The sequence below is a fragment of the Marivirga sp. genome (assembly GCF_051117495.1).
Classification (GTDB): Bacteria; Bacteroidota; Bacteroidia; order Cytophagales; family Cyclobacteriaceae; genus Marivirga.
Genome location: NZ_JBNPEF010000015.1, coordinates 1 through 57671 on the forward strand (window position 1 = coordinate 1; position 57671 = coordinate 57671).

General features: G+C 34.5%; 53 protein-coding genes (1 of these 53 running past the window's edge). 26 read left to right on the forward strand and 27 right to left on the reverse strand.

The features are described from left to right. Positions 1-215: 215 nt before the first annotated feature. From ACFE0M_RS08465 to proS, 7 genes are all read right to left on the reverse strand, one after another. Complete coding sequence (locus tag ACFE0M_RS08465; protein WP_434545324.1) at positions 216-812, reverse strand: outer membrane beta-barrel protein; 597 nt, start codon at positions 810-812, stop codon at positions 216-218. Positions 813-957: 145 nt separating this feature from the next. Beyond that, on the reverse strand, positions 958-1992 hold the full coding sequence (locus tag ACFE0M_RS08470) for a DUF6588 family protein (RefSeq protein WP_434545325.1): 1035 nt from the start codon (positions 1990-1992) through the stop codon (positions 958-960). Positions 1993-2065: 73 nt separating this feature from the next. Continuing rightward, positions 2066-3136, reverse strand: coding sequence for a glycosyltransferase (locus ACFE0M_RS08475; protein WP_434545326.1), 1071 nt, complete (start codon positions 3134-3136; stop codon positions 2066-2068). Next, on the reverse strand, positions 3137-4042 hold the full coding sequence (locus ACFE0M_RS08480) for a PhzF family phenazine biosynthesis protein (protein WP_434545327.1): 906 nt from the start codon (positions 4040-4042) through the stop codon (positions 3137-3139). Positions 4043-4266: 224 nt separating this feature from the next. Then, the gene (floA, locus tag ACFE0M_RS08485; protein WP_013455820.1) at positions 4267-5277 is read right to left on the reverse strand and encodes a flotillin-like protein FloA; all 1011 of its coding nucleotides are present in this window, start codon (positions 5275-5277) and stop codon (positions 4267-4269) included. Position 5278: 1 nt separating this feature from the next. Then, positions 5279-5740 carry an NfeD family protein gene (locus ACFE0M_RS08490; RefSeq protein WP_434545328.1) on the reverse strand — a complete coding sequence of 154 codons (462 nt, stop codon included), beginning with the start codon at positions 5738-5740 and terminating at the stop codon, positions 5279-5281. Positions 5741-5771: 31 nt separating this feature from the next. After that, positions 5772-7247, reverse strand: coding sequence for a proline--tRNA ligase (gene proS, locus ACFE0M_RS08495; protein ID WP_434545329.1), 1476 nt, complete (start codon positions 7245-7247; stop codon positions 5772-5774). Between the two features lie 124 nt (positions 7248-7371). Here proS and ACFE0M_RS08500 point away from each other — a divergent pair, with 124 nt between their 5' ends. Both ACFE0M_RS08500 and ACFE0M_RS08505 read left to right on the forward strand, forming a co-directional pair. Then, positions 7372-8859 (forward strand): hypothetical protein, encoded by a 1488-nt coding sequence (locus tag ACFE0M_RS08500; RefSeq protein ID WP_434545330.1) that lies wholly within the window; start codon positions 7372-7374, stop codon positions 8857-8859. A gap of 127 nt (positions 8860-8986) precedes the next feature. Continuing rightward, a complete protein-coding gene (locus tag ACFE0M_RS08505) occupies positions 8987-10534 on the forward strand; it encodes an OmpP1/FadL family transporter (RefSeq protein ID WP_434545331.1) in 1548 nt (515 codons plus the stop codon). Between the two features lie 26 nt (positions 10535-10560). Here the strand turns inward: ACFE0M_RS08505 and ACFE0M_RS08510 are convergent, their stop codons facing one another. The 3 genes from ACFE0M_RS08510 to ACFE0M_RS08520 form a co-directional block, all read right to left on the reverse strand. After that, positions 10561-11061: a shikimate kinase gene (locus ACFE0M_RS08510; RefSeq protein WP_434545332.1), complete on the reverse strand. Its 501-nt coding sequence runs from the start codon at positions 11059-11061 to the stop codon at positions 10561-10563. A 100-nt stretch (positions 11062-11161) separates the two neighbouring features. Then, entirely contained in the window at positions 11162-12256 is a 1095-nt protein-coding gene (locus ACFE0M_RS08515; protein ID WP_434545333.1) for a BT_3928 family protein, read from the reverse strand. A gap of 57 nt (positions 12257-12313) precedes the next feature. Continuing rightward, on the reverse strand, positions 12314-12859 hold the full coding sequence (locus ACFE0M_RS08520; RefSeq protein WP_434545334.1) for a DUF1599 domain-containing protein: 546 nt from the start codon (positions 12857-12859) through the stop codon (positions 12314-12316). 36 nt (positions 12860-12895) lie between these two features. Here ACFE0M_RS08520 and folP point away from each other — a divergent pair, with 36 nt between their 5' ends. From folP to ACFE0M_RS08560, 8 genes are all read left to right on the forward strand, one after another. Continuing rightward, the gene (gene folP / locus ACFE0M_RS08525; RefSeq protein WP_434545335.1) at positions 12896-13753 is read left to right on the forward strand and encodes a dihydropteroate synthase; all 858 of its coding nucleotides are present in this window, start codon (positions 12896-12898) and stop codon (positions 13751-13753) included. Continuing rightward, positions 13750-14604 (forward strand): diadenylate cyclase CdaA, encoded by an 855-nt coding sequence (cdaA, locus tag ACFE0M_RS08530; protein ID WP_434545336.1) that lies wholly within the window; start codon positions 13750-13752, stop codon positions 14602-14604. Before folP ends, cdaA begins: the two co-directional genes overlap by 4 nt. 235 nt (positions 14605-14839) lie before the next feature. Continuing rightward, positions 14840-15613 (forward strand): enoyl-CoA hydratase-related protein, encoded by a 774-nt coding sequence (locus tag ACFE0M_RS08535; RefSeq protein ID WP_434545337.1) that lies wholly within the window; start codon positions 14840-14842, stop codon positions 15611-15613. Positions 15614-15694: 81 nt separating this feature from the next. Continuing rightward, entirely contained in the window at positions 15695-16747 is a 1053-nt protein-coding gene (locus ACFE0M_RS08540; RefSeq protein WP_434545338.1) for an aminotransferase class V-fold PLP-dependent enzyme, read from the forward strand. A 54-nt stretch (positions 16748-16801) separates the two neighbouring features. Further along, on the forward strand, positions 16802-17365 hold the full coding sequence (locus ACFE0M_RS08545; RefSeq protein ID WP_303268393.1) for a MarC family protein: 564 nt from the start codon (positions 16802-16804) through the stop codon (positions 17363-17365). Positions 17366-17453: 88 nt separating this feature from the next. Beyond that, positions 17454-17927 carry a ribonuclease HI gene (gene rnhA / locus ACFE0M_RS08550; protein WP_434545339.1) on the forward strand — a complete coding sequence of 158 codons (474 nt, stop codon included), beginning with the start codon at positions 17454-17456 and terminating at the stop codon, positions 17925-17927. Positions 17928-17955: 28 nt separating this feature from the next. Further along, positions 17956-18432, forward strand: a complete 477-nt coding sequence (locus ACFE0M_RS08555) for a hypothetical protein (protein WP_434545340.1) — start codon at positions 17956-17958, stop codon at positions 18430-18432. A 7-nt stretch (positions 18433-18439) separates the two neighbouring features. Then, entirely contained in the window at positions 18440-19153 is a 714-nt protein-coding gene (locus tag ACFE0M_RS08560) for a tRNA1(Val) (adenine(37)-N6)-methyltransferase (protein ID WP_434545341.1), read from the forward strand. On the opposite strand, the gene ACFE0M_RS08565 is transcribed toward ACFE0M_RS08560, so the two are convergent. Then, on the reverse strand, positions 19150-20490 hold the full coding sequence (locus ACFE0M_RS08565) for a saccharopine dehydrogenase family protein (RefSeq protein WP_434545342.1): 1341 nt from the start codon (positions 20488-20490) through the stop codon (positions 19150-19152). The genes ACFE0M_RS08560 and ACFE0M_RS08565 overlap by 4 nt on opposite strands. A 309-nt stretch (positions 20491-20799) precedes the next feature. Here ACFE0M_RS08565 and ACFE0M_RS08570 point away from each other — a divergent pair, with 309 nt between their 5' ends. From ACFE0M_RS08570 to ACFE0M_RS08615, 10 genes are all read left to right on the forward strand, one after another. After that, positions 20800-21630: a CheR family methyltransferase gene (locus ACFE0M_RS08570; RefSeq protein WP_434545343.1), complete on the forward strand. Its 831-nt coding sequence runs from the start codon at positions 20800-20802 to the stop codon at positions 21628-21630. Positions 21631-21652: 22 nt separating this feature from the next. Beyond that, complete coding sequence (locus tag ACFE0M_RS08575; protein WP_013455843.1) at positions 21653-22246, forward strand: chemotaxis protein CheB; 594 nt, start codon at positions 21653-21655, stop codon at positions 22244-22246. A gap of 182 nt (positions 22247-22428) precedes the next feature. Next, positions 22429-23253 carry a GAF domain-containing protein gene (locus ACFE0M_RS08580; RefSeq protein WP_434545344.1) on the forward strand — a complete coding sequence of 275 codons (825 nt, stop codon included), beginning with the start codon at positions 22429-22431 and terminating at the stop codon, positions 23251-23253. Positions 23254-23281: 28 nt separating this feature from the next. Continuing rightward, positions 23282-26731, forward strand: a complete 3450-nt coding sequence (locus tag ACFE0M_RS08585) for a PAS domain S-box protein (RefSeq protein ID WP_434545345.1) — start codon at positions 23282-23284, stop codon at positions 26729-26731. A 95-nt stretch (positions 26732-26826) separates the two neighbouring features. Continuing rightward, the gene (locus ACFE0M_RS08590) at positions 26827-27369 is read left to right on the forward strand and encodes a SiaB family protein kinase (RefSeq protein ID WP_303268414.1); all 543 of its coding nucleotides are present in this window, start codon (positions 26827-26829) and stop codon (positions 27367-27369) included. A gap of 47 nt (positions 27370-27416) precedes the next feature. Beyond that, on the forward strand, positions 27417-27779 hold the full coding sequence (locus ACFE0M_RS08595; protein WP_303268415.1) for a DUF1987 domain-containing protein: 363 nt from the start codon (positions 27417-27419) through the stop codon (positions 27777-27779). 84 nt (positions 27780-27863) lie between these two features. Beyond that, a complete protein-coding gene (locus tag ACFE0M_RS08600) occupies positions 27864-30953 on the forward strand; it encodes an ATP-binding cassette domain-containing protein (RefSeq protein ID WP_434545346.1) in 3090 nt (1029 codons plus the stop codon). A 132-nt stretch (positions 30954-31085) separates the two neighbouring features. Continuing rightward, on the forward strand, positions 31086-31991 hold the full coding sequence (locus ACFE0M_RS08605; RefSeq protein WP_434545347.1) for a hypothetical protein: 906 nt from the start codon (positions 31086-31088) through the stop codon (positions 31989-31991). Positions 31992-31999: 8 nt separating this feature from the next. Further along, a complete protein-coding gene (locus tag ACFE0M_RS08610; protein WP_434545348.1) occupies positions 32000-32428 on the forward strand; it encodes a hypothetical protein in 429 nt (142 codons plus the stop codon). Between the two features lie 143 nt (positions 32429-32571). Next, complete coding sequence (locus ACFE0M_RS08615) at positions 32572-33213, forward strand: alpha/beta hydrolase (RefSeq protein WP_434545349.1); 642 nt, start codon at positions 32572-32574, stop codon at positions 33211-33213. Here ACFE0M_RS08615 and ACFE0M_RS08620 read toward each other — a convergent pair. Then, a complete protein-coding gene (locus tag ACFE0M_RS08620) occupies positions 33200-33970 on the reverse strand; it encodes a polyprenol monophosphomannose synthase (RefSeq protein ID WP_434545350.1) in 771 nt (256 codons plus the stop codon). The genes ACFE0M_RS08615 and ACFE0M_RS08620 overlap by 14 nt on opposite strands. Positions 33971-34039: 69 nt before the next feature. Between ACFE0M_RS08620 and ACFE0M_RS08625 the strand changes: the two genes are divergently transcribed. Then, positions 34040-34555: a D-glycero-alpha-D-manno-heptose-1,7-bisphosphate 7-phosphatase gene (locus tag ACFE0M_RS08625; protein ID WP_434545351.1), complete on the forward strand. Its 516-nt coding sequence runs from the start codon at positions 34040-34042 to the stop codon at positions 34553-34555. A 223-nt stretch (positions 34556-34778) separates the two neighbouring features. Here ACFE0M_RS08625 and purB read toward each other — a convergent pair whose 3' ends face one another. Further along, on the reverse strand, positions 34779-36122 hold the full coding sequence (gene purB, locus ACFE0M_RS08630; RefSeq protein WP_434545352.1) for an adenylosuccinate lyase: 1344 nt from the start codon (positions 36120-36122) through the stop codon (positions 34779-34781). A 67-nt stretch (positions 36123-36189) separates the two neighbouring features. Then, positions 36190-36474, reverse strand: a complete 285-nt coding sequence (locus tag ACFE0M_RS08635; RefSeq protein ID WP_434545353.1) for a DUF3817 domain-containing protein — start codon at positions 36472-36474, stop codon at positions 36190-36192. Positions 36475-36590: 116 nt separating this feature from the next. Here ACFE0M_RS08635 and ACFE0M_RS08640 point away from each other — a divergent pair, with 116 nt between their 5' ends. After that, entirely contained in the window at positions 36591-37001 is a 411-nt protein-coding gene (locus ACFE0M_RS08640; RefSeq protein ID WP_434545354.1) for a DUF3127 domain-containing protein, read from the forward strand. 88 nt (positions 37002-37089) lie between these two features. Here ACFE0M_RS08640 and ACFE0M_RS08645 read toward each other — a convergent pair whose 3' ends face one another. The 13 genes from ACFE0M_RS08645 to ACFE0M_RS08705 all read right to left on the reverse strand — a co-directional run bounded on the left by ACFE0M_RS08645 (position 37090) and on the right by ACFE0M_RS08705 (position 52700). Beyond that, entirely contained in the window at positions 37090-38022 is a 933-nt protein-coding gene (locus ACFE0M_RS08645) for a D-2-hydroxyacid dehydrogenase (RefSeq protein WP_434545355.1), read from the reverse strand. 9 nt (positions 38023-38031) lie between these two features. Further along, positions 38032-38934, reverse strand: a complete 903-nt coding sequence (locus ACFE0M_RS08650; RefSeq protein WP_434545356.1) for an RluA family pseudouridine synthase — start codon at positions 38932-38934, stop codon at positions 38032-38034. Positions 38935-39251: 317 nt separating this feature from the next. Further along, positions 39252-40373, reverse strand: a complete 1122-nt coding sequence (gene lepB, locus ACFE0M_RS08655; RefSeq protein ID WP_434545357.1) for a signal peptidase I — start codon at positions 40371-40373, stop codon at positions 39252-39254. 3 nt (positions 40374-40376) lie between these two features. Next, positions 40377-41087 (reverse strand): 4-hydroxy-tetrahydrodipicolinate reductase, encoded by a 711-nt coding sequence (gene dapB / locus ACFE0M_RS08660; protein WP_434545358.1) that lies wholly within the window; start codon positions 41085-41087, stop codon positions 40377-40379. Beyond that, entirely contained in the window at positions 41087-41689 is a 603-nt protein-coding gene (locus ACFE0M_RS08665; protein ID WP_434545359.1) for a DUF5683 domain-containing protein, read from the reverse strand. Before ACFE0M_RS08665 ends, dapB begins: the two co-directional genes overlap by 1 nt. 1 nt (position 41690) lies before the next feature. Continuing rightward, complete coding sequence (locus ACFE0M_RS08670; protein ID WP_434545360.1) at positions 41691-42605, reverse strand: ParB/RepB/Spo0J family partition protein; 915 nt, start codon at positions 42603-42605, stop codon at positions 41691-41693. A 3-nt stretch (positions 42606-42608) separates the two neighbouring features. After that, the gene (locus ACFE0M_RS08675; RefSeq protein WP_013455864.1) at positions 42609-43382 is read right to left on the reverse strand and encodes a ParA family protein; all 774 of its coding nucleotides are present in this window, start codon (positions 43380-43382) and stop codon (positions 42609-42611) included. 180 nt (positions 43383-43562) lie between these two features. Further along, entirely contained in the window at positions 43563-44618 is a 1056-nt protein-coding gene (locus tag ACFE0M_RS08680; RefSeq protein WP_434545361.1) for an NAD(P)H-dependent glycerol-3-phosphate dehydrogenase, read from the reverse strand. Continuing rightward, the gene (locus ACFE0M_RS08685; RefSeq protein ID WP_434545362.1) at positions 44596-46281 is read right to left on the reverse strand and encodes a 1-acyl-sn-glycerol-3-phosphate acyltransferase; all 1686 of its coding nucleotides are present in this window, start codon (positions 46279-46281) and stop codon (positions 44596-44598) included. The genes ACFE0M_RS08680 and ACFE0M_RS08685 overlap by 23 nt, the downstream gene beginning before the upstream one ends. A 6-nt stretch (positions 46282-46287) precedes the next feature. Next, complete coding sequence (locus ACFE0M_RS08690) at positions 46288-47445, reverse strand: cystathionine gamma-synthase (RefSeq protein WP_434545363.1); 1158 nt, start codon at positions 47443-47445, stop codon at positions 46288-46290. A 36-nt stretch (positions 47446-47481) separates the two neighbouring features. Beyond that, on the reverse strand, positions 47482-49095 hold the full coding sequence (locus tag ACFE0M_RS08695; protein WP_434545364.1) for a mechanosensitive ion channel family protein: 1614 nt from the start codon (positions 49093-49095) through the stop codon (positions 47482-47484). Between the two features lie 2 nt (positions 49096-49097). Continuing rightward, positions 49098-51839, reverse strand: coding sequence for a hypothetical protein (locus ACFE0M_RS08700; protein ID WP_434545365.1), 2742 nt, complete (start codon positions 51837-51839; stop codon positions 49098-49100). 99 nt (positions 51840-51938) lie between these two features. Continuing rightward, entirely contained in the window at positions 51939-52700 is a 762-nt protein-coding gene (locus ACFE0M_RS08705) for a DeoR/GlpR family DNA-binding transcription regulator (RefSeq protein ID WP_434545366.1), read from the reverse strand. A gap of 123 nt (positions 52701-52823) precedes the next feature. On the opposite strand from ACFE0M_RS08705, the gene ACFE0M_RS08710 reads away from it, so the two are divergent. The 4 genes from ACFE0M_RS08710 to ACFE0M_RS08725 form a co-directional block, all read left to right on the forward strand. Beyond that, complete coding sequence (locus ACFE0M_RS08710) at positions 52824-54389, forward strand: glycerol-3-phosphate dehydrogenase/oxidase (protein WP_434545367.1); 1566 nt, start codon at positions 52824-52826, stop codon at positions 54387-54389. Between the two features lie 311 nt (positions 54390-54700). Further along, positions 54701-56200, forward strand: a complete 1500-nt coding sequence (glpK, locus tag ACFE0M_RS08715) for a glycerol kinase GlpK (protein ID WP_434545368.1) — start codon at positions 54701-54703, stop codon at positions 56198-56200. 6 nt (positions 56201-56206) lie between these two features. Next, the gene (locus tag ACFE0M_RS08720; protein WP_434545369.1) at positions 56207-56938 is read left to right on the forward strand and encodes an MIP/aquaporin family protein; all 732 of its coding nucleotides are present in this window, start codon (positions 56207-56209) and stop codon (positions 56936-56938) included. 10 nt (positions 56939-56948) lie between these two features. Further along, positions 56949-57671: the 5' portion of a lysophospholipase gene (locus ACFE0M_RS08725; protein ID WP_434545370.1), read on the forward strand. The gene runs 102 nt beyond the window's last position; 723 of the gene's 825 nt are visible here — the first part of the coding sequence; it begins with the start codon at positions 56949-56951; its stop codon lies beyond the right edge, outside the window.

A 57671-nucleotide genomic window follows, 5' to 3' on the forward strand; every position in this document is an offset into this window, starting at 1 on the left:
AATTTTTTTAATTATCTGTGCAAAAAGTGTAATATTGCTCATGAGGGGTTTTTTGGTTTTTGTGTCAACCCAAAATTAATATTTTGGGATAAAACTTAAACCCCTCTCTTTATTTAGGACGGTATTGCCCATAAATGAATGATTAATTACCAAATCAATCAAAAAGCCCCATTGGTTCTATTTCCAATGAGGCTTAGTTGAAAATCCTTTCTGAATTACTCGCCTAAAATAAAATACATTCCAAATGTTGGTGCAAATGTATTGATGCCTAGGTTTATTCCATTTGAAACGGTGGTAGTATTTCCTCCCGCAGGTGTTACACCAGTCCGGTTAAATGACACCATATTTAATTCGAAATTAAAACCGATTTTAGAGCCAGGGGTGAATAATATCCCAGGATTAATGCCCAAATTAAAAGAAGTGCGGTCATTCAAATCGGTTCTATCGTTGCCATTAATCGCAGTAGAACCACCAAAACCAAAACCAAATCTTGCAGCACCGTAAAAGTGAACATTTTCACCTAATCCAATATAGTACCTTGCCTCAGGGCTAAATGATATGCTATTAGTTCTTACATAGTCATCTTCTCCTAAATTATTCCTTTGAGTACTAAATCCAACAGCACCACCTACAGACAGGTTATCACTTAAAAAATATTGTACATTCGGTAACACTCTTATTTCCTGAAAATCAGCATTTTCAATATTTTGAAATTGGGCACTTCCTCCAATTAAAATATTTCCGCTGCCAATTTGCGAATAGGCTTGTTGAGCTAATAATAAAACGAATAAAATTAATGTTACTTTTTTCATATATGTTTTTATTTAGTTGCGCTGCAATATTAACTGAAAGATTTAAGATTTAGTATATGATGTATTATTTTACCATAAATAACAAAAAAGCACAGACCAAAGTATTGATCTGTGCTATGAATGACACAATTTCTTGTTTTTAAACCTATCGGATATTTAATCCTAATCCTACCGATAGAGTATTGTATTTTTGTATGGTATAATCAACATTTAAAGCCAATACCCATAAGATTTTCACTCTTGCCCCAACAGTAAATCTTGGCCCACCGCTACCATCAAAAGTTAAGTCAATAGGATCTGTTACGGTCACTTCAGAAGGCTCCCCTTCATTAAATGTATAATCACCCTTCATGGCAAAATTTGACCTTACAATATTGACACCAAGCCCTGCATATGGGGTGAAAAACAATAACTTTTTTGAAATAATGGCCTGAATAGTGGTGGCACTTGCACCGAATTCAGCAAATTGACCTTGGCTTTCATCAATCTGATAATTGGTTGAAAGTTTATTGAAACCAACTATACCTGATAAGTCAAAGGGTAATAATTTCATTCCTGGTATCCATTGTTTGAAATCATGCTTCACACCAAATCCAAATGATTGAAAACTGAAGTCCCCTATATTTATTTGCGGTGTGTATCGAATTATTAAGTCTGTATTTTTCACAATCCCAACACCTAATTGAACTGTTGGAGTAGGAATGGCTAATGGTCCCGGATAATCCAAATCTCCAAAAATACCATCAGGAGCACCAATTCTTTCTTCATAGGAAACTGATTGACCTGCAGCAATTTCTCGATTTCCGCTAATAACCAATTCTTGATTGGTACTTGAACCTATAAAGGTTGGTAATTCATTATTTGATGGGTCATCCAGCGTTATATTTTCATATTCTGCCGCAACAAATTCAAAGGTTTTGGCCGCATCTGGAATAGTAGCCATATTAATATTAAATGTTAAATCAAAACCTAATGTTTTATGTGGTTTTGCTGTATTATACCAGCCATTGGCTAATCCATTTCCAATAGAAGTGGCAACTGGATTCATGTAATTTTCCAGATAAGTATTAGCATCAGCTACCCCTGAATTAACAACCTGCTCAAAATTTTGAGCTTGTGCATTATTTAAACTAGCCAAACTATAAATGGCTACAATGAGTCCTGTAAATATTCTTTTCATAGTGTTATGTTTTGGTGATACATATGTATAAAAGTATTGAAATTTAATTGAAAATTTTAATTTTAATTATTCATCATTTAAATAAGCTTAAAAAATTTTTCTTGTTTGAAATAACTGAGTAATGATTCTTAATGTAATCCTGTCCCTTTTCTCCTAATTTTATTCTTAAATCATGATCTTCCAATAGTTTTATTAACTTATCCTCCCATTCTTTGTCATTATTAGCCGAGTATCCAGCCCCACTTTCAAGTAGAAGTTTCTTATTAACCCCTACCGGAGATGCCACTATTGGTTTTTTAATGGCCACATACTGCAATAATTTAAAGCCGCATTTTCCTTTGCTCCAAATATCATCACTTAATGGCATGATACCAATATCCATTTTGTTTAAGTCGTCTATCTCAGAAGACTTACTCCATGGAATAAACCGCATGTATGGGACATCAAAATCTGGTTTTTGGTTGGAAATCACTAATAATTCAAATTCATATTCATTTGTTAGTTCATCTAAAACCGGGAGTAAAATCTTTAAATAGGGGAGGGTAGAATGTGTTCCTGTCCAGCCAATCACATTTTTTTCGCTCTTCGATATTTTTATTTCTTTATGATAATCCGTATCGATTGTGGTTGGATTTACTACAACACTTTGATTGTATTTCATCGCAAATTCAGCTAAATACTCATTTCCGCAACTTACTTTATAACTCCATTTACAAATGTTTTTTACCTTAGTTTTCCATTTTATTCTAGCTTTTAAGCTTCCCTTTTCATTCGGGTCTTCCAACCAAATGGCATCATCAAAATCATAGATGATCTTTTTTCGCCAAATAAAGCGAATTGTCCATTCAAAAAAAGGAGGACCTAATGGAGTTGCTTCTCTATGGATAAATATAAATTCGTATGCACTCAGTTGAAATAGCAATATAAAACGCTTGATAAAAGATATGACAAGCCATCCTATTTTTTTGGCGCTATTTCCTGATTTATACAGGATTTTCCAGGCTTTAAGATTTAAAAATGGGGCTAATTGAAATGAATATCCTTCTTTTTCTAATATGTTAAGGTATTGTTCAAAACGAAAGCGTTGACTAGGAGCTTCATCAAAAGGGTAAGGGCAAACAAAAAGTATTTTACAAGGCTTCATTTATTCAGGTATCCTGATTTCTCCACTTCCCATATGAACGCAGGATCCGCCCACTAGGACTTTGGATATTTTTCCGTCTTCTTGTACTATTTGCATTTTAATTTGACTTGGTCTGCCCATTTCATATCCTTGTTCTCCAATAGATAATATACTTAAATCAGCAATATTGTAATTATGAATATATGAAGCCAGAGGACCATGTGCGCTACCGGTTGCCGGATCTTCCGGAACTCCAATATGGGGCGCAAACATACGGCTATGGGTAAGGTGATTTTTATTTTCAGTCTCCATAGTGAAAGCCATTACACCTGTGATGAAAATCTCATCCAAAATTTCACTAAAAAGCTCATTGTTCAGTTTTAGCTGTTTTACTGAATTTAATGTTTGAATAGGAACCATTAAAAATGGATTTCCACAATTTACTATTCTGCAGGGAAAATCTTTTGAAATCTCCTCTTCTTCAATTGAAAGAAGTGAGGCCACAAGCTTTTTGTCCTTAAAAGTCTGCTCAAATTTAGGTAATGGTTGCTCCATTAGTATTTTAGAAATCTCCTTATCGTGCTGCTCGAATTGGACCTTAATCTTTCCAATATTTTGTTCCAACAGTAGGTCTTTAGCCTTTTTTGGCTTTATACCTTTTTCTTTTAATAAGTAATATGAAGTACCAATGGTAGGGTGACCGGCAGTGGGCAATTCCATCCCAGGTGTGAAAATCCGCATTTTTACATCGGCATCATTTTCACTACTAGTAAGAAAAACTGATTCCGATAAGTTTAATTCTTTTGCTATTTTTTGCATTTTTTCAGCACTCAAGCTTTCGGTATTGTCGAAAATTGCCAATGGATTTCCTCCAAAAGGCTCCGATGTAAATACATCTATTAGCTGGAATTTAATTGTATTTGCCATGCCCGAAATTAAGAAAAAAGATTGAAGAAGTTTACATGCTTTATTTTAGAATAACTCTAATTCAACTTTTCAAAAGTTGTATTGAACAATAGATTCTAAAATGTAAATTTCTGTAATTTCTATTAATATTAACTTTGAAATAGTTTTAGTCAAAGCTACAAATAGCAAAAAAAATGGCCCAACTTTCATTAAGTTGAGCCATTTATTAATGCTAAAATCTAGCTTTATTTATCATCTCCTTTTTTACCGCCAGATGATTTTTTAGCTGAACTTGATCCTTTATCGCTTCCTGATATAGAATCTCTCATGTCTGTATCCGCTTGGATATTCTGCATTCTGTAATAATCCATAATACCTAAATTACCACTTCTGAATGATTCAGCAATTGCTTGAGGAACTTGCGCTTCAGCTTCAATTACTTTTGCTCTAGCTTCTTGTGCTTTGGCTTTCATTTCTTGCTCTTCTGCAACCGCCATCGCCCTTCTTTCTTCTGCTTTTGCTTCAGCTACTTTCAAGTCGGCAGATGCTTGGTCAGTTTGTAGTTTAGCTCCAATATTCGCTCCTACATCCACATCTGCAATATCAATTGATAAAATCTCAAATGCAGTTCCGGCATCTAAACCTCTTTGCAATACTAATTTTGAAATCTTATCTGGATTCTCCAATACGTTTTTATGTGAATTAGCTGAACCAATTGAGGTAACGATACCTTCACCAACTCTTGCTAGAATCGTGTCTTCTCCAGCACCACCTACTAATTGTTGAATGTTGGCTCTTACCGTAACTCTTGCAATTGCAATCAACTGAATTCCATCAGCAGCTACAGCCGCTACTTTAGGAGTGGTAATTACTTTTGGGTTTACGGAAATTTGAACTGCTTCAAACACATCTCTTCCCGCTAAGTCAATAGCAGTGGCTTGTTTGAAACCTAAAGTGATATTGGCTTTATCTGCTGATATTAATGCTTTAATGACATTGGGCACATTACCACCCGCCAGATAATGGGTTTCGAGTTCATTGGTGGTAACCTCCAAACCAGCTTTGGTGGCCGTAATCATAGATTCCACTATAATTCGTGGTGGCACCTTTCTGATTCTCATAAAAACCAGCTCGAATAAACCGACTTTTACTCCTGAGAAAATCGCTGTAATCCACAGGTTAATGGGTACGAAATACAGGAATACGAAAAATAAGACTATTCCTGCTATTACAATAAAAATTAATGAAGTGTCCATATTATTTAATTGGTTCTACAAATATTCGTTTTGAATCTATTCTAATTACTTGGATTTCTTGTCCGGCACCTATCCACTCTCCTTTACTTCTGACTTCGTAAATCTTGCCAAAAATTTCGGCTTTTCCAATAGGTTTTAAATCAGAAACGGTTTTTCCTTTTTCACCTACTTGAAAAGAAAAGATATCTTCATCGTTTACCTTGCTTTTAATGCTTGATTTCAAGGAAAATCTGTCCCAGGAATTGGATTTAAAACTGTACACAATTCCGATTACAGTAACTATTGTTGTCCCAGCAACAGTCCAATAACCGGCAACATTACCATAGTCATCAAAGACCATAAAAATACCCACTATAGTGAGCAAAAGACCGATTACCCCCACAAATGTAGTGCCTGGAACGAATATCAATTCTGCAATAATCAGAATCAGACCTGCAAGGATAAGAAAGATAATACCTATCATATAATTAAATTAAAGCTAAAAATAGTTAAAATCAGTAAGCTTTTGCAAAAAGTACTCTTTTATTTGATGGCTTTCCTGAATAAATACATTTTCCAATTTCCTCTTCTGCATCCAAGGGAATGCAACGGATGGTTGCTTTGGTTTCTTCTTTTATTTTCTCTTCAGTTTCGGCCGTTCCATCCCAATGTGCACTTATAAATCCACCAGTTTTTTCTAATTGTGACTTAAATTCCTCATAAGTATCTACCTTATAGGTATTTTCAGCTCTGAAATCAAAAGCCTTTTTATAAATATTCTGTTGAATCAATTCTAGTGTTTCTTCAATTGTAGATTCAATTCCTTCGATATTGACCGTTTGCTTTTCTTTAGTGTCCCTTCTTGCTAATTCAACCGTGCCATTTTCCAGGTCTCTTGGGCCAATTGCAATTCGTAAAGGAACACCTTTTAATTCCCATTCAGCAAATTTAAAGCCTGGTTTATGGGTGTCTCTATCATCAAATTTCACAGTAATCCTTTTCTTTTTTAAGGATTTTTTAAGGTTTTCAGCCACCTCAGCAATTTTCTTCTGATCTTCTTCCGTTTTATAAATCGGAACAATTACCACCTGTATAGGAGCTAATCTTGGTGGTAAAACCAAACCTTCATCATCAGAGTGGGCCATTACCAATGCGCCCATTAATCTTGTGCTTACACCCCATGAAGTTCCCCAAACATATTCTTGCTTACCTTCCTTAGTGGCAAATTTCACATCAAAAGCTTTAGCGAAATTTTGACCTAAAAAATGGGAAGTCCCGGCTTGTAGGGCTTTTCCATCTTGCATTAAGCCTTCTATACAATAAGTTTCCAATGCTCCTGCAAATCTTTCACTTTCCGATTTCAATCCTTTGATAACAGGTAATGCCATGAATTCTTCAGCAAACTCCGCATAAATATTGATCATTTGCTCAGTTTCATCAATGGCTTCTTGTTTGGTAGCGTGTGCCGTGTGACCTTCTTGCCATAAGAATTCGGCTGTCCTTAAAAATAAGCGTGTTCTCATTTCCCATCTGACCACATTGGCCCATTGATTGACTAATAATGGTAGGTCTCTGTATGATTGTACCCAATTTTTATAGGTATTCCAGATTATAGTTTCTGAAGTAGGCCTCACAATAAGCTCTTCTTCCAACTTAGCTTCAGGATCTACTACTATTCCTTTACCATTTTCATCATTTTTCAAACGGTAATGTGTAACTACTGCACATTCCTTTGCAAAGCCTTCCACATGGTCTGCCTCCTTGCTTAAATATGATTTAGGAATGAATAAAGGAAAATAAGCATTCTGATGACCGGTTTCCTTAAACATATCATCCAATTCCCTTTGCATTTTTTCCCAAATGGAATATCCATAAGGTTTAATGATCATGCAACCTCTTACGGCAGAATTCTCAGCTAAATCCGCTTTTTTTACTAATTCATTGTACCACAGTGAATAATCATCACTTCTTTTTGGTAATACTTTTGCCATTTTGTAATTTTTGGTATGAAGTTTGTATCATTATTAATGATTATTATCTCGAATGATTTTCATATATTGAAATCAATTTACAATAATAATCGTTGTAAAATTAGAAACATTAAATTATGTAGCCATGAAAACCTTAAGCTTTATATTAATAATTAGCATATTTTTTATGCCAGAGGTCGGATTTGGACAATCTGATCTTAAAGTAGAAAATGATGACTTGTACTTTACCTCTAAAGATAGAAAGGTATTGAACGAGAAAATTGCCTTGGAAGAAAAGCGTAAGGCTGAGGAATTGAAAAAATCAGGCTACGCATATGATCAATTTGAATCTTCAAATGAGGGTTTGAATGATTTCAAAAGCAATGAAAAGAAACAAAATGATGAATTGAATCAGGAGCCTCCTGTCGCTGAACAATCAGAAGAACAGGGATGGTATTATGATGAAAATGCGGCAAGAAGAGGTCTTAATCCTCAGAATGGACAAAGAAATGGTCAAACCCAAATATATAATTACTATGGTGGGATGAACCCAATGATGTACGGTTGGAACGATCCATGGATGTATGGTTGGAATAACCCAATGATGTATGGAGGATTTTATGATCCGTTTATGTTTCGTCCGGGCTTCAATGTAGGATTTGGATTTAATTCTTGGGGCATGAATTCTTGGTCTATTGGTTTCGGTAGAGGATTTGGAAGAGGTTTTTATGACCCGTTCTTTTATGATCCATTTTTCGACCCATATTGGGGAAGTCCTTTTGCATATAGAAATCCATGGAGAAATCCTTACTGGGGAGGCTCTTATGGCTGGGGATATAGAAACGGATTTTATGATGGTTATAATGCTGGATTTTATAACAGTCATTTCTTTGCAGATAATAACCTGAATAGAAGAAGCAGAACTTATACTAGCAATCCGCGAGTAAGTAGGTCAGCAACTAATGCAAGAGTTGCCAGTAGTAGGACTAGAAACTCAAATGATAATTATAGTGTAAGCAGAAATGTTGGAACTGAAAGAAGTAGAAGTGCAATACAAGTTGCCGACAGATCAACTAGAACAAATAATGTCTCTAGTAGATCAAGTGCTTCGGCAAGAACTGCTAATGTGAATAATGCTAATAGCTCAATTTACAGCAGAACTTCGAGAACCGCACAATATGCTCGTGCAACTTCTGACAACAATGTGAGAACTGCCTCTTACTCTGGAAACAGAGGAAGAACCGTTTCGAACAATGCTTCCAGCGTCAGTAGAACAAACGCTAGCACTAATAATAGTTCTAGATACTATAATAGCGCTAGAACCAACAGATCTTCTTATTCTTCGGGTAGAAGCTCTGGTAATAATAGAAGTGCTACATTTGGAAACAGTTCAAATAGAAGCAGTAGTTCTTTTGGAAGGTCATCAGGATCAAGCAGAAGTAGCTCTTATGGAAGGTCATCCAATAGTTCAAGTAGAAGTTCTTCCTTTGGAAGATCCTCATCTAGTTCAAGAAGTAGTAGTTCCGTTGGAAGATCATCCTCTTCCAGTAGCCGATCTTCAGGAAGCAGTTCCAGAAGTAGTGGCTCATCAAGAAGTAGCTCATCTTCTTCTAGAGGCGAAAGAGGTGGATGATAATTTTGAAAGCACCTTTAAACCAGGGTGCTTTTTTTATAATCTAATTTAATTATATCCTTAAAAAATTCTTTAAGAATACAGTAATTCTGTATCAAATTATTTAAGCACTATTAACTTTTAATCAATGAAAACGCTCAAATATTTTTCTCTGATATTTATAGGTTTATTATGTTCATTTAATTCTTTTGCTCAGGTACCACTTTATACTGCCGATGCTGTAAGGTTCAGTCAGACTGATGGAGGTGGATCCGCTAGATTTGTAGCTTTAGGTGGAGCAAATGTCTCCTTGGGTGGAGATATTAGCAGTATTTCAGGCAATCCTGCCGGATTGGGTTTCTATAACCGTTCTACTTGGGCATTTTCACCCGTTTTAAGAGTTGGTGATTACAGCGCGCAATATGAAGGCGAAAACACTCAAAATATGGGTGGAAATTTTCAAATTCCCAATATGGGTATGGTTTTCCATAACAGATATGAAGAATATGCCGGTTCTAAGTGGGTTTCAGGTACATTCGGAATAGCTATTAATCAAAAGCAAAGTTTTTACAATAATATCAACTACAGCGGGACGGTTGAGCAGGGGGCTGATGGCATAGTTTACGATTTCACTGAAAGTGCCTTATTTCCTTTTTTAACAGAGAATGGATTTAGAGAATTTAATTTTAGAAATGAGATTGAGGATGTTGCAAATTCCGATACTTACACATATTTGGCCTACCAAACATATTTGCTTCAGACTTTTGCTACAAATGATGATACCTTCATTGTAGATAGATATGACTATGATGGAAATACGGATGGATATTTAACACAAAATGCTGTTCAAAGAGAAAACATCGATTATTATAGTGGACTTACTACTTTGGATTTATCTTATGGTGCTAATTACAATGATGTTTTTTATTTGGGAGCCGCTTTAAATGTTAATTTCCTTAATTATCGTCAGGTTAGAAGTTTTAGAGAAACACCTGACAATAGTTTTTTAAACTATATGGAGCTTAATGAAGAGACTATGATTTCAGGTACAGGTGCTGCATTCACAATAGGGGGTATTTACAAACCTTTAAATATTTTGAATTTAGGATTTTCATATACAACTCCTACTTTCATTTCTTTGACGGAAACTCAAGAAATATCAATGGAATCTTTTTTCATATATAATCCTGAAACAGATGAGGAAAATGTTAGCTATGAAGAGGAGATTTTGAATGAAGTACCTGCTTATAGTCTTAGATTACCACAAAAATTATCAGTGGGAGCCACAGCATTCTTATCCAAATATGGTTTCGTAACTGCAGATTTGGAATACGTGGACTATACTTCTGCTCGATATAGCAGTACCAATGGAGCTTTTGGTGGTGATGTGCCTGATGTTGGAAGCGATTTGCAGAACACATTTAATTTGAAAGTAGGCGTGGAGGGAAGATGGAATATTTTACGAGCAAGAGCTGGTTTTGCTTATTTCGATAATCCATATAGAACTTTTGATTATAATAGACAATCGATATCAGGTGGTATAGGGATCATGAGAAAAAACGGATTTTTCGTAGATGCAACTTATACGCTTAGTAGCTTTAATAATCCTAATATTACAGCTTATGCGGGAAGTGATATTATAACTTCAGAATCAAATATTTCTAATGTCAGGATTACTATTGGGAAAAACTTTTAATTGCTAAATGCTATTACGTTTTCATGTTATTTCAAAAGCGTTTTAATAGTCATTTTATCCCAATTATTTAGGTGGAATTTAGCTTTTTCATAATATACTGACCTTTTGTTTTTTAATTTTTGTAATGTATCTATTATATCAGATTGCTTTTTGCAATGTGAAAAAAGAGGTCTTATGTTTTCTTCTTGGTTCCAAATTCTAGATGCTATCTTATCAATCGGAGGGTCAAGATATAATGTTGACCCTTTTTGATTCATTAGAGCCATATTATTATTAAAACATGGGGTGCCCCCCCCTGTTGAAAGTATAATAGCTTGATAATTATCAATTAATTTATTGAGATAAAAAGTTTCTAAATTTCGAAAATGCTGTTCCCCTTCATTTTTGAAAATATCAGATATACTGAAACCTTCATTATTTTCAATGATTTCATCTAAATCAAAATATGGGGTGCTAATTTTTTCAGACCAAATTTTTCCCCAATGACTTTTACCACTACCGGGTAACCCTACTAGGAAATAGCGCATAACATGGATTATAAAATTTAATTACATAAAATATTGTTGTTTGTTACTGGTTTTCAAGCCAATACAAATGATCCTTAAGTAACTGCCTTATAGGCTATATTTAATTTAATTTTTCAGTGATATCAATTGGATCAGGAACATCATTGAAATGCCATTTGGCTTTTATCGTTCCATTTTCTACTAAAACAAGCCCCGGGTTTGATCGGATAATTGTTTTTAATACTGTGGCATCCGCATAATAAAAATTGGTTTTCATCCCTCTTCTTGCCCTGATTTTCAAAACGTCCTCTGCGGAAGAAGAGGTTAAAATAATAGGTTCAATGCCTGGGCTTAATCTAGAAATTAAATCGTTTATATCAATTAACCCTTCGGTGTTTGCATTTGAAATATCATAGGCGACAATCCATAATTTTTTTCCAGTTAAAACCGTTTCTGTTTTATCTCCTGATTCATTCCATGTGGCAAAATCTGTGATTTTTGGAGTGGAGGCTTCTTCATTAATAACTTCGTGGCCTACCAATTTGTAACCTTCTTCTTCAGATTTATAATCAAAGGATTTAATTTTTTCTCCATCTTTTTCAAATGTATATTGAAATTTTGGGCTTTCCTTAGCTTGCATGGCATCGGGTATATTTGTCCCTACTTTATAAGCTCTAAAATCAATTGGTGGCAGATGTCTAACCGCATAAATACAAAGAAGGAAACTTATGGCTGTTACACATACTACTATGATGTTTTTAGCGGCAAATGTGCTTTCTTTAATTTTTTTAATATTCAGGTATAAAAAACCTATTAAAACCACCAAAATAACATCTTTTGTAAAAGATTGCCATGGAGTTAAAGTAATGGCATCTCCGAAGCAACCACAATCAGTTACTTTGTTAAAATAGGCAGTATAGAATGTTAAAAAAGTAAAAAATATGATCATAATACTGAGTAAGTTCATGGTGTATTTTACCCTCCACCTAATGATCAATGCAATACCTAAAGTTACTTCCAATACATTTAAAATAATTCCAATTACCAATGCATATGGTTCAAATACTGAGAAAAAGGGTGCAATATCACCTGCGAAAACAGCAAAATACTCTTCTAATTTTATGGCTGTACCAACTGGGTCAACTACTTTTACCAAACCGCTAAAAATGAATAAACCACCTACTATGTATCTAACTATATCGATTATTACCTTCATAATATTTTTCCCTTATCCTGATTTTAAGTTTATTTATATATTTTACGGCATTTTAAATTAATGAGCTTTGTCCAATTTGATTAGACAAAAAACAGCATAATTAATCATATCCTGGTAATTGGCTTTTACCGGTTCGGATATGAGGGTTTTACCCTGATTGTCTTCTATTTGTTTCACTCTGTATAATTTCATCAAAATTATATCCGTAATAGAGCTTATCCTCATATCTCTCCAAGCCTCTCCATAATCATGGTTTTTATCTAAAAGAAGCTGTAAAGTTTCCTCTGCAACAGCTTCATATTTTGGCATCAACTCTTCAACTGGTATTTCAAGCGGAGCATCTTCCGTAAGTGATTCTTGAATTATGGCTATTATACTGTAATTAATAATCCCAATAAATTCATTCTTGATGTCTTCTTCAATTTTTTGAGCACCTTTTTCTTGAATGGATCTTATTCTCTGTGCTTTGATAAATAATTGGTCTGTAATGGACGGTAATCGTAAAATTCTCCATGCCGTACCGTAATCTTTGGTTTTCTTTTCGAAAACATCTTTACACAGCGCAATAACTTGCTTATATTCGCTTTCGGTTTGTGTCATCAACTACCGTTTTTTTATAAAATTCTAGTTTATTAATATTTGGAAGCGAAAGATAAAGCATTTTCTCATAAAAAAACACTACTCCTTAAGGGGAACTTGATGGATTTATCTCATCCAAAGTTGATGGGTATTATTAATACCACTCCAGATTCTTTTTATGATGGTGGTTATAATGTGGTTATGGACAAAGCATTGGCATCAGTAAATAAAATGTTAGAAGATGGTGCTAATATTATCGATATTGGAGGGTATTCAACCAAACCCAATGCATCTGATGTTGCTGTAGAAGAAGAAAGGAGAAGAGTGATTCCGCTTATCGATAGTTTAATCCAAAAATTTCCGGATATCGTAATTTCAATAGATACTTTTCGGTCTGAAATTGCAAAAGAAGCTGTGGAGGCAGGAGCTTCTATCATAAATGATGTTTCTGGTGGCAATTTGGATGATAAAATGTTTGAAACAGTTAGTGAACTCCAAGTGCCCTATATTTTAATGCACATGAGAGGAACACCTGCAACTATGCAAAATTTAAATGAATACAAGCATTTAATTAAAGATGTGGTTTTTGAATTGAGTGAAAAGCTTGAAAAATTACGTTCTTTGCAAATAAATGATGTTATTATAGATCCGGGCTTTGGCTTTGCAAAAAGCTTGGAACAGAATTATGAAATGCTTAATAATTTATCCTATTTTAATATATTGGAATGCCCATTGTTAATTGGGCTGTCTCGTAAGTCAATGATTTATAAACTATTGGGCAATGAAGCTAAGGATGCTTTGAACGGGACGACAGCTCTTAATATGGTGGCTTTAATGAATGGGGCAAACATTTTGAGAGTTCATGATGTAAGAGAAGCAGTTGAAACAGTTAAATTATTTAACAAGCTAAAGAATTGATTTTAGGATTTACCATAGGGTTTTTAGAAGTAAGTTTAGTCGATGTATTGGATATAGCACTTGTCAGCTTTCTGTTGTTTCAAGTATATAACTTGATGCGCGGCAGTGTAGCTGTAAGGATATTCGTTGGCTTCTTATCACTTTATTTAATCTATTTAGTGGTGAGGGCCGCAGAAATGGAATTGCTTTCAGCCATACTAGGTCAGTTTATGGGAGTTGGGGTAATTGCAGCCATTATATTATTTCAACAAGAAATCCGTAAATTCTTGTTGCTCTTGGGAAAAACCACTTCCTTTAATTCAGAAAATGGTTTTTTATCCAATCTTCCCTGGAAAAAAAGAAAAAAGGCTGACGAATTCAATATAACTCCATTAATTGAGGCATCAAAGTCTTTGGGAGGAACCAATACAGGTGCATTAATTGTGCTATCAAAAGGTTCGGAATTAAAATTTTATTCTGAATCAGGTGATTTAATAGATGCTATTGTTTCCAAACGCCTTTTGATTTCTATTTTCAATAAAACAAGTCCATTGCATGATGGGGCAGTCATTATCTACAAAGGCAGGATTAAAGCGGCCAGATGTGTTTTACCTGTTTCCGAAAAAGATGTTCCCGCTCAATTTGGTTTGCGACATAAAGCCGCTATTGGAATGTCGGAGGCAACTGATACTATTGTTTTGATAGTGTCGGAGGAAACGGGCCAGTTGTCAGTTGCAAGAAATGGAACCATTTACCACAATCTATCCAATCAAGAAATCAGGTCTAAAATAAATGACTATCTGACTGAGGATAAAAAGAAAAAGCAAAAAGAAGACAAGAAAGAAACTGCCGAACAAGAGATAGTTCAATAATTCATTCAATTTTCTTAATATTTTCATTCTCTTAAATCATTGTAATTGAATGTTTTACATAATTTTTAAGAAAAATAATAAATAATTTACCAGATAGGGGTTACTTTTTAAGCCTTTGCAGTATATACTATTACAAACACAAATTTTATTCATACACCTGTTTAACACGAAAAGCCTTCTTTGAAAAAAGAAGGTTTTTCTTTTTTATACTCTTCTGCTTTTTGATATTTACATTATGGAATTTATAACAGTAAATACACAATATAAAAAGCATATAGCGCTCATCAATCTTAATAGACCTAAGGAATTAAATGCCTTGAATTTGCAGTTAATGACGGAATTAAAGGATACACTAAAAGCCTTAGACGAAGATGAGGATGTTAGGGTCATTATTTTGACAGGTAATGAAAAAGCCTTTGCAGCTGGAGCGGATATTAAGCAAATGGCTGGAAAAACGGCCATTGATATGTTGAATGTAGATCAGTTTAGCACCTGGGATCAAATCAAGAAAACGAAAAAGCCATTAATAGCGGCAGTGTCTGGTTTTGCTTTGGGTGGAGGCTGTGAACTCGCCATGACTTGTGACATGATAGTAGCTTCTGAATCTGCTAAATTCGGCCAGCCTGAGATAAAGATAGGTGTAATGCCAGGTGCTGGTGGGACTCAAAGATTGACCAGGGCAATTGGGAAGGCCAAAGCAATGGAGTTGGTTTTAACAGGTAACTTTTTAAGTGCTGAAGAGGCTTTACATTACGGATTGGTCAATAAAGTAGTACCAACGGAAATGTATTTGGAAGCAGCTTCCGAATTAGCTGTACAGATTGCCCAAATGTCTCCTGTGGCGGCTAAATTAGCTAAGGAAGCAGTAAATAGAGCTTTTGAATCTCATTTAGACGAGGGTTTACATTTTGAACGTAAAAACTTCTACCTGACTTTTGCTTCTGAAGATCAAACTGAAGGAATGAAGGCATTTGTGGAAAAACGGAAACCTGAATTTACCGGTAAATAGTAATCCTCTGTCAAGTTTCATGTAGAATTGAATACCTGACAGGTTTTGGTAAGTGAACTATTAAAAAGTGTAATAATTTAGATGAAATATAATTTCTATCCCGGCCCCTCAAAGATTTATCCGCAAGTGGCGAGGTATTTTCAAGAGGCTATGGAGTTAGGAATACTAGAAAGGAATCATAGGTCTGCTTCCTTCGAAGAACTATTCTCCAAAACTAAAACTTTATTAAAATCTAAATTAAATATCCCACTAGATTATGAGATTGTGATGGTTTCCTCTGCAACTGAATGTTGGGAAATCATTGCGCAATCTTTTGTAAAAAAGGATTCACTCCATTTTTTTAATGGTGCTTTTGGTAAGAAATGGTGGAGTTATGCACAGAAAATTCACTCCAAATCTGAAGGAGTTGCTTTTGGTTTAGATGAATTACCTTTATTTCAAGAAATAAATAAGCACCCTGAATTGATAGCCCTAACGCACAATGAAACTTCCAATGGAACGGCTATCCCTGAAGATTTTCAAAAAGAAATTAGGAATCAATTTCCCGATAGCCTGGTCGCTTATGATGCCACTTCTTCCATGGCAGGTTACGAGTTTAATTGGGAAAATGGAGATATTTGGTATGCATCTGTTCAAAAATGCTTTGGACTTCCTGCAGGAATGGCATTAATGATCGTAAGTCCGAAAGCAATCAGCAGAGCCAAGGAAATAAATGAAAATGCTCATTACAATTCCTTTAATTTTATATTGGAAAATGCTAAAAGGAATCAAACTCATCATACACCCAATATCTGTAATATCTTTCTATTGAATCGATTATTGGAAAATGTTGAAAATATAACTGCAATTCACAATAACCTCAAAGCAAGAAAAGATACTTTTTATAACAAATTAAAAAAGGTAGATGATTTAAAGCCTCTAGTAAAATCTTCACACTTGCGGTCGGATACTGTTTTTTGTTTACAAACATCGGTTGATTTTCTTCAAAATATAAAACAAGAGGCTGTAAAAGAAGGGGTTGTATTAGGTAATGGATATGGTGAATGGAAAGATAATACCATAAGAATTGCCAATTTCCCAGCTATTTCAAATCAAGACTATGAATACTTGATTAATTTCTTGTTACGTTTTTAAATAACTGATGGAAAGCCGAATTTCTTATCGTACTTTTGCGCAAATTTTAAAGATATGCTCAATTTTAAAGAAATTATTTCGGTCTCTCTTATCCTTTTTTCAGTGATTGATATTCTGGGTTCCGTCCCTATTGTAATCGACTTAAGAAAGAAATTAGGTCATGTACAGTCAGGCAAAGCTACTATTGTGGCTGGCATTATTATGATTGCTTTTCTTTTTTTAGGAAAATCAATCCTTAATCTATTTGGATTAGATGTAGCTTCATTTGCCATCGCTGGTGCCATTGTTATGTTCTTGATTGGTATGGAAATGGTGCTAGGAATTGTTTTATTCAAACATGAAGATGCTTCTGCAGGTAGTGCCTCTATTATGCCCATTGCATTTCCATTAATAGCAGGGGCTGGTACTATGACCACTTTAATTTCGTTAAAGGCGGAATACCAGACATTAAATATTATTGTAGGGATAGTAATTAATCTTATTCTGGTTTTTATAGTCTTAAAAACCTGCGGTTGGTTAGAAAGAAAAATTGGTCAGGCTGGGTTTAGTATATTGCGAAAAGTATTTGGAATTATACTCCTGGCAATATCTATTAAGCTTTTTAAAAACTTTTTTTAAAGAGAAAATTATTCGAGAGCTTTTGAAGCTGACTAGTTGAATATGACGGATAAATGAAGACCTTTTTAATAAATTTTGAATTCATATTATGATTACAATATATACTGACGGATCTGCTTTAGGAAATCCTGGTCCTGGTGGCTATGGGATAGTTTTACGGTTTGGGGATAAGGTAAAAGAAATTTCAGAAGGTTATAGAAATACCACCAATAATCGAATGGAGCTATTGGCCATTATCGTAGCTTTAAAGAGTCTTAAGACAAATAAACATCCAATTCATATTTACAGCGATTCAAAATATGTAATTGACTCAATTACAAAAGGTTGGTTAGCTGGTTGGGTAAAAAAAGGTTTTAAGGGCAAAAAAAATGTCGATCTATGGAGGCAATATTTGGAGGTTTCCAAAGGTTATGATTTACACTTTCATTGGGTGAAAGGCCATGCCGGTAATCGAGATAATGAACGTTGTGATCGATTGGCTGTTGCAAAAGCTGAAAATGGTCCCCATTTGGTGGATGAAGGATTTGAAAATAAAGCATCAGATTCGGGTTTATTTCGTTAATAAGAAAAATTAAACAAACAGGATGTATATGAATAAAGTAAAGTTATTTTTAGTTTTTATTTTAATTAGTGCTTCAACGGTATATGGGCAGGATTACAAAACAGCTATAGGAGTTAGAGGAGGTTTTCCAACTGCCATTACTGGTAAACTTTTTATCAATAAAACAGATGCGCTTGAAGGGCTTTTATCTGGTTATAGAGGAGGTTTTGAAATAACAGGCCTTTATGAGAAACATGCCAATGCCTTTGATGTACCTTATTTGAATTGGTATTATGGGGCTGGTGGACACATAGGAGCATTTGATGATAACATTGCCCGCCCTGGTTATTTCTATAATGATAGGGGTAGGGGTTTTACGGTTGGACTAGATGGCATCTTAGGTCTGGAATATACTTTAACGGAAATTCCATTTGTAATAGGAGTTGATATGAAACCGACTTTTGATTTTGCTCCTGAACCTAGATTGTGGTTCGGTGGAGGCGTCTCATTTAGGTTTTATTTTTAGATTTAGTTTGAAAGCTTTCCAATTCAAACAATTCTCTGTCGAGCAGAAGCAAAGCCCGGCAAAAATCACTACTGACGCTACGGTTTTTGCTTCTTCTCTTCAGATTCCACCTCATGCAAAAAGAGTATTAGAAGTAGGTACAGGAACTGGAGTATTAACTTTAATGATAGCTCAAAGATATCCTAATATTCAATTAGAGGCGCTTGAAATAAATCCTGTAGCATATAACGAAGCTTTCCAGAATTTTAAAATCTCACCATGGAATTCCAGATTAAAGGCAATTTTAGCTGATTTTAATCAATTTGATTCATCCAATAAGTATGACTTAATATTCTCAAACCCTCCTTTTTTTCAAAATAATTTACAATCGGAAATAAACCATGGGAAAAACACGGCTTATCATACAAATGCTTTATCTTTTGAAAGTTTAGTAAAGGGCATTGATTTGAATTTAGCAGAAACAGGACAAGCCCATATCATGCTCCCTCCTTATGAAATGTCTTTGTTCGAGAAGGAAATGAATGCATTGGGATTTCAGTGTCTAAAAAGTATTGAATTAAGGCATCAGCCGAAAAGTAAAATCATAAGGCTATTCAATGTATTCGAAAGGGAAGTTAAGCTGAGAGCAAAAGATAAAATTGAAATATATGTAAGGGATGAAAACCATGATTTCCATCCCTCTTACATTAAATTGATGAAAGATTATTTAACTATTTTTTAGTTATCAATTTCTATTTCATTTTCGTTAAACTGGATGCCCATACTATTCAATTCTTTAAGAATCGGACTATAAATTTCCTTTTTAATTGGAATCTGGACCCCTCTCAATTTAATATTATCATTTAATATATTTTTGATGGCAATACCTAATGGCCAGCCTACAGTCTTTGACATAGCTGTTTCCATTTGGTCATCCCCTTTGGAAACAATTGAAGAATCCAACCGATATTTTTTACCATTTAAATCATATTCAAATTGGTGTTGCATTACGATCATATCTTTATCTTCAGGATCCAGACTCATTTTTTCCTCCATAATGGCTTGCATTACCTGAGCCGGGCTACCTTCCTGAATCGGAACTTTTTTGTCTTCAAAAATTCCTAGCCACTCTAACTTTTTGAAAATTTCTGAATCTCTCTGAAATCCTAAGTTTTTACAAAGTTTATCTTCTATGGATTCTGATTTATTGTAAGGTAAAAAAGCATTGAAAAAATCTCTTTTCGACATCTGGTCCAAACCTTCCATTTTGTAGGTATCATCCGTTACGCCCAATTGAACAAACACATTCCAAGCATCACAGAAGCCTGCTTTTCTGAAAGTCCCTCTAATTAAAGTAGGGATATCTTCAATTCCATAAACTTTTCTGTATGCCAATGAATTACGATTAGGATAACCTTCAAAATCACCTAAACCGGGAACATCTATCGTTTCATATCTACTGAATAATTTATGATAGGGTATATATTTATATCTCCCATTTCTAATAAATTGTGCTGTACCCTGACCTGCCAAAACCACATTTCTCGGATTCCAAGTGAATTTATAATGCCATGGATTGTTATCGCTTTCCGGAGCGACTAATCCACCCGTATAAGATTTGAAAGAAGTAAGATTACCTCCTTTTTCTCTTATATTATCCATGGCTTCCATAGCGGTCATGTGGTCAATACCAGGGTCTAGACCACATTCCATCAAGATGATTATATTTTTGCTTTTAGCAATATCAGATAGCTCTTCTACATCAGGGCTATTGTAAGAGGCAGTAACCATATGCTTTCCTTGGTCAACGCACACTGTTGCCACTTTCGGGTGAAATCTAGCAGGAAGCATAGATATTACTAAATCAGCTTTTGCTATTTCATCTTTTGTCTGGATTTCATTTAGAATATCAAATTGAATTGCAGAAGTATTAGGATGGTCTTCTGCCTTCTCTTTTGCCAAATTAATGTCAAAGTCACCGATTTTTAAATGCCAATTTTCTTTTTCGGCATGTTTTTTTAGGTAGTTAATTAATGAGGTAGCAGATCTGCCTGCTCCCAACAATAAAATGTTTCGCATAGTTTTTTTTAGTTTCCAATGAGGCAAAGTTATTAATATGAATTCCTCAAAAAACCGAGAATCAAAAAAAGTTAGTCGAAAAATGTAAATTAAGTAACATTTTGTAAGAACAGCTCTTTATTATTGCAGATATAATTTATTAATCTTAATATTAAAAACATTTAATTAAACATCATTGAATACTGCTCTAATGAGACGGAGTTATTCATGAATATTAATATAAAACATACATAAAACATGTTTTTTCGATTGATTTTCATTAATTGGAAAAGAATTGTTTTTTTTAAGTAGAACTGATGCATAATCCACATGAATAGACAGGATATAGAAATATCGGATTTGAGGCGCATCACAGAATTGGTAAAGGAGCAATATAAATATGATTTTACCAATTATGCCATGTCCTCATTTCGAAGAAGGATACTTCGAATTATGGAGCTCTATAAATTCGGATCCGCTGATTTATTGATCAAAAGGCTGAAGGATGATAGGTCTTTTTTTGATGAGTTTATAGCAGAAATCACGGTAAATGTGACGGAAATGTTCCGGGACCCTCCATTTTGGAGAGAACTAAGGGATAATGTAATTCCCAATATTTTACTTAATCATAATACCATCAGCATTTGGCATGCCGGCTGCTCCTCCGGTGAAGAGGTATTTTCCATGGCTATTCTACTTAAAGAGATGGGTATTTTAGATAAAGCTAAAATCATTGCCACGGATATTGACAAAATAATACTTGAAAAAGCTAAAAAAGGCCATTATTCCATGAAAAACATGGAATTAAATGAAAAGAATTATATAAGGTTTGAGGGTAAGAATAATTTCAAAGATTATTTTAAAGAAGAAAACGGTAAAGCCGTTATGGATAAATCTTTGATTCAAAATGTGTCTTTCCGTGAACATGACCTAGTTCAAGGTGTGGTATTCAATAAATTTGATTTGATCTTGTGCAGAAACGTGATGATATATTTTAATCAAAACCTTCAAAATGAGGTATTGAAAAAACATCACGAAAGTCTATTTAAATATGGCTATTTGGTAATTGGCTCCAAAGAATCCTTGATATGGTGTGAAATTGCCAACAAGTTCATAGTAGTCAATAACGAAGAAAAAATTTATAAGAAAATTAAAGACTGAGGTCTGTACAAATTAGTACTCAATGGCTCGATTTAATCTTGATAATAAATATAAAGCGATAGTAATTGGAGGATCGGCAGGTAGTTTTCAGGGGATAACCCAGATTCTATCTTCTATTCCAGCCGATTTCAGCTTACCTATTATCCTATGCCTGCATAGATTAAAGCATGTGCGTAATGGGTTCGTGGAGGCGCTGTCTATAAAGAGTATTAAGCCTGTAGTTGAGCCTTATGATAAAGAAAACATTAAAAGGGGCAAGGTATATTTAGCTCCCGCAAATTATCATTTATCCATAGAACTAGGCAACTCCATTGCATTATCAACTGAGGAAATGTTCAATAATTCAAGGCCTTCAATTGATATCACATTGGAAACGGCCGCCTATAATTACAGGGATAAATTGATAGGGATATTGTTATCTGGGGCTAATAAGGATGGAGCATTGGGGATGAAAAGAATTAAGGATAGAAAAGGTCTAACGATTATACAAGATCCGGAAGAATGTATGATTGACACTATGCCCACTGCGGCAAAAAATATCACAGAAATTGATTATACCTTAAAAGTTCAAGAGATTATCCAATTCCTAAAAGAATTGGATAAATTGTATAAATGATTTCTGAATTATTGCCCTAAAAGCAATACAATTATATATATTTGGTGATGTTTGCTCTTGAGAGCAATTGATTTTTTTTGAATTAAAAGTGGTTAAAACATTGAGTTGAATTATTTTTATTTATTTCTTATGGTTATATATTTTAAGACTAGATATATTTTTTATCTCGGAAGTATTCATTTATGAAAGCATTATACAAAAACTTAGCACTTATCACTTCATTGCTTTTTACTATGAGTATCATAGGATTAGCATATTATCTATTTATTTTTCCTGAGAGAATTGCTAATCAAACTCATCTAATCAGCTTGATGGAAGTATCCGAATTGAAGCCCGTTTTGGAAGAGCTTTATATATTTAGCGGGATTTCAATATTATTAGGCTTCTTTTCCATTTTATTGCATTTATTCAATAAAAGTAATAAGGATGAAAGCAATGTGGTTTACATTGAGAAATTCAAAGAAAAAAAGGAATCTAAAGATGTGGACTCAAAGGATGCAGGTGATGAAAATATAGATGAAAATTTAAAAGAAATAAATGCCAACCTAAAAAAGGAAGCAGATAATAAAGCAAAAGCTGAGAAATTGCTATCATTTTTAGCAGATCAATTGGAGGCAAGTCAAGCCGCTATTTATATAGCAGATAAAGAAGGTAAAAAGAATATTATTAAACTATTTGCCGCTTATGCTTTTGTTTTACCGGAAAGCCAAACAGTTTCCTATGAATTTGGTGAAGGTTTGGCTGGCCAAGTTGCCAAGGAGCAAAAATTGATTAATATTTCTGATGTACCGGAAGGTTATATCAAAATATTGTCTGGTTTGGGAGAATCAAATCCTGCTCATTTAATTTTATGTCCTATCATGAAGGATAAAAAGCTATTAGGAGTTGCGGAAATTGCATCTTTTAAAGCCTTTACAAAATCTCATGAGACCTTGGTTGAAAAATCATTGGCATTAATATCAAATGACCTTGATAAAGGGCCAAAAAAGGAAAAAGAGAAGAATTAATTCATTTTTTAGTATCAAAGAATTCAATATGTTTAAAAACATAAAAATCGGGACTAAAATAACTGCAATTCTACTATTTGTAGTTTTGGTGAGTGTGATAGCGGTTAGTTTTATTACTTATAATATGAACCGAGATTCAATTGAAAAATTGAATTTTGATAAGTTGATGTCATACAACTCCCAAAAAACTGAAAAGTTAAATGATATTTTTCAGGACATTCAAAATAATGCAAATCATATTTCCGGACTTTTGTCTATACAATCTGGAATTAGAAAATACCAAGAAGAAGATACTACTTTAAACGCAGATAGCTTAAAATCTGCAATTTTATACGATATCGAATCAGATTTAAGATCCTTTGTGGAAAACTATCCTATTGATGCAGTTTTACTTACAGATCTAAATGGTGATATTATTTTTAACTCCAATAATTCCATTAGTTCACTTTCAGTTGGGGAAAATTTTAAAAATCTGGATGAAGATTTTTATGATTTATGCATGACTTCCGCAACATTTAATAAGCCAGAAATATATGGGGAAAATGAATTTGTACTTTATGGCATGCCCTTAATTGATGACTATAATAGTCCTGCCGGTTTGTTGGTATTAGCTAAAAGCATGGATCCCATTTATGAGATTATTTCCTCAAATTCCACAGGCTTTAAATCTTATGAAAGTATTTTAACAGTCCAAGATGGAAATCAAGCACTATATCTTTCTGCCTTAAAACAAATGGCTGATAGTTTAGCCCCTTCATCTGTAACTATTAAAGATCAAAATTCAGTTGGGGTTCAAAAGGCGGCCTTAGGCGAAAAAGGATATGCTAAAGATATAAATTATAATGGGGAAGAAATTTTGTCAGCGTGGAATAACATTCCTTCCGTTGGCTGGGGATTAGCCTCTAATGTAAATGAGTCTGAAATTAATGAACAATTGAATGGATTAATCAACAAATTCATTTACACTGGCTTAATCATATTATTAATTTCATTGATTATTTCCGTTATTTTCTCAAGGGTTTTACTTAATCCGATCATTTCATTAAAAGAAACATTAAAATTATTGGGAAAAGGAATTTTGCCTAATAATGTACCCAAAAAATCAGATGATGAAATTGGTGAAATGGCCACTATTTTGGATGGTTATGTTTCTTCCTTAAAGAATACCGCCAATTTTGCCAAGCAAATTGGGGAAGGTGATTTTAAGGCTGATTTTAAACCCATTTCGGAAGAAGATACATTAGGCAATTCCTTAATTAATATGAGGAATTCAATCCAGGAAGCTGAAAAAAGAGACAAGGAAAGAAATTGGATTGTTACCGGTGTTGCAGAAATTGGTGAAATTCTTAGAAGTAACGATAGCCTTGAGCAATTAGGTGATGAGATTTTGATGTATGTCACCAAAAAAATTGATGCCATTCAAGGTGCATTTTATGTATTGAACGATGATGATACCGACAACTTGTTTTTGGAAATGAAATCAAGTTACGCTTATAATAAAAAGAAATATTTAAAAGCAAGGTTCAAATTTGCGGAAGGCTTGGTAGGGCAATCTGCTATTGAACAAGATACATTGTTAAGAACTGAAATCCCTCATGATTATTTAAGTGTGACTTCAGGACTGTTGGGAGATCAGCGACCTAGTTGTATTTTAATTGTTCCTTTGATTACAGATGAAAAGGTATTTGGCGTTTTGGAGTTTGCGGGTTTCCATAAATTCGACTCTAGTCAGATTAAATTTGTAGAAGAGATCAGCTTGATTATTGCGCGTACTGTCTTTAACATTAAAGTTAATGAAAGAACAAGAAAGCTGTTAGCCGAATCACAAACCATGAGTCAAGAGCTTCAAGAACAACAAGAAGTGTTGAGACAAAATGCTGAAGAAATGGAAGCAACTCAAGAAGAGTTGAAGCGCACAAACCAACGATTGGAAGACCAGATAGAGGAAGTAAACCGTACGCAAAAACGTATGCAATTATTGCTTGAAAATGCTTCCGAGGTTATTACAATCTATGAAAAAGATGGTACGGTACGTTATATTTCCCCTTCAGTAGAGAAAATTTTGGGATACAGACAAGAAGATATAATAGATACCACAGAATTGGATAAGGTACATCCAGACTCTAAGGATGAAGTACACCAACAATTCCTTCATTTGGTGGACAATCCTGATGAGTCTATCACCATGCAGCATCAGTACCTGAACAGTGATAATGAATATGTATGGGTAGAAGTAACCGGTACCAACCAATTGGAAGATCCCGCCATACAAGGGATTATCTTCAATACAAGGGATATCACAGAAAGAAGGCGTGCTGAGCAAGAAGAGCGAATGAGAAGTAAAATGCAAGCCTTGTCTGAAAACTCTATCGATTTGATTACGCGTATTGACAATGAGGGCAAGTTCTTCTATGTCAACCCAATGATTGAGCGATATACAGGAAAAAGACCTGATGAAGTAATTCAAAAAGGCTTACATGAGGCAGATATTGAACCTAAGATCGTGGAAGCTTGGGCTCAATTATTAGAAAAGGTTAGAGAGCAAAATGAAAAAGTTACCGAAGAAGTAGATTTCCCTTCTGAGATGGGAGATAGGGTAATGCAAGTTAATGCCATACCTGAATATGATGAAGAGAAGATTTTAGAGTCAATTTTGGTGGTTTCCCATGATATTACCGATAGAAAAGCCATCGAATTAGAAATTGCCAGTAAGAACAAGAAAATCACGGAATCCATTAATTATGCTAAAAGGATCCAAGGAGCTATTCTACCAAATAATCAAGTGATTAGACAGCAATTACCTGATTCTTTCATTCTTTACAAAGCAAAAGATGTGGTGAGTGGTGATTTCCCTTGGTATATTGAAGTTGATGATGTTATTTATATCGCAGCGGTTGATTGTACCGGACACGGTGTGCCGGGTGCATTGATTTCATTAATTGGATATTTCCTATTAAATGATATAGTTAGATCACAAAAAATAAGTGACCCAGGAGTAATTTTAGATAAACTAGATGCAGGAGTAACCTCTACTTTAAGACAAGATAGAGACGATTCTACCACAAAAGACGGTATGGATATCGCATTCTGTAAGATAGACAAGAAGAAGAATCAAATTGAATATTCGGGTGCGCACCGACCATTATATTATTTACATGCAAATGGAGAATTGGACGAGATAAAAGGTAATAAATTCCCAATTGGAGGAGGTATTTACAGAAATCAGACCAATTTTGATAACCATAAAATTAAATATAAATCCGGTGATGCAGTATTTTTCTGCTCAGATGGCTATCCGGACCAATTTGGAGGCCCACAAAACAGAAAATTTGGGCCGAAGCGCTTGAGGCAGACAATAGTCGATAACCATAGCAAATCCATGGACGAAATGCATGTTATATTTGATGAAGCATGGGAAAACTGGAAGGCAGACTACAAACAAACGGATGATGTCTTACTTATTGGTATTAGATTTTAACTGGGAAAAGTTTAATTATAAATAAAATTATTTAATTTAAGGCTTGAAATGAATTGGGCTATAATTTGAATACGGCTTTTTAACCTATTAACAACATGAAGTATATATACGACCTACATAAAACCATGCTGTCAAGAAACCTTATACTGGTTTACGAAGGGGAATTTACCCAAGAGATTACAAAATCAGTCTTGGCAATGGCAGAACGCAACATGGATTCTATGGGTGAGGAGTCAAGCATAAAACGAAAAGTGTTTAATGTTATGGTAGAGTGTTTACAAAATATCGTAAAACATTCTGATGATTTTAATCCGCTTTCAGCAAAGCGTAACGCAGCTATATTTATTATAGGAAAGGAAGATGACCGTTATGTAGTAACGAGTGGAAATCCAGTGGATACAGAAGCGGCAGAATCGCTGAAAAAGAGAATCGATGAAATTAATAAACTAGATAAGGATGGTTTGAAAGCTATGTATAAAGATATTATAAAATCTAATAGTTTATCAAACAAAGGTGGAGCAGGTTTAGGATTTGTTGATATGGCTCGTAAGTCTGGTCAGAAATTAGAATATGACTTTGAGGACATGGGCGAAGGATTTCATTTCTTTTCACTTACCACTACGATTTTGAGATTTTAAAATCTAAATTTTAGTTTAACTTTTAAATTTAAAACATAAAATTAAATATGGAAATCATTAACCTTGAAGGAACAGAGGATACCCCTAAAATATTATTGGATAAAGGAAATGGTATTTTTGAAATATCTGGAAGATCATTACCAGAGGATTCAGCGGAATTTTATCAGCCGATTTTAGACTGGATAGCAGCTTATGGTGAAGATCCAAATCCAGAAACACTATTTACCTTTAAATTAGAATATTTCAATACAGCCTCTTCAAAATTGATCTTAGATGTCTTGTCTGCTTTAGAAGACATTGATGGAGTAACCATCGACTGGTATTTCCATGAAGATGATGAAGATATGGAAGAGGCAGGGGAAGAATTTTCGGAACTTGTTGAAATCCCATTCGAATTCAAAACATATTAATTATTGCTGGAAAGTTATAATTTGTATTATGGGCCATGATAAAATGGCCTATTATTTTATTTTAAGCTATAACCGTCTTTTTATATGAGTGAAGAGATACTCAAAGCCTTAACTCAATTATTTGGAATTATCACCAAGCAGGATGGAGGAGCCACTGAAAAGGAAAGAAATTTCGTTATTGGTTTCTTCCAACAAGAGCTTGACCAAGACTCTATTAAAGAGTATTTGGAGCTTTATGACAAATTAGTGGGTTGGGGAGAAGAGCCGGAAAAAGAGGAGGAAGACGGAAAAACAAAAAAGAAAAAGCTTACTTCAGTAAGAGACTCGGTTAGAACATTAGCAATATGTAAAAAGATTAATAAAACCCTTACCCAAAAGCAAAAAGTGGTCGTTTTAATCAAGCTTTTGGAAATGGTCTCTGCCGATAAAAACTTTACCCCACAAAGAATGGAAATCATTGATACGGTTTCCAATGTCTTTAATATCGTTAAGGACGAATTCAAATTAATTGAAAGCTTTGTTATTAAAACAAATTCCTCAGAATTGGAGGAGTTTGAAGATATATTATCAGTCAATAACGATACTCCCGTTGAGGACAATTTACATGTCCATGCTGATATAGATGGTGAAATACTTTTCTTAAATGTGAGAAGTGTGGACATGTATTTCGTTAAATATACGGGTTCTGAGGAAATTAATCTGAACGGGTTTATAATGAAAACAGATGGGGTTTATCTGTTTTCTCATGGAAGTACTATTAAAACCCCAAAAGGTGCGGCATTATATTATTCCGAATTAATTAGGAAATTTTTGTCTGATGGTGAACAAGTCAATCTGTCTTTTAATGCAGAGGATATAGTGTTGCAATTCCCCAATGGTGAACTAGGGCTCAGAAATGTGAATGTTTTTGAGGGACCTGGTGAATTGGTGGGGATCATGGGTGCATCGGGTGCCGGCAAGACCACATTGTTGAATGTTCTGGCCGGAATTCAAGCACCCACGTCAGGACAAATTAGAATTAATGGCCTTGATTTAAATGAAGACCAAGAGGAACTACAGGGCATAATTGGTTATGTCTCCCAAGATGATTTGTTGATCGAGGAACTCACAGTATATCAAAACTTATATTACAATGCTAAGCTCTGCTTTGCAAAAATGTCCGAAGAAGAAATCCATAAAAGAGTTATGGATACCTTAGAAAATCTAGGGCTTGAAGCAAGAAAAGATTTAAGAGTAGGGGGTGTTTTAGATAAAACAATATCAGGTGGGCAGCGAAAGAGATTAAATATAGCCTTGGAATTGATTCGGGAGCCAGCGGTAATGTTTGTGGATGAGCCTACTTCAGGCTTGTCTTCAAGAGATTCAGAAAATGTAATCGATTTATTAAAAGAACTGACCCTTAAAGGAAAACTGATTTTTGTAGTGATCCACCAGCCATCATCAGACATTTACAAAATGTTTGATAAAATGATTATAATGGATACTGGCGGTTATCAAATATTTTATGGGCATCCTGTTGAAGCAGTTACTTACTTTAAGAAAACCACGAATCAAGTAGATGCGGATAGAGGAGTTTGCCCAACTTGTGGTAATGTAAACCCTGAGCAAATATTTAATATTGTGGAGGCCAAGGTGGTTGATGAGTATGGTCAATTGACTAACAAAAGAAAAATTAACCCTAGCCAGTGGAGAGACTTTTATCTTGAGAGTTTTGATCACAAACCGGTAAAAGATGAGGAAGAAGCACCTCCATCTACTCTTGCAATACCCAATAAACTTAAACAAACAATAATATTTACCATAAGGGACACCTTATCTAAGTTAAGTAATAAACAATATTTACTTATTAATTTATTGGAAGCGCCATTTTTGGCTTTATTACTTGCTTTTATCATTAAATATAGAAGTGCACCCTCAGGAGAAGAATATATCTTTAGATTTAATGATAATCTTCCTGCCTTCCTTTTAATGAGTATAATTGTGGCCTTATTTATGGGGCTTACGGTAAGTGCGGAGGAAATAATTAGGGATAGGAAAATATTGAAACGGGAGTCTTTCCTTAATTTAAGTTGGAATAGTTATTTACTGTCCAAGATCACTATATTATTTACACTTTCAGCAATACAAACGCTCACCTATGTGATTATTGGAGTCTTGGTGCTGGAAATAAGAGATGCTACTTTTAGCATGTGGGCTATTTTATTTACTACCTCATGTTTTGCAAATGTATTAGGATTAAATGTGAGTTCCGCATTTAAATCTGCTGTAACAGTTTATATTTTAATCCCACTTTTATTAATCCCACAAATGATTTTAAGTGGCTTGTTATTTAGTTTTGACAAATTAAATGATTTCATAAGTACAAAAGGCAAAGTCCCTATAGTGGCTGATTTAATGACTTCACGTTGGGCTTATGAAGCATTGGCTGTCGATATGTTTAAAAACAACAGTTATCAAGAATTCTTTTTTGATATAGAATCTGATGAAAAAACTGCTGATTTTAAATCTTCCTTTTTGACTAAAAAAATCAGGGAAAAGTTAAGAGTGATTGAAAATAATTTAGGTTCAGAGGAAGAAGAGGCAAAAAATGAAATAGAGTATGCAACTAGAGTTATTTTTAATGCCCTTGAGAAAGAACCTTTTAAGGGAAACCTAGAAGGGGAAGAATTAGGGAAAATACTTGATCCAGAGGCTATTGACCAAGAAAAAATTGATAAAATCAGTAGTTACACAGATCAATTGAGGGATCATTATATTAAGAAGTTTAATTTGGCGGTAAAGAAAAAAGAAACTTTACAATATCTAATGGAAAATGATTCTTCTTATCAGTTTGATTTAAATGAAGCTAAGGATAAGTATTACAATGAAAGTCTAGCTGATTTGGTGAGGAATTTAACAGTTGAAGATAGGGTTATTGAGTTTAAGGGTGAATTAATTCAACAAATTGACCCTGTGTTTAATAAGCCCAAGGAACCTGATAATCTTCTTAATTACAGAACTCATTTCTTTGCTCCTGAAAAGTATTTTGCCGGAGTCTATATTGATACATTTTATTTTAATATTATTGTGATATGGTTTATGTCTTTCATACTTTATATTACTCTATATTTTGAACTTTTTGGTAAGGCGATAACTTTTTTTGGCAATATTAAGCTGAAAAAGAAAGAATCATAAATAATTGTTATTAAATTCACTTTTTTGATATGCGAGTTTTAAGCATTTATTGATAAAAATTAATTTAAGAAAAAAAGAGAATTTGTATTAACTTAAGGAATTTCTATTTTTGTTATGATAAAAAACATTTTTATGAAAAACATACTCTTGGGACTATTGGTAATGGTTACGCTTATGGTCTCCTGCGACTCGAAGAAAAAGCCTTCGGCAGATGAAATATCCGGTGTTCTGGATTCTGTTAAAATAGAAGAGCCTTCTATTTCTGAAGATGTGATATCTGATATTATTCAACAGATTCCATCTCCTTTAGAAATCTCTACTTTACTAAAGGAATCGGAAACCAAATATGATAAAGATTATCTTAATGATCCGGAGAAGATATCTGATTATAATAGCAATTATAAAAAGGCATTGGCCTTAGGTGTTTATGGTACTGATCTTGGTTATACTAATATTTATGAACAGAATCAAGACGCTTTATTTTATCTGAATTCTATTAAATCATTGGCAGATGATTTAAGCATAGGTCAATTTTTTGATATCGGTACAATAAAAAGATTAGCGACCAATAGTAAGAATCTTGACTCGCTTTTATTAATAACCACCAAAAACTTCAACAACATTAATAATTATTTACAAGAGCAAAAGCGCTCAAACTTAAGTATATTATTATTGTCAGGAGGTTGGTTAGAAGCCCTTTATATAGTTTCTAGAGTGTCAGAAAAAAATCCAGATAATGAGCAACTTAAAGAGACTATTGCAGAACAAAAAGTCATTATGGATAATGTTGTTTTATTAATGTCCTTTTATAAAGAGAATGATCCCAATATTAGGCAGTTGTCCAATAGATTTGAAAAACTTCAAGAGGAATTTAATAAAATAGAAATAAAGACTGTTTATCGTGAACCAACCTATGAAGTTGTAGATGGCATGCTTGTTGTTAAGGATAATAGCACAAGTGAAATCATCATGAATGATGAGAATATTGAATCAATAAGAAAACAGGTTTACGAAATTAGAGAGAACATTATTAACTAAGAAATTATATGAAAAAGCTAATCTTTGCATTAGGGATAATATTGACAACAGCCTCTGTACAGCAAACATATGCTCAGTGCAATACTGAGAAGCATGTAGAAGCTTGTATTCCTAAATTACAATCAGGCTTTACTTTTTTGAAAAGCTATAATATAGATGGACAAGGTGGTGCTAAAGACAAAGTAGAATATTCTTATGTGTTTACCAAAGGAGCAACTTATCAAATAATGATTTGTAATGATGGAGAAGCTACGGACGGTATTGTATTGACGTTATATGATTCCAATAGGAAAAAAGTAGCTTCTACAAAGTACGAAGGCTCAACTTTATCCAGTATTGCTTTCCCATGTCAAGTAACAGGAATTTATTATATTACTTTCACCTTCGAGGGTAGTTCAAATTACTGTGGAGGAAGTGTTTTAGGATTTAAGAGATAATAATTTACTTTTCATAATTTTATAATTTAAGAAGCAGGCCTAGCCTGCTTTTTTCATTAAGGGAAATAATTATAAAATCTAATATTTGATATCAGATGTATGCTTTTCTCTTTTAATTCTCTAATAGGCTCTATTTAAAATTAATGCGAAACACAGTTCATTTTCAACACAAGGCGGTTTATTATCAGAGTGGATCAATTAGTTCTTCAACGAAAGAAATCTGGTTTGTTTTGCATGGGTATGGTCAACTTCCACAATACTTTATAAGAAAATTTAAACAAATCTCCAATGAAGAAAGAATTGTCATTGCTCCTGGAGGCTTATCCCGTTTTTATTTAGAGGGCTTTTCAGGTAGGGTAGGGAGTACTTGGATGACCAAGGAAGAAAGATTGCTTGATATAGAGAACTACATCAATTACCTTAATTCGGTTGCTCCTGAGGTCTTAAACAGTGCTCCAAAGGATGTGAGAATTACTTTGCTTGGTTTTTCACAAGGTTCTGCTACAGTTTGTAGATGGATTGAAAAACTTGATTTTCCATTCGAAAAATTAATATTGCATTCTGGTGCTTTTCCACCTGACATAGATTTTTCAGGTCTAGGGAATAAATTGAAAAATAAGCGAGTATATATGTTGCGAGGAACGTATGATGAGTTTATCAATGAGGAAAGGACGAAGGAACAACAAGCTTTGATTAATAAGCTCAACGTAAAAGTCAATCAAATAGAATTTGAAGGTAAACATGATATTCATATAGATTCATTAATGAATATTATTGGGCAGTAGCATTTTGGGTATTAGTGAATACATCTGCTTGTTTGTATTTTTTGAACCAACTTTTGATCTTCATCTGAATGACTCCGAATATAGCTTCTTTGAATATCTTTTTTGACATTTTAGAAACCCCCTTACTTCTGTCTGTAAAGATAATAGGCACTTCTTCGATCCCGAATCCATGTTTCCAAGCTGTAAATTTCATTTCAATTTGAAATGCATAACCAATAAATTTGATTTTATCTAGCTCGATGGTTTCCAAAACCGATCTATGGTAACAAATAAAGCCAGCAGTAGCATCATATACTGGCAATCCTGTGATGAATCTAACATATTTACTGGCTAAATATGACATCAATACCCTGCCCATTGGCCAGTTCACAACATTCACTCCAGTTTTATATCTGGAACCAATAGAGAGCTGCACATCTTCTTTACTGCAAGATTTAAGCAGCTCCAATAAATCCAAAGGATTGTGGGAAAAGTCAGCATCCATTTCAAATATATAATCATATTGATGCTTTAGGGCATATTTGAAGCCTTCAATATATGCAGTGCCCAATCCTAATTTACCCAATCTTTCTATAATATGAAGATGGCCAGCATATTCATTTTGTAAATTTTTAACAATTTCTGCCGTGCCATCCGGGGAATTGTCATCTATTATTAAGATGTCAAATTTTGTAGATAATAAAAATATTGCGCGAATGATATCTTCTATATTTTCGCGTTCATTATAAGTTGGTATGATGACTAAATTATTGTTCATAAATCTTAATCAACTTCAAAACTATAAAATCTTTTCAGATATTGCTGACCAATTAAATAAAAGAATTCAATGAGTGTTAATAAATGTGTGTTTTTAGATAGAGACGGAGTTTTAAATACCGAAAGAGGAGAATATACTTTTCAAATTAAAGACTTCGAAATCATCGATCATGTAAAAGAGGCACTAGAATTATTGAAGGAGGATGGTTATTTATTAATTGTAATTACCAATCAAGCAGGCATAGCAAAAGGGTTATATAAAAGAGAAGATGTGGCTAAGTGTCATGAATATTTACAAACTGAAACAGGCGATTTAATTGACGATATTTATTTTTGCCCCCATCATCCGACTACTACAGAATCTTTGCTTAGAAAGCCCGATAGCCTCATGATAGAGAAAGCTATGGCTAAGTGGGATATAGATCCCGATAAATCTTTTTTGATAGGCGATTCTTTTAGGGATTTAGATGCTTCTGAAAATGCTGGTGTTAGGGGTATATTGGTGGGAGATAAAGAAAAAACAAATTTCACCACATCAAAAGCACGTAATCTATTTGATGCAGTGAAAAGATATATCTTAAAGTGAACTGACCATATTTTATCAGATGGACTTTTATCAAAAATCTTAACTTTGTTACTTATCCTTCCTATTTCGGTGTTTTCACCGAAAAATTACTGTTACATAAGCCCTAGTCCATTTTGCAGGTATTTTTACCTACAAGATGGAGTGGGTGTAGAAACCTGATAGGCAATTGTACTTTAAGAAATCTAACAATCTATTGAAAAAATACAGGAATGATAAAATCGATTTAGATACCAGTATAATTAAATGGTGTAATATCTTTCAATTCATTTTTAATGGTATCTGAAACTTCCAATTGATCAATAAATTCTGAAATGGTATGCTGCGTTATTTTCTCATTCTTTCGGGTTAAGGCTTTTAGAGCTTCATAAGGAGCAGGATAAGCTTCTCTTCTTAATACCGTTTGAATGGCTTCTGCCACAACAGCCCAGTTTTCAGTTAAATCATGTTCTATGGCTGCTGGGTTTAATTCCAATTTACCTAAACCTTTCTTTAATGATTCAAAGGCAATAATTCCATGGGCTAGTGGCACTCCAATATTCCTTAAGACGGTAGAGTCGGTTAAATCTCTCTGTAATCTTGAAATTGGAAGTTTGGCTGATAGGTGTTCAAAAACTGCATTGGCTATTCCTAAATTACCTTCGGCATTTTCAAAGTCGATAGGGTTGACTTTATGTGGCATGGCCGATGAACCTACTTCATCCTTCGAAATTTTTTGTTTGAAATAATTCATACTGATATATTGCCAAACATCTTTGCTCAAATCCATCAGGATAGTATTTAGCCTTTTGAAAGAATCAAAGCGGGCTGCCAAGTGGTCATAATGTTCAATTTGTGTGGTTGGCTCGGAACGTTTAAGCCCTAAATATTTCTCACAAAAATTGTTACCGAAATTTCTCCAATCAATTTGGGGATAAGCCACATGATGGGCATTGAAATTACCTGTTGCACCACCAAATTTAGCAGCAAAAGGTATGCTTTCTTCTAACTTTAATTGCTCTTCTAAACGAACTTCAAATACAGCTATTTCTTTTCCCAAACGCGTTGGAGAAGCTGGCTGTCCATGTGTTTTGGCCAGCATGGGTACATCCTTCCATTCATTGGCATATTTGCCAAGGATGTCTTTTATTTCTTTTAAAAAAGGCAAGTAAATTTTTTCAGTAGCGTCTTTTAATAAAAGTGGTGTTGCTGTGTTATTAATGTCTTGAGATGTCAGACCAAAATGGATAAATTCTTTTTGAGCACCAATTCCCAGTTCGTCAAATTTTTGCTTTAGAAAATATTCTACAGCTTTCACATCATGGTTAGTGGTTTTCTCTATTCCTTTAATCACTAATGCATCTTCCACATTAAATTCTGAAGCTAATGCTCTCATTTTAGGGAATAGGGATTTGTCAAATGCTTTAAGTTGCGGTAACGGAAGTTCACAAAGTGCTATAAAATATTCCACTTCAACATGCACTCTATATTTAATTAATGCCCACTCAGAAAAGTAAGGAGCAAGACTTTGTGTTTTTGTTCTATAACGACCATCAACTGGAGATATCGCACTTAAAGTAGTTAAATCCATTAGCTTGTAAAATTTAAAGGTGCAAAGATAAGCAATTAAAGTTTTAAGGGATAATGAAAAAGCTATTCTATTCGCTTTTTAAGTTTCGGAACCACTTCCATTCAGCGTAGAATGTTCCAAATGGAATTAAGGAAGCGATTAATGATAAAAGTGTTAATTTCATTGTCCAGTTTCTTTTGAATGCTACATACACCACTAAAGCACAATAAGCTATGAATAAAACACCATGAGCCAACCCTACAAAATAATTCGGTTGTGGCATTTCCATCAAATATTTTAAAGGCATTGTAATGCCAAGAAGTAAATAAGATATACCCTCTAATATGGCTATTATCCTTAAATTATTAATCATTTTAATATGTGTTTTTATGGAGATGCAAAGAAAGGGCTGGAAGTTATCTAAACCAATATTTTTCAAATATAAAATCCGAAATTGATTAGGTGAGGGGATTTTAATTTGACATTTTTGTGACAGAATTTATAAATAATATTGTAATGGAATTAAAAGGAAAAATCATAGATATTTTACCTGAAGAAAAAGGTCAAGGTAAAAATGGCGAATGGAGAAAGCAATCCTATATTTTTGAAACACAGGAACAATATCCTAAGAAAGTATGTGCTGAAGTTTGGGGCGATAAGATAGATGGTTTTAATATTAAAAAAGGAGAGGAGCTAACAGCTAAAATCAATATAGATAGCAGGGAGTACAATGGAAAATGGTACACTAATGTAAAAATTTGGGCTGTTGACAGAGCTTCAGATGGAAATGTGGGGGGTATTCCAAATGCTCAAAATGACAATCTTCCGCCAGCTACTGGAGGAATGTCCGCTCCTCAAGATGCACCACCACCAAGTGAGGATGATGAATTGCCATTTTAAAATTATATACCTAAATGACTTTTCCAAAGTTTAAGAACTTTGGAAAAGTTTAAACTTATTAAATAGGCAACTTTCAAGAAGACCTTTTTTAATAACCCTTTTGAGTATCTACCAATAATTTATTTTGTTCTCCTGATTTAATGGCATCATAAGCTATCCTAAAACTTTGCTTTACATCCTCTAAAAGAGTAATTCCTGAAATATGGGGGGTTACTATGCATTTTGGGTGTTCCCAGAATGCTGAATCTTTCGGAAGAGGCTCTTCCTTAAAAACATCTAAAATGGCCTTTCTAATGTTTTTTTGATTCAATGCTTCAATCAAATCATTTTCATTTACTGAATTTCCTCTACCGATATTAATAAAGAGTGCATTTTCCAGACCGGAGAAAAAGGCTTTATTAAATAAGTTTGATGTGTTTTTTGTTGCAGGAAGCGTATTGATAATTATAGCGCCCTTTTCAAGATTTTCTATTTCCATTTTATCAAATGAAACACATACATCGAAGAATTCTTTGTTTTTACCGCTTGTGTTTACTCCCACAATATTTTTCACCATCGGCTGGAGAACTTGAGCTATGTCAGTGCTAATATTTCCAGTTCCAAATATGACCACACTTTGTTTTGATAATGATTTTGGGACAACTTGATCCCACGTTTTAGTGCTCTGGTTTATTTTGTATAAATCTGTTTTGTTTAGATCCTGTAAAATGTAACTAAGGCAGTATTCAGCCATTCTTTGGCCCATTTTCCCTTTTGTTTTGGTTAAGGTGCAGTTTTTAGGAAGATTCAATTTCATAAAACTATCCACTCCAGCGCCAAAAGAGTGAATCCATTCCAAATGGCCAATGTTCAAATTATTTAAAAAGTTAAAGCCTGCAACATAATGTATATTAGGAAGCAATTCTTCCACTTCATTTTTGTTTTTGGCCAATAAACAATTTAAATCAGGATATTCTTCAGCTATAAAGGCTTGAAAGCCTTCTGCTAAATGTCCGTATGTAAGAATATTTTTTGTAGGCATGCGCTAAATTTAACCTTTTGCTACCAAATTTCTAAAGTTAGAAGGAGGAACTAACTCGAACTTTAAATGTTCACCACTGATAGGATGCCGTAGTTCAATTAGGTTGGCATGTAAAGCTACTCTACCCAAAGGGTTTTTCTTTGCAGTATATTTTTTATCTCCCGTCACGGGAAATCCAAAATTAGCCATTTGAACCCTTATTTGATTTTTAAAGCCAGTTTCTAGTCTAAACTCGAGCATTGAATAGGCATTGCTTTGTTTCAACAGTTTATAATGTGTAATGGCTTCCGTTGCTTTATCCGGAGTATTCACGATATAAACCTGATTATGTTTATTACTTCTTAGATAGTTCCTTAAGGTATTTTCTGATTCTTTGATTTTACCTTCAACAATAGCCACATATTTTCTGTCGATCACATAATCTTCCCAATGGTTTTGCAGTTGTTCTTGCACCTTTTGGCTTTTGGCAAATAATAGAATTCCAGAGGCTTCTCTTTCAAGGCGATGGATGATATAGACCTTTATTCTTGGGTCTATGGCCTCCATATGCTCCTTTAAGATTTGTACTGCATTTTTATTTTTCTCTTTTAATGAAGCAACAGAAAGCAAACCTGCTTCTTTCTCAATTACGATCAAATCCTGATCTTCATATATAATATTGAGCTTTTGTAGCTTTACTTTTTTGGATGGCTTAGCCCAATTTATTTGGATTTCATCTCCCTTTTTAAGCGGATGATTAAACTGAGTAATTACATTCCCATTGATTCTGATTTGACCACCACCCATTACGGATTTTAATAATGGCTTTTTTTTATGTGGATATGTCGTGATCAAGTGCTTCAATAATTCTGTTTCTTCTTGAATTATATAGCTATTAAGCTCTTGATTTGCAGGGACTGATTTTTTATTCATAGTGTAAAATTCTATATAAGAATTGAAGTTTACAAGTTGGTTTGGTGAATATCAATTAAAAACCCTCTCAAATTTTTTTAAGAGGGTTTATATTTAGTTTTGAACTCTAGATTGTTTTGGTGAAAACACCAAAACTGGGGCGGAGTTAAGAAAATTTCATCCAACTATACCCACTTTAAGGTGTTTTCACCTTAAAGTTTATATGAGTTTCTAAGTGCTTCTAATTCGAAAGTTTGGATGAAAATAGCCAAACAAAATGTTTGTTTAGGTTTAAACGGTTTAACAATGACATCTAAAAAGTTTCAAAATCATTTGTTTTAATTAATCCCGGAAAATAATCTTTCCCATCTGATTTTGCTGAAGAATGATTCATTAGGATCCATGCTCATCCAAATGAACAATGCTTTACCTACTACATGGTCTTTAGGGACAAATCCCCAAAAACGGCTATCCCATGAGTTGTGGCGATTATCACCCATCATGAAAAAATAGTCTTGTGAAAAGGTATATTCTTTTACCTCTTGGCCATCAATGTAGAGCTTGTCATTTTTTATTTGAACATCTTCCAAATGCTCATAATATCTTAATACATCACCATACATTAGTAAGTTTTTATGATTGATCTCAATCGTTTGACCTTCTTTAGGTACGGTGATAGGACCATAAAAGTCTTTATTCCATTCTGTTTCCGGAGTTTTAGGGAAAGTAGCCGGATCAACATCACTGCTATCAGTACTTAATATTTGGCCGTTTTTATAGGTAGGAGAGAAGATGATGTCATCCACAAAGGTGAGAGACTTCATTTTTTCTATTTCTTTTGGCTCTGCATGTACTCTATAACCATAACCAGGTTCATAGACTTTATCCCAGATGTTATAATCTTCAAATACCCTATCTCGAATAGTTTGCTTTGTCTTAATAAAATAGCTGAACTGAACATCCTCTGGTACATCAGCTTTTTGATCGTTCACATACAATTCAGCATTTTTAACTTGAATTTTATCTCCTGCAATGCCTACACATCTTTTAATATAATATTCCCTCAAATCCAGCGGATATTGGAGTTCTTCAGGATAATTAAAAACTACTGCATCATTTCTTTTGACCTCACTAAATCCTGGTAGTCTTACTTGTGGCAATTGAATCCAATCCAAGTAAGCAGGAACATCCTCGGTTCCATAAAATCTTCTATGCGTCAAAGGAAGCTGTAATGGTGTTTTAGGAGTTCTTGGTCCATAATGTAATTTACTTACAAAAAGATAATCACCTACCAGTAATGTCCCTTCCATTGATGGGGTTGGTATAACAAATGCCTCCAAGGTAGCCCATCTTATAAGCGTGGCCGCTATCACGGCAAATACAAGGGCATCTATCCATTCTCTTACCTTTGATTTTGGCTTGGCTGGCTTTTTCTTTTTATTGAAAAATGGAATTTTCATTTTCTATAGTTTTAAGAAGTCATCAATTTTTACAATTCCTTTTTGTGAAGGTAGCCATTCTGCAACAAAAACAGCACCTTGTACAAAACCATCTCGGCTGTAAGCTTCATGCTCAATGCTAATCTGATCAACTTCTGATTTATAAGTTATTTTGTGGGTTCCGGGAATTTCCCCAATTCTTTCTGATGCAATGGATATTTCGCCTACTTCAGAAGTGGCTTCATTTTTCCATGTATTATATTTTTCATGCTCACTAATTATGCCTTCCGCAAGCGTAATTGCTGTACCACTTGGGGCATCTTTTTTGTGCGTATGATGTACCTCAATCATAGAAGGTTTATATTGGATTTGAGGGCTCATCAATTTGGCTAAAAACTTATTGAGTTTAAAAAACAAGTTTACACCAATTGAGAAATTAGAAGCATAAAGAAATGTGCCATTATTCTCTTTACATATTTTCTCTATCTCTGGCATCTTATCTAACCAGCCTGTGGTGCCCGAAAGAATAGGTAAATGATGTTCAAGACAAAATTTAATATTATCGAATGCCGCATCAGGATGAGTAAATTCAATAGCTACATCTGCTTGTTCAGCCAAAGTGGGCATTAAAGTATCGTTCACATCTACTGTAGCTACTAAACTATGTCCTCTTTGAATGGCAAACTCTTCGATGGCTTTGCCCATTTTCCCATGGCCAATTAATAATATCTTCATTACTTTAATCTAAAATTAAAAGATAAGCCCGCATGCATATTGCTGTATGGACTTCTTTGAATACTAGGTTGAATATTTAAACTCAAATCTTGATTAATGTTGAACTCTCTTAAATGAGCATCTACTGTGGCATCCACTATATTTAAAACATAAAATAGCCCAGCTAAAATTATCCAATAATCCCTGTCTCTTTTATATCTATCATATCTTCTTTGAATATTTTCAGCAGTCAAAATATTTGTATAATCTTGAACTTCACTATCATTTTCAGGATTGAGATCTTCTAAAATAAAACTAACATTCCGAAATAACAGATAATTTTGATGATTAGATTTTATTTGGGATGCAGCTAGAACTCCCAAAGCATAAACAATGGGAATTTTCCAGTATTTTTCATTATAAAATTGCCCCATTCCCGGTACAATTGCCGAATACAATGCGGCCAATCTTGGAGAATGGGTAGTGTCTTGTGATTGAAAGGTCTCAATATCATCACTTCCGTTCCCTAATCTTAAAAAAGTAGAATCTGTAGGCTGAATTTCTTGCCCCATAGAAACTATTGGGAGCGACAATAAAAAAGTAATGAAAATTAAGGTGCGCATATTATAATTCAACTGAAAGAATGTCCAATATCCTATTTAAATCATCTTTTGATAAAAATGGAATCTTGATCTCTCCTTTATTATTTTTGTCGATTTTCATACCAACTTTTGTGCCAAAGTGAGAGGATAGTTTACTCTGAACTTGTTTTGCTTCATAAGGCATTTCAGTCTTTGGCGTTTTATCTTTCTCTTTTTCCTCACCACTTGTCAATTCCCTCACCAAGGCTTCCACTTTCCTTACTGATAAATCTTCTTTCAAGATTTTTTTGAATACATCCAATTGCTTGTCCACATCATCAATATTAATGATAGCACGAGCATGCCCCATACTTATTCTTTTATCGCGTATGGCCAGTTGAATATCTGGCGGAAGCTTTAATAACCTTAAATAATTATTAACTGTGGTTCTATTTTTCCCTACCCTGTCACCTAATTGCTCTTGTTTTAAATCACATTCAGTTAATAATCGTTGATAACTCAATGCAATTTCAATTGAATTAAGATTTTCACGCTGAATGTTCTCAATCAATGCCATTTCAAGCATCTGCTGATCATCGGCAGTCCTGATGTATGCCGGGATAGATTTCAGCCCTGCCAATTTGGAGGCTTGAGTTCTTCTTTCACCTGATATAAGCTGATAACTGTCTTTGCTTAACTTTCTAACAGTTATCGGCTGAATTATCCCTTGTACTTTGATTGATTCAGCAAGTTCTTCTAAAGCTTCTTTATCAAAATCTGTACGAGGTTGAAATGGATTCACCTCAATTTGATCCAAAGGAATTTCATTAATAGATGCTCCTGTTGAGATATCAGTGAAATCTTTGTTTTCTTTGTTAGAAGATTTCTGATCTGTGTTGGAATCTTCTAAAAGAGCGCCTAAGCCTCTTCCTAATGCTTTTCTGGTTTTCTTCGCCATCCGCTATTTTCCTAATCCGTTATTGTTTATGATCTCTTTTGCTAAATTTAAATAACTAATTGCTCCTTTGCTTTCTGCATCATGGGCAATTGCCGGTAATCCAAAACTAGGGGATTCACTCAATTTGATATTTCGAGGAATCAAAGTTTCAAATACCATTTTACTAAAATGTTGTTTTACTTCATCCACTACTTGATTAGATAGATTTAACCTTACATCATACATGGTCAACAGAATACCTTCAATTTCCAAATCCTTATTTAAGCGAGTTTGGATAATCTTAATTGTATTCAACAATTTACCCAATCCTTCAAGTGCAAAATATTCACATTGAACAGGGATGATGACTGAGTCAGCGGCTGTAAGTGCATTAATGGTAATTAAACCTAAAGAAGGGGAACAATCTATAATAATGAAGTCATATTTTTTACGCACTTTTTTTAATGCATCACGCATTCTCTCTTCCCTATTTTTGATGTTTACCATCTCCACTTCTGCACCCACCAAATTGATGTGAGAGGGTAAAATATGTAAATAATCTAAATCAGTTTCTACTATAATATCTTGGGCATCGACTTCATCAACCATGCATTCGTAAATGCTACTTTCAATTTCTTTTGGGTTATAGCCTATTCCTGAAGTGGAATTGGCCTGAGGATCGGCATCCACAATCAATGTTTTATATTCCAAAGCAGCTAAACTTGCCGCAAGATTAATTGCTGATGTGGTTTTACCTACTCCCCCTTTTTGATTAGCTATAGCGATTACTTTACCCATATTTTTTATATATTTTAGCTTTAAAAGTTATTCGGCAGGCTGATCTTATTTTGTTTTGGTTTGTTCAAAAAATGAAAAATTGAGCAATTGTATATTTCAGCTACCAAATTTTTTAGCGAACCACAAAGATAAAATTTTATATGAGAAATAGAATGGATTTTTAATTTGCTTTAAGTAGAATTATATAAAATCCACATCTACATTCAGAGGATATTTCATTAAATATTGCACGGCCTCTTCCATAGTAAGTCCTTCAAATAAAACTCTGTGCAATATTTCAGTGATTGGAGCCCTGACCTTAAAACTTTCCGCAATTTTTTTAGCAATCATAATGGTGTTTACGCCTTCAGCTACTTCTCTCATATCGGCTAAAATAGCATCTAAATTTTCTCCTTCGGCCAATCTTCTGCCAACTGTAAAGTTCCTACTTAAAGTAGAGTGGGAGGTAGCCATTAAATCTCCTATTCCGGCCAGCCCTATGAAAGTCCTCACATTTCCACCTAAAGCTTTGCCCAAGTAAATCATTTCAGCCATACCTCTGCTTATTAATAAGGAACGAGCGTTTTCCCCTAAGCCTAAGCCTGTTAATGCTCCTGAAGCTATGGCTATAATATTTTTCAATACACCACAAAGTTCAATGCCGATTAAATCAGGATTGCCGTAAACTTGAAATCTGTCACTTCTCAATAATTGTTGACCAATTTGGATGACCTCATTGAAGGGGCTAGCTACCACCGTTGCAGCCGGTAGTCCTTGCGCTATTTCTTTTGCTAAATTCGGACCTGCAAGGCAACCTACCCTCACCACCACGCTTTCATCCATGATGACCTCGCTCATGGTTTTAATGTGGTGCCTTTCTAAAATTTGCATATCCTCCAATTTCTTGCCTTCAGGTAAATTGAGGTTCAAGCCTTTTGTTCCATGAATTAGTATATGATATGGATATAAATAAGGTGATAGATCCTTTATCATGTCCCTAAAATTGGCTGAAGGAACTACAGGAAAAATAATATCACAACTACCAGCTAATTGTTCTAAATCATCAATGGCGGTTATATTATCATGAATTGGATATTCATTCCATTCCCTGTCTTTATTAATGCTTTCAAAGGCCTCTTTATTTCTCGCATAAAGTAGAACCTGAGAGTTTTCAGCTAAAAGATTAGCTACGGAAAGTCCAAAGCTACCTGCACCGATTACGCCAATTGGTTTATCAAATGTGTTTTTCGAGCCCATATCCATCTAATCTGTTTCTGTAAAAATAAAGTAAGTTCATATCCATGGTGGTAATGTCGCCTTCTTTGGTTTTAATCAAAGGTCTTTTGGAGTGATACATACCCAAATTTAACAAGCCATGTTCTATGATATTATCTATTTTATCATCCATGTGTTCTGCTTGTGACATTCTGCCTTCTTTAATTCTTTCTTCAATTTTATTTTTGATTCTTTGGCATACTATCCTGAATTCATTGAAGTTAATCACCAAATCTTCCTCTGGAAGTCTTAATAATGCAAATAAGTCCAGTTTTTTATTTCTTTTCCGAATGATTTCAAAGGCGGTAAAAGCAATCAAATGACTTGAGAAAACCCGGGCTATTTTGCTATATTGTTCTACTATCTTTTTGGAGAGCATTCTGGTATATTCTGCTTCCCTTTGTTTATTTACTGTTATTTTATCTTGGAAAATGAAATAGTCTTTAGGTTGAATTTCTCTTCCTTTCTTATCATAACTTCTTCCTTCATCATTTACCTTATTCCCTAAGATATCCATTGGTTCTCCTATGGAAACGGAAATGTCAGAACCTTTAGTGAAGAATTTAAATAAGAATGTAATGATTTTATAAGAGGAGGAAAACTCGTCATTTTCCACATAATATCTTTCTTGTCCTTGCTTTTCCAAATACTGCCGGATCAAGCTTGGGGCTTCTAATACAAAGTGGTAATTTAAACTGACAGGCACGATAAATATTTTTTCCGCATCATTCCCAAGTTCTTGATAATTGGCTCTTTGTGCTTCGATTGCGGTCCCGAGAAGCCCGAGTTTAAGTTCCTTTTCCACTCTTCCATCCCTTGATCTTGTTCCACCAGGAAAAAATAAGCTCTGACAACCTTTCTTGAGTGCTAAAGCAGAATAAGCTTTTAGGGTTTCCAAGTATATCATATTTCTTTTCCGCCTGTCCACCTTATAGGCTCCTAAGCTATTCATGAAATATGAAATGATACTGATGTTAAATAAATTAAGACCGGCACCATAAATTACGGGTGGCAATCCTAAAGTATAAATCACCCAACCAATCAAAATGGAGTCAAGATTACTGGAATGCGTTGGAACAATTACCACTGTCCCTTTTTTGGCCAATGTTCTTAATTTTTCTACTTCACCATTGATTTGGATTTTATCATTCATGCTGAGTTCGTTACTCCAAAACCCGCCTAACTTTTTAATCCTTGCCGCATTTAATAATCTATTGAAACCGAATGTTACAACACCTCTTGCAAATCTGTAATGGCTTGTATTAAAGTTTCCAGCAATTTCTTCAGAGTAGCGTTCAATGATACTATGAAGGATATTATTGACTTTTACTTCATCTTTTGCTTTCTGTTGAGAAATTTCTAGTAGTTCTTCTTTTACTCTTCCCCAAAATTGATGTTCGTCATCTGGATCTACTTTCCAAGGCGTTTGTCTAATTCGGGCTTTTTCTTTGTATAAAGTAGTCTCCAGTTCTTCAATTAAAGCAGTTTTATTTCTGGTATTCCCTTTAATTCGCTCATAGGATTCTGCCACGACTTCTTTAAGGAACTCCTTTTTATTGCGACTCAATTGTACTACTGGCCATTCTCGTGGTCCGGGCAGAATAGGTTCGTATTTTCGTTTACTTCTGTAACGCTTTAGCTTCATATCAACTTAGGACAATGCTTGCTTTAAATCATGAATTAAATCTTCTACATCTTCGACACCTACGCTTAGCCGGATTAAAGAATCACTTAGGCCCACTTTATCGCGCTCCGCTTTAGGTACACTGGCGTGCGTCATAGTTGCCGGATGACCACTTAAGGATTCAACTCCTCCTAAAGATTCTGCCAATGTAAATAATTCAAATTTCTTTAATACTTCTGTGGCAGCTTCTGTGGTGTTTTCTTTTAGTGAAAATGAAATCATTCCTCCAAAATCATGCATTTGACTGCTAGCAATGTCATGGTTAGGATGAGATTTAAATCCAGGCCAAAAAACTTTGTCCACCTTGGGTTGTGATTTTAAAAAATTTGCTACTGCCGCTCCGTTTTCACAATGTCTTTGCATTCTAAGATGCAACGTTTTGATTCCTCTTAATACTAAGAAACAATCTTGAGGGCCAGGGACTGCTCCGCTGGCATTTTGAATAAATGCTAATTTCTCAGATAATTTTTTATCATTGGTTGCTATAGCACCCATTATTACATCTGAGTGACCTGCTATGTATTTTGTTAAAGAATGCATTACGAGATCAGCACCTAAATCTAGTGGGTTTTGTAAATAGGGTGTGGAAAATGTATTATCTACTGCTAAAGTTATATTATGCTTTTTTGATATTTCAGCTACGCCTTTAATATCAATAATATTCATCATTGGGTTGGTAGGTGTTTCTACCCAAAGCAATTTTGTTTTTTCGGATATATGCTTTTCAATAGTAGAGACATCCGTCATATTGATAAAATGAAAATGGATGCCGAAATCTTGAAAAATCTTGGTGAATATTCTATAAGTGCCACCATATAAGTCATTTGTACTAATTACTTCATCACCAGGCTTTAATGTTTTAATTATTGCATCAATTGCCGCAAGTCCTGAAGCAAAACAGTGTCCATAATCTGCATTTTCCAAAGCAGCAATACTTTTCTCAAGTGCTTCTCTGGTCGGGTTTTGAGAACGGCTGTATTCATATCCCTTATGTTTGCCTGGTGCTGATTGGACATAAGTTGAGGTTTGGTAGATGGGAGTCATGATGGCTCCCGTTGCAGGATCAGGTTCTATTCCTGCATGAATTGCTTTAGTGCCAAATCTGTATTTACTAGACTTGCTCATTAGATTCTCTTTTAATTTAAAAATTAAAAATAGACTTTATTTTTTATTTGATGCCGAAAAGTAATTTTTCAATTTCTCGGACACTTGATTTTTTTCTTGATATTCAGGAGATAACGAGGGCTGACCCGGGAAGTTTTCCATGTGCAAGGTTTGTGTAGGGAACGCAAAATTGATTCCGAGCTCCTTTGCTAATTTCATAATACTCAGCAAAATTTCTTCTTTATATTGCAATTCTTCTCCCCAAGTCGGGACATCCAAAAAGATATAAAACATAATATCAAGCGAATATGCAGACATATTATTAAATCGGATATGGTAGAAATCTTTCCATGTTTTTGGATGCTCGTCCACTATTTTTTTTAATCCATCAGTAAATGCCTCGATTAAATGAGTGGGGGTGTCATAGGTAATCGTTATAGTCGTATAGAACCTTCTGTATTTCCTTAAACCATGATTATCCACTGCCATATCAGCTAGTTTGCCATTTGGAACTGTAATCAATGAATTTCTAAAAGTTCTTACCCTTGTAGATCGGAAACCAACTTCTTCCACTGTGCCATCAATATCGCCAGCAGTTACCCAATCACCTATTTGGAAAGGCTTATCAAATAGAATCATCAATGATCCAAAGAAGTTTTTGATGGTGTCTTGAGCTGCCAATGCAAATGCCAAACCACCAATTGATATACCTGCCAGCAATGCTGTTATATCAAACCTTAAATTGCTTAAGATGTAAAGGAAACCTATTATAATAACAAAAATCTTGAGTATCCTTTTGAGAATAGGGACAATCTGGTCGTCCATTGTGGTTTCTGTCTGGGCGGCTTTTTTCATCAAATATTCGCCCAAAATATCCACCAATTTATATGCCATCATAGTACCGAAAAGTGGTAATAAGGCTCTTAGTAATAAAATAAAGTAATGGTTGAATAATATTGGGAGTTGAAGGACAGGTACTAAAATGATTAAAATGCCGACAATCACCAACAAACTAAAAGGCTTCGCAACGGGCATGATGTAATCGTGTGCAATGGCTCCATATCCTTTGTTTTTTAACAATTGGTAAATCAGCCAATCGAAGAACCAGCTCAATAATTTGTGTATTAAAACACAGATAACGATTAATATTAAAATACTGATATATTGCCAAGCATGTAGCCCCATTATTTTTTGGGTTCCCATTTTTGGTAAAATATTCATCAGTTTGTCAGTCCCGAAAGGGTACACCTTTTGATGTAATTCTGGTGTTTTTTCAATCGTTTTTTTGCTGAAGTACCATTTCCCGTTACTTCTTTCCAAATAGATTTCTGGAAATTCTATTTCGGATAAATAATATCTTTTCTTATCTGTTGAATCTGCGTAATTCGGATTGTCGGGAATTTCATCAATATCGATCAATACACCTGCACCATCCAAAACTTGCTTAATCTGTGTAATTATTAATTCTTGATCTTTTCCTTTGATGAATTTTGGATTTAAGGTCTTTGCCGCAATTTCAGGATGGAATTCATCTTCCTGCAAATTTTTGAGAAATGTACTGACAGTGGCTTTTGGCGATGATAAACTCTTAGGTGATAATGATTTTTCATTATTATCCTGACCAAAAGTAAATTGAGCTATAAAAAAAAATGCAATTAAAAAGTACTTCATCCCTATATTTTGAATTTTAGAATACTGAAAGTGTTTTCATGACATTTATAGACATGTACTTCGTTATTCTTGTTATAATAAATCATGGCAATTTCATCAATGCTTTCAATAGGTTGCTGATTTATTAGATTGCCTTCACTTGTGTAAAGATAAGTAAAAGCTTGTTTTTTATCAGTTATGGCAATGATTTCCTTGTTTGGGGTCAATTCATAATATTGAATTTTCATTTCATCTTGGTTAATATAGTCTTTTTCAAACATCATTTCACCTGAAGGTTTCAAAAGACTTACCCTGTTTAAATCTTGCCTGGCAAGCAAATAACCCCTTTCGCTAGCATTTTTAACAATTTTAAACAGCGTTTCTTTATTAGGCATGTAAAGTTGTTCTTTTTCTTCAATTTTTCCCGTAAAGCTTATTTTTACTAAAGCTCCTCCATCCGTAATAGTGACCAGATAACTACTTTCAAAGTTGTTCCCCACTTCAAAGAATAAATTATTTGAAAGCCTGTCGTTAATGTCAATTGGGAAATTAGGCTTCATTTCGCCATTTCTGCTCATCACTTTAACCATACCATTTTCCTGAAGTACCACCATGAAATCCTTGCTTCTGATCCTGATATGTTCTGGCCTAGCTGCAATTTTATCATTCATTTTCAATGGCTTCCAGTCGCCCAGATTATCTCCGTATTTGCTGGTGAGGTATATATCACCATTTTCTTTTGCAATTAGTAATCTATAGGTTTTACTTTTATCATAGTCAATAACATTGAAATATTGATTTTCAATTTTTTCATCTCCAATTACTTTTGGAAAATATTCTAAAGCAATTCCATTTCTATCCAATAGATATACTTTTTCCGTTGTTGCAAAAGCGTACTGTAACTTGTTGTTTTGATAATAGTCAATCTGGAAAACTTGCCCGATAATTGGAGCTTCTAATGGTTCAGACCATAAAACATCACCATTATTAGAAATAAGATGAAGGTTGTAAGCTGAATCCTGAACAAGCGTCTCAAATAGTCCTGTGTTATGGTTTTTCACCACATGTGGCTTGCTTATAATAGGGGCATCCATCACCACATCCATCACCTGATCAAAATACTTCATTTCATTATTAACCTTATTGTTAGAATGTAGTACTTCTATGTTGCTATAATAGCGTTCGTTTTCATGGCTAAATTGAAAAGCAAGCATATCAAAATTCTTAATTGGATATTCATTTTCCGTAAAATTTTTGCGCCATTTTTCATTGAGGTTATTGAGAAGTAATGACCAGGTTTGGGGGAGGTTGATAAAAATATTCAAGTTAGATTCTTGAAGTGTAGATTCTATAAACTGATTTTCTTTAATGGATTTACCCCAGGTGTTTTCGGTTTCTATATCTAGGATCAGTTCTTTTAATGACTGTATATCATTGCTGATGATCATATTGTCATCAATGGTGGTAAAAAACGAATGGGAAAAGCCTTTGAAATTTTTGCCTAGCAAATGAAACGGAAATTCATTTATACGTAATTCCCTTATTTCGTTTTCTGCATAATATTCGTAGTAAAGCGTATCTTGTTGTAATTTTGCAGCTTCTTCGGATAACTTGTTGAATTTATTTAAACCCTCATTTTTATCATTCATTTTGATAAAAATCAGTTTTTTGCTCTCTTCTAAATTTTGATTGCTGTTAAGTATGACTTGAGCATTTTCTCCGGCCATAAATTGGTGGAATTTCCTGAAATCAGTTTCATACTGTTCTGCCAATAAATTTCTTTTTCGGGGATATTCAGCATCAATATTGCTCCAAAACTTTATTTTTTCATCTTGAAAAGCTTCAGGATTATCAAATCTTTCATGTAAAACAACTGCAGTTTTTGAAGGGAAATAATTTTCTAAGGTAACATCACCTCCTTTTTGGTTACTGTATGTATTTAAGAAGCTAATGGAATCTTGTGGAAAGGTAAATCCATTTAAATACAAATCATCACCATCTAAAAATAAATCGAGGAAAGCTCCTTCAGAAAATTGAGACAGTATTTTGAAGAGAATGGATTGATTCGATTTAGTAAATATTTTGACTATTTTGTCAAGCCTTGCAAAGTTGATGTAAAGGTTGCCTAAATCATCCTGAAAATTTGCGATTTTAAAAACTTCTACAATACTTTCCTGAAAATTTTCCTCATCCTTTTCAATGTTTCTGATAACATCTTCTACTAATACTGGGGAAAAACTTCCGACAAAATTCCCTCTTAAAAGAACATAGCTAAAGGTTCTGCCGTGATCCTTATTCTTTAATTCGTATATAGTATTATTATTAAAAATCCTTTCAGATTTTTTGAATTCTTCAAATTTGGATTCTATTCTTTTTATAATTTCAATTTGCTCGGTGTTTTTTAAACTTTGATAGAAAACAAAATCAAAATCATCATTAGAGATGATAGACATCCCGATTAACAAATGGTTATTTCTGAAAACTTCATCTAGAATCCCACTTTTACCCGATAAACTATCTAATGCCTCAAAATTTTCTTTTAAGGATTTGAAATATTCAATGTTTTGTAAATCTTTCCATATAGGGTTTTCCTGTATGCTGTTCCAAGCACTTACCAAATTATTGTTTTCATAAACTAAGAAAGTATTTTCAGGCACTAAAGACCATGCATCCAGACTTTTTTGCTTATCCCAATAGTAATATATTCCATATCCGCTTATTAAAATTATGACAAACAGAAATAGTATGATAAAGATTCTTCTCAAAGGTTTTTTGATTTTAATATTCCTATGCAAATATAGGATTATTAATAACTATGAGGGTATTTTTGGAAGAAATATCTTGCGATAAAAGAGAAGTAAAATTCACACTAATATTACCTCAATTCCTTTGGATTCTAATGTGGTGATGAATTGCTTTGAGGCACTTTTATTGGTGATTATCTGGTCAACATCCTCTAAGTCACATATCTTTCCAAAACCTTTTTTTCCAAATTTACTTGCATCGGCCAAAACAATGGTTTTTTGGACAGATTTGATCATTTTTGCATTCAAGTGGGCTTCCATCATATTTGAAGTGGTGAAACCATGTTCCAAGCTTATGCCGTCCACACTTAAGTACAATTTACTGCAAGCAAAACTTTGCATCATTTCCTCAGCATAATGTCCTACCACTGAAGAGCTGCCTTTTCTGACCACTCCGCCTAATTGTACAATTTCTATATCCTTGCAGTCTAATAGCGCCATAGTAACATTCATAGCAGAAGTTAAGACAGTAAGGTTAGAATTTCTTGGAATTGCTTGTGCAAATGCCCCAACAGTGGTTCCCGAACCAATGATAATGGCTTCATGCGTTTTTAGGGATTCAACAGCTTTTTTTGCAATAGCTTTTTTCTCTTCAACATTCACCAGTTCCTTTTCATCCACTGGTTTTTCGTTTACATAAGGCGAAACTAAAGTAGCACTCCCGTGTGAGCGGTAAAGCAAGCCTTTATCTTCTAATAGTTTTAAGTCTTTTCTAATGGTTACTTTAGTAACTTTAAGTGCTTCACTTAACTCACTCACACTTACAAAACCTTCCTGTTGAAGTTGATCCAATATGAATTTATGTCTTTCTGCAATGGTCATACGATTCAAAAATATAACTAAAAGTTATAAAAAGAAACTAAAAGCAAGTAAAAAGAAAGGAAAAGTAATATTATTCTTTTGATATCTTTCTTTTAGTGTTATATTTGAATCAAACGAAACAAAATGAATAGAAAAGAAAACATAAAGCAAATTTCCGATCAGGATAAGATTTGGGATATAGCTGTGATAGGAGGAGGTTCTTCCGGGATTGGTGTTGCTTTAGATGCAGTTTCCAGAGGCTTGAGTGTTGCTTTGTTTGAAAAATCTGACTTCGCCAAAGGTACAAGCAGTAGAAGTACGAAACTCGTGCACGGTGGAGTTCGGTATTTGGCACAGGGGGATGTTTTCTTGGTTTTGGAAGCGTTAAAGGAAAGAGGGCGATTATTGAGAAATGCTCCTCACTTAGCCCATAACCAGTCTTTTGTGATTCCTATTTATACGTTTTTCGATCGCATGAAATATACGGTCGGGTTGAAAATGTATGATTGGATGGCTGGCAAATTAAGTCTGGGTAAATCTACTTTTATTTCTAAAGCTAAAACCATAGAAAGATTACCTACCATCAAACAAGAAAATTTAAAAGGTGGGGTGATTTACTATGATGGACAGTTTGACGATGCACGATTGGCATTAAACGTGGCTCAGACTTGTGATGAAAAGGGTGCTGTTGTGTTGAATTATTTTAAGGTAAATCAGCTACTTAAAGGGAAGGATGGGAAAATTAATGGACTTTCAGTAAAAGATCAATTTTCTAAAAATAACTATGATATAAATGCAAAAATGGTAGTAAACGCAACTGGTGTTTTTGCGGATAAGATATTGCAATTAGATAATCCTGAGGCTAAAAAAATGATTCGACCAAGTCAGGGGATTCATTTAGTTTTAGACCGTTCTTTTTTATCGGGCGAAGATGCCTTGATGATTCCTGAAACTAGTGATGGCAGGGTTTTATTTGCTGTACCTTGGCATGATAAATTGGTGGTAGGCACTACCGACACTATGCGTAAGAAACCAAAACTTGAACCTGCAGCATTGGAAAAGGAAATAGATTTCGTATTGAAAACTGCTCAGGAATATTTAACGAAAAAGCCTCAGAGAAGTGATGTCTTATCAGTTTATGCTGGTTTAAGACCATTGGCAGCACCAACCGATGAAAATGAAAAAACTAAGGAAATTTCCCGAAGCCATAAGGTTTTAGTCTCCGATAGTAATTTGATAACGCTTACAGGTGGAAAATGGACTACTTTCCGTAAAATGGGAGAGGATACAGTGGAGTATTTTACAAGATTGACAGGAGAGAGGTTGCCAAAAAGTACCTCAGCAGATATAAAAATTCATGCCTATTCTAAGGAAAAGCCAATTGATTATTTGGGAGTTTACGGTGCTGACAGAATAGCCATAAAAAAATTACAGGATGAGAATTCAGAATGGAATGAGTTGTTGCATCCAAAATATCCATTTACCCAAGCGGAGGTTGTATTTGCTTGTCGGAATGAAATGGCTATAAAAGTGGAGGATGTTCTGGCCAGAAGAATCAGGATACTTTTTTTGGATGCCCAAGCAAGTATGGACATGGCGCCTATAGTAGCTGAGTTAATGGCAAAAGAATTACGAAAAGATGAAGCTTGGATTGAAAAGCAATTGAAAGATTTTAATAAATTGGCAAAGCGATATCTTATTGAATCTTAAATGTGGGTGATTTGGAAGTAGAAAATAGATGTATTGCTATTCAGTACCAAAAGAAATAATACGACCACTTCCGAGGAACTCGGAAAAGAGGGAGGGAGGAAAGTTTAGCGGGCAAGCGAGGGCATTGAGGGTGGAAGCATTAAACTTTCTTGAATTTTTGTTTCTTTTTGTTCAAGCAAAAAGAAAGGAAAGAAAAATGAAGATTCAATGATTTTAAAAAAGGTAAAATATCTGCTAAAAGAGAATAACTAAAAATATCTCTGTTTGAATTAAGGGTAGAAGTTTTATTTTTATAAACTACAATTAATACTATGGAAAAACCTCAATATATTTTATCCCTCGATCAGGGAACAACCAGTTCAAGAGCAATTTTATTCAATGAAAAAGCCGAAATAGTAGCAGTAGCCCAAAAGGAATTTGAACAGTTTTTTCCCCAATCAGGCTGGGTGGAACATGATGCCAATGAAATTTGGACTTCGCAAGCCTCGGTTGCCACAGAGGCCATTACTAAGGCCAATATTACGCCTACTCAAATTGCTGGCATAGGGATTACCAATCAAAGAGAAACCACCATAGTTTGGGATAGAAATACCGGAAAGCCTATTCATAAAGCTATTGTTTGGCAAGATAGAAGGACAGCCAACTACTGTAATGAATTAAAAAAGAAGGGCTTATCTGAAAAAATAAATGATAAAACAGGCTTAATTATAGATGCCTATTTTTCTGCCACTAAAATTAAATGGATTTTAGACAATGTTGAAGGAGCGAGGGTTAAAGCCGAAAAAGGAGAATTATGTTTTGGAACGGTTGATAGTTGGTTGGTTTACAAATTGACTAGCGGAAAAGAGCATTTCACCGATATCACCAATGCCAGTCGAACGATGATTTTCAATATCCATGAGAAAAAGTGGGATAAAGAATTGCTGGACTTATTTGAGATTCCCGAATCCATTTTGCCTGCAGTAAAGTCAAGCAGTGAAGTTTACTGCACAACCGCAGGCGATTTGTTTTCCCATAAAATTCCAATAGCGGGTATTGCAGGTGACCAACAAGCGGCACTTTTCGGACAACTTTGCTCTGAAAAAGGGATGGCTAAAACTACTTATGGTACGGGTTGCTTTTTGGTCATGAATACTGGAGATGAACCCGTAAAATCCAAAAATAAATTATTGACTACCGTGGCTTGGCAAATAGGAGATAAGGTGCAATATGCTTTGGAGGGCAGTGTATTTATAGGCGGGGCCGCTATTCAATGGTTGAGAGATGGCTTAGAGCTTTTCCGAAAGGCTAGCGAATCAGAAGCATTGGCTACTTCCTTGAAAGATAATGAAGGAGTGTATTTTGTTCCTGCTTTAACTGGATTGGGTGCACCCCACTGGAATCAGGATGCAAGAGGTACATTTTTTGGAATTACCCGAGGAACTACAAAAGCACACATGGCGCGGGCAGCCTTGGAAGCTATTGCCTATCAAGTAAATGATGTGTTGGCAGCCATGGAAAAAGATGCTGGCCATAAAACTCAAGAAATGAGAGTGGACGGAGGAGCTTCAGAAAATAATTTCCTTATGCAATTTCAATCCGATTTGGTGGATTGTACAATTACCAGACCAAAAATCACAGAAACTACTGCGCTTGGTGCTGCTTTTTTAGCCGGATTAGCAGTGGGATACTGGAAAGATATGGATGCCTTGCAATCACTTTGGGAAGCCGAACAATCCTATAATCCTGAAATGGATAAAGAAGAAGTTAAAAAATTATTGCATTTTTGGCATAAGGCGGTGAACCGCAGTCAGGATTGGTTAGAATCATAAAAACAGATGAACTATTTTGTAGCAGAATTTCTAGGCACTTTTTTATTAATATTAATAGGTTCGGGAGTAGTAGCCAATGTGGTTTTACCCAAAACAAAGGGTGCGGGCTCTGGTTGGATGGTCATTACAACAGCCTGGGCATTTGGTGTTTTTATTGGCGTTGTGGTAGCAGGGCCTTACAGTGGAGCCCACATTAACCCCGCTGTTAGTTTGGCTTTAGCTATTACTGGAGATTTTTCATGGGATCTTTTATGGATTTATATTCCTGCGCAAATATTGGGAGCTGCATTCGGTTCTTTTTGTGCATGGTTGATTTACCAAAGACATTTTGAAGCAACGGATGATAAAGGCTTGTTATTTGCTCCTTTTGCCACAGCTCCTGCCATTCGAGATGTAAAGACTAATTTTATCTCTGAATTTATTGGAACATTTGTTTTAATCATTGTCATATTATTTTCTACTCCCCCTCAATTGATGGATAACCAAAATACGCCCATCGGCTTAGGTGACCTGGGAGCCTTACCTGTTGCTATTTTAGTATGGGTAATAGGCTTAGCATTAGGAGGAACCACAGGATATGCCATTAATCCTGCAAGGGATTTGGGGCCGCGAATCATGCACCAAATTTTACCGATTACAGGGAAGGGGGGCAGTGATTGGGCTTATAGCTGGATTCCTATTATTGGTCCCTTTACAGGTGCTGCTTTTGCTGCATTTATTTACATAATTTTAAAATAGATCCTCTCTAATGGACAAGAAAATCTCACATTTCAAAACTTCAGATAATTTATCATTAGAAGTTCAAAAATATATTCAAGCTGATAATCCAGATAAAATTATCTTGATAGTTCATGGTCATGGCGAACATGCCGGAAGATTCGAAGAGGTAGCAGAATACTTTAATAATAAAGATATTTCTGTCATGGCTTTAACATTAAGAGGCCATGGAAATTCGGAAGGTAAAAAAGGCCATGCCCCTAGTATGAATCAACTATTGACCGATATTGAATATTTTATCCGTTTTGTAAGAGTTGATTTTTTGAATGCTGATTTATACCTCTATGGTCATAGTATGGGCGGGAATTTAGTCTTGAATTATTTGGCAAAAGATCAATCCAATGAAATTAAAGCAGGAATAGCTACTTCACCTTGGATAAAACTGGCTTTTGAGCCACCAAATTGGAAAGTAAATCTAGGAAAATGGGTAGCAGATATATTTCCTGGGCTTATACAATCCACAGGATTAAAAGCTGAGGATATTTCAAGCTTAAAAGAGGAGGTCCAAAAATATAATGATGATCCGCTTGTTCACAGTAAAATTTCTGCGAAACTCTTTACTTCTATTATGAAAGGAGGGGATTACCTCATTCATAATATCCATAAATTTAAGCACCCAATATTTTTAGCGCATGGGCAAAAGGATAAAATAATTTCTCATGATGCCACAGCAGCCTTCGCCAAAGATAGTAGG

Bases quoted from the DNA above. Each gene is read 5' to 3' on its own strand.
- ACFE0M_RS08645 (WP_434545355.1), bottom strand. From the start codon at position 38,022: ATGCCTACAAAAAATATTCTTACATACGGACATTTAGCAGAAGGCTTT.
- purB (WP_434545352.1), bottom strand. From the start codon at position 36,122: ATGGATTTAACTACTTTAAGTGCGATATCTCCAGTTGATGGTCGTTAT.
- ACFE0M_RS08480 (WP_434545327.1), bottom strand. From the start codon at position 4,042: ATGGCAAATACAATTAAATTCCAGCTAATAGATGTATTTACATCGGAG.
- ACFE0M_RS08540 (WP_434545338.1), top strand. From the start codon at position 15,695: ATGAAATATAATTTCTATCCCGGCCCCTCAAAGATTTATCCGCAAGTG.
- ACFE0M_RS08500 (WP_434545330.1), top strand. From the start codon at position 7,372: ATGAAAACCTTAAGCTTTATATTAATAATTAGCATATTTTTTATGCCA.
- ACFE0M_RS08635 (WP_434545353.1), bottom strand. From the start codon at position 36,474: ATGATTAATAATTTAAGGATAATAGCCATATTAGAGGGTATATCTTAT.
- ACFE0M_RS08615 (WP_434545349.1), top strand. From the start codon at position 32,572: ATGCGAAACACAGTTCATTTTCAACACAAGGCGGTTTATTATCAGAGT.
- ACFE0M_RS08470 (WP_434545325.1), bottom strand. From the start codon at position 1,992: ATGAAAAGAATATTTACAGGACTCATTGTAGCCATTTATAGTTTGGCT.
- ACFE0M_RS08685 (WP_434545362.1), bottom strand. From the start codon at position 46,281: ATGAAGCTAAAGCGTTACAGAAGTAAACGAAAATACGAACCTATTCTG.
- ACFE0M_RS08490 (WP_434545328.1), bottom strand. From the start codon at position 5,740: ATGATAGGTATTATCTTTCTTATCCTTGCAGGTCTGATTCTGATTATT.
- ACFE0M_RS08465 (WP_434545324.1), bottom strand. From the start codon at position 812: ATGAAAAAAGTAACATTAATTTTATTCGTTTTATTATTAGCTCAACAA.
- ACFE0M_RS08590 (WP_303268414.1), top strand. From the start codon at position 26,827: ATGAAGTATATATACGACCTACATAAAACCATGCTGTCAAGAAACCTT.
- proS (WP_434545329.1), bottom strand. From the start codon at position 7,247: ATGGCAAAAGTATTACCAAAAAGAAGTGATGATTATTCACTGTGGTAC.
- ACFE0M_RS08580 (WP_434545344.1), top strand. From the start codon at position 22,429: ATGAAAGCATTATACAAAAACTTAGCACTTATCACTTCATTGCTTTTT.
- glpK (WP_434545368.1), top strand. From the start codon at position 54,701: ATGGAAAAACCTCAATATATTTTATCCCTCGATCAGGGAACAACCAGT.
- ACFE0M_RS08620 (WP_434545350.1), bottom strand. From the start codon at position 33,970: ATGAACAATAATTTAGTCATCATACCAACTTATAATGAACGCGAAAAT.
- ACFE0M_RS08510 (WP_434545332.1), bottom strand. From the start codon at position 11,061: ATGCGCTATTTCCTAGTAGGGTTACCCGGTAGTGGTAAAAGTCATTGG.
- dapB (WP_434545358.1), bottom strand. From the start codon at position 41,087: ATGAAGATATTATTAATTGGCCATGGGAAAATGGGCAAAGCCATCGAA.
- ACFE0M_RS08555 (WP_434545340.1), top strand. From the start codon at position 17,956: ATGAATAAAGTAAAGTTATTTTTAGTTTTTATTTTAATTAGTGCTTCA.
- ACFE0M_RS08475 (WP_434545326.1), bottom strand. From the start codon at position 3,136: ATGAAGCCTTGTAAAATACTTTTTGTTTGCCCTTACCCTTTTGATGAA.
- ACFE0M_RS08515 (WP_434545333.1), bottom strand. From the start codon at position 12,256: ATGAAGGTAATAATCGATATAGTTAGATACATAGTAGGTGGTTTATTC.
- ACFE0M_RS08720 (WP_434545369.1), top strand. From the start codon at position 56,207: ATGAACTATTTTGTAGCAGAATTTCTAGGCACTTTTTTATTAATATTA.
- ACFE0M_RS08570 (WP_434545343.1), top strand. From the start codon at position 20,800: ATGAATAGACAGGATATAGAAATATCGGATTTGAGGCGCATCACAGAA.
- ACFE0M_RS08585 (WP_434545345.1), top strand. From the start codon at position 23,282: ATGTTTAAAAACATAAAAATCGGGACTAAAATAACTGCAATTCTACTA.
- lepB (WP_434545357.1), bottom strand. From the start codon at position 40,373: ATGAAAATTCCATTTTTCAATAAAAAGAAAAAGCCAGCCAAGCCAAAA.
- ACFE0M_RS08695 (WP_434545364.1), bottom strand. From the start codon at position 49,095: ATGAAGTACTTTTTAATTGCATTTTTTTTTATAGCTCAATTTACTTTT.
- rnhA (WP_434545339.1), top strand. From the start codon at position 17,454: ATGATTACAATATATACTGACGGATCTGCTTTAGGAAATCCTGGTCCT.
- ACFE0M_RS08675 (WP_013455864.1), bottom strand. From the start codon at position 43,382: ATGGGTAAAGTAATCGCTATAGCTAATCAAAAAGGGGGAGTAGGTAAA.
- ACFE0M_RS08680 (WP_434545361.1), bottom strand. From the start codon at position 44,618: ATGGGCTCGAAAAACACATTTGATAAACCAATTGGCGTAATCGGTGCA.
- ACFE0M_RS08535 (WP_434545337.1), top strand. From the start codon at position 14,840: ATGGAATTTATAACAGTAAATACACAATATAAAAAGCATATAGCGCTC.
- floA (WP_013455820.1), bottom strand. From the start codon at position 5,277: ATGGACACTTCATTAATTTTTATTGTAATAGCAGGAATAGTCTTATTT.
- ACFE0M_RS08690 (WP_434545363.1), bottom strand. From the start codon at position 47,445: ATGAGCAAGTCTAGTAAATACAGATTTGGCACTAAAGCAATTCATGCA.
- ACFE0M_RS08595 (WP_303268415.1), top strand. From the start codon at position 27,417: ATGGAAATCATTAACCTTGAAGGAACAGAGGATACCCCTAAAATATTA.
- ACFE0M_RS08670 (WP_434545360.1), bottom strand. From the start codon at position 42,605: ATGGCGAAGAAAACCAGAAAAGCATTAGGAAGAGGCTTAGGCGCTCTT.
- ACFE0M_RS08665 (WP_434545359.1), bottom strand. From the start codon at position 41,689: ATGCGCACCTTAATTTTCATTACTTTTTTATTGTCGCTCCCAATAGTT.
- ACFE0M_RS08575 (WP_013455843.1), top strand. From the start codon at position 21,653: ATGGCTCGATTTAATCTTGATAATAAATATAAAGCGATAGTAATTGGA.
- ACFE0M_RS08565 (WP_434545342.1), bottom strand. From the start codon at position 20,490: ATGCGAAACATTTTATTGTTGGGAGCAGGCAGATCTGCTACCTCATTA.
- ACFE0M_RS08650 (WP_434545356.1), bottom strand. From the start codon at position 38,934: ATGAATAAAAAATCAGTCCCTGCAAATCAAGAGCTTAATAGCTATATA.
- ACFE0M_RS08505 (WP_434545331.1), top strand. From the start codon at position 8,987: ATGAAAACGCTCAAATATTTTTCTCTGATATTTATAGGTTTATTATGT.
- ACFE0M_RS08605 (WP_434545347.1), top strand. From the start codon at position 31,086: ATGAAAAACATACTCTTGGGACTATTGGTAATGGTTACGCTTATGGTC.
- ACFE0M_RS08705 (WP_434545366.1), bottom strand. From the start codon at position 52,700: ATGACCATTGCAGAAAGACATAAATTCATATTGGATCAACTTCAACAG.
- ACFE0M_RS08600 (WP_434545346.1), top strand. From the start codon at position 27,864: ATGAGTGAAGAGATACTCAAAGCCTTAACTCAATTATTTGGAATTATC.
- ACFE0M_RS08710 (WP_434545367.1), top strand. From the start codon at position 52,824: ATGAATAGAAAAGAAAACATAAAGCAAATTTCCGATCAGGATAAGATT.
- ACFE0M_RS08610 (WP_434545348.1), top strand. From the start codon at position 32,000: ATGAAAAAGCTAATCTTTGCATTAGGGATAATATTGACAACAGCCTCT.
- ACFE0M_RS08545 (WP_303268393.1), top strand. From the start codon at position 16,802: ATGCTCAATTTTAAAGAAATTATTTCGGTCTCTCTTATCCTTTTTTCA.
- ACFE0M_RS08625 (WP_434545351.1), top strand. From the start codon at position 34,040: ATGAGTGTTAATAAATGTGTGTTTTTAGATAGAGACGGAGTTTTAAAT.